The following is a 50,941-nucleotide window of genomic DNA, read 5'->3' as shown; positions in this document are numbered from 1 at the left end:
CATGCCGGTGTTGAGGTTCCAGGCCATGGTCTTCAGCCAGGACACCGAATCGGCCGGGGTCCACGGCCCGGCACGCGGCACCGCAGGTCGCCGACGCCGATCTGGACGATCTCGCACGCCGCCTGCTCGATCCGGTCTCCCGCCTGCTGCGCACCGAGTTGCGGCGCGGCCGGGAACGCGCGGGCCGGCCCTTCGACGGCCGTCGCTGAGAACACGTACGCACGAGAAACGGACGACGGACCGATGACGGACAACATCTTCGCGACCAGCGTGTTCTTCCGGCTGGCGATCGGCGGCAACGACCTGGGCGCCTTCCACACCTGCTCCGGCATGGGCGCCGAAGTCGAGATGGAGAGCTACGCCGAGGGCGGCAACAACGGCTTCACGTGGCAGCTGCCGGGCCGTGTGACCTGGTCGAACATCACCCTCACCCGGCCCGTCACCGCCGACACGGCGAAGATCGGCCGCTGGCTGGACGAGACGCTGCGTCGGGTCGAGCCCAAGGACGGGGAGATCGTGGCGCTGCGGCCCGATCTGAGCCGGATCATCAGCTGGCAGGTGTTCGGGATCGTCCCGGTCCGATGGCAGGGGCCGTCCTTCGACCCCGCCAACTCCGCGGCGGCCGTGGAGACGTTGGAGATCGCCCACCAGGGGCTGCTGCCCTCCTGACCGCCCGGCACCCCACCCGTATCCGTCCTCTTCGTACGTCCCCGTTCCGAAAGGGAGTCCACGCCATGGCCTCATCGGCACGCGCCAGCCGCGCCAGGGCCCAGCTCACCCTCAAGGAGCCTCCGGCCTCGGTCGGCGCCAAGCCGGGCGGGATGATCGCGAAGCTCGATCTCCAGTTCAACCCGTCGACCCTGCAGCTGGGCAAGACCACCGAGTGGCGGCGTTCCCCGTCCCGGATGGCGGGGCAGTCGGCGCTGCCCGAGTTCGTGGGCAGCGGTCCGCGCACCCTGAGCCTGGACGTGTTCCTGGACGCCACCGCCACCCACGACAACTCGGTGGAGCAGGCGGTGGAGAAGCTGATGAAGGCGTGCGTGCCGACCCCGGCCAGCCTCGGCCGCAAGAAGCCGGCCAGCCCCTGGGTGCGTTTCGAGTGGGGCAGCGCGCGGACGACCTCGTTCGACGGGGTCCTGTCGAACCTGTCGGTGTCGTACACGCTCTTCGACGTGGACGGCAAACCGCTGCGGGCCACCTGCTCACTGTCCATCGAGGAGGCGAGCGTCGACCCGCCGGGCCAGAACCCGACCTCCGGCGCACGCACCGCCCGCAGCACGCACATCGTGGTGGCGGGCGACAGTCTGGCGATGCTCGCCTGGCGCGAGTACGGCGACGCGACGGCCTGGCGGGCCATCGCGGAAGCCAACCGGATCGACGACCCGATGGCGCTCGTCCCCGGCACCGAGCTCGTGGTGCCGGCCCTGCAGGACCCCGAGCACGGCGGCGAGGAGGAGCAGCGGTGAGCCCGTCGGAATCCGGGGGCCGGTCGTTCGCGGCCGACCCGATCGTGGAGACGCCCGGCGAACTGCCGCAGATCTGGGCGGCGCAACTGGTCAGCTGCGTGGTGGACGAGAACGTGGGTCTTCCGGACACCGCCGTGCTCACCTATCGCGACCCCGACCACGAGTTCCTGCGCGCCACCGGCATCACCATCGGCACCCCGCTGCGGGTGTCGGTGATGACCGTGAAGGGGCAGGCGCGGGAGCGGCTTTTCAACGGCGAGGTCACGGCCCTGGAGATCGACCGGGACCGCACCGGCTCGTTCACCGTGGTCCGCGCCTACTCCAAGGCGCACCGCCTCCAGCGCGGCCGCAGGGTCGTGGCGTACCGGAACATGACGGCCGCCGCCATCGTCCGCAAGGTGGCCGCCGGAGCCGGCCTGGCCGTCGGGAAGGTGGAGGCGGCGCCGGTGACGTACAAGCAGCTGTCCCAGGCGAACGTCTCCGACTGGGACTTCCTGCAGTACCTCGCGGGCGAGAGCGGCGCGCAGGTGCGCGTCGACGACCAGGGGCTGCTCCAGTTCACCCGGCCCGTGAAGGCCTCCGGGGCGCCCGCCCCGTCGACATCGGCCGTGCGCGATCCGATGGTCCTGGAGTACGGGAGGAACCTCCTCGCCCTGCGGGCCGCGCTGTCGGCCGCCGACGGCTCCTCGACCGTGCAGGTGCGCGGCTGGGACGTGACCACCAAGCGGTCGCTGGTCGCCGAGCAGCCGTCGGTGGTCAGCGACACGGTGGTGCCGGGCCTCAGCCCCCAGTTCGCCGCACGCTTCGGCACGTCGGCCGTCGCCGTCACCGACACTCCGTACCGTACGCAGGCCGAGACCACGGCGGTCGCGAAGGCGGCGGCCGACCGGATCAGCTCCGGGTTCGGCGAGCTGGAGGCGGTGGCCGAGGGGAACCCGCTGCTGCGGGCCGGCAAAGCGGTGGCACTCGGCAACGTGGGGCAGGCGTTCTCCGGCCGGTACACGGCGACGGCCGTGCAGCACGTCCTGGAGCCGCACGGCGGCTACCGCACCACCGTGTGGGTCAGCTCCAGCCCGGACCGCTCCCTGGCCGGCCTGGTGACCGGCGCCAACGCGCCGGGACGCGGCCCGCGCATCCCGGGTCTCGCGATCGGCGTGGTGACGGACGTGCGCGAGCCGGAGGGCTCGCAACGCGGCGCGGTACGCCTGAAGTTCCCGTGGCTGGACGACACGTACGTCACCGACTGGGTGCGCACCGTCCAGTGGGGCGGCAAGGGTGGCGGCGGCGTGGTGAGCCCCGAGGTCAACGACGAGGTGCTCGTCGGGTTCGAGCAGGGACTGCTCGACAGTCCGTACGTCATCGGCGGGCTCTACAACGGCGTGGACCAGCCCTCGCCGCACGACGTACCGCTGATCGACAAGACCAGCGGAAAGGTCAACCGCCGTTCTGTGGTGTCGCGTTCGGGCCATCGCGTGGAGCTGCTCGACGCGGCGGCGCCGGGCCCCTCCGGGCTGCGGCTGGTGACCGGGGACGAACGGCTCGAAGTGCGCATGGACGACCGCCGGGACCGGATCGAGCTCACCGTGTACGCGGGGCGGGGCCGCCCGCTGACCTCGGTCCTGCTGGACAAGAACGGAATCACGCTCGATGCCCGGCAGGGCACCGTGAAGGTGTCCGGCCGTCAGGTGGACATCGACGCCGCCGTCGGGGTCAGCATCGGCGGCCGGTCGGTGCGGGTGAACGGAACCGCCGATGTCACCGTCAACGGCGGCCTGCTCGCCACCCTCAAGGCCCGGCTCATCCGGATCAACTGACCCCCTGTCCACCGCCACTCGCACCACGACCGCTATCCCCGAGGAGGACCCGATGCCAGCCGCAGCCCGTACCGGCGACCCCACCAACCACGGTGGCCGGATCGCCACGCCACCGCCCGGCGCCGCCGCGTCGGTGGCCACGGTGCTGATCGGCGGCCGGCCCGCCGCCGTCGTCGGCAGCCTGCACGTCTGCGTGGTCCCGCCGCACGCCGCACTGGGCCCGGGCAACGTGGTCATGCCGAACCCGGCCGCGCTCGCCGCGGGCCCGGTGCTCATCGGCGGCCTGCCCGCCGCCCGGGCGCGCGACCAGACCTCGTGCGGCGCGATGATCCTCACCGGTGACCCCACCGTCCTGATCGGCGGTGTGTGATGAGCGAACGGTTCATCGGGCGCGGCTGGGCCTTCCCCCTGCGGGTCGGGCCGACCGGCGGGATCGCCATGGTCGAGCGGGAACGGGAGCTGGAGGAGGCCATCCGCCTGGTCCTGGGCACCGCGCCGGGGGAGCGGCCGATGCGGCCCGAATTCGGCTGCGGTATCCACGAGTACGTCTTCGCCCCCGGCGACGGCGACACCGCCGGGCGGGTCGCGCAGCAGGTGCGCGAGGCCCTGGAGCGCTGGGAGCCCAGGATCGCGGTGGACGAGGTCGTCGTGGCCTTCGATGCCGTGGACGCGGGCACCCTCTACATCGATGTGCACTACACGGTGCGCACCACCAACGACCGGCGCAACCTGGTCTTTCCCTTCTACACGATCCCCTCCGAGGAGGGGGCCGAGGAAATGGTCGCGGACTGATGGCCCTGCCCTCCCCCAACCTGGACGACCGGCGGTTCCAGCAACTCGTCGACGAGGCGAAGCGGTACGTGCAGCAGCGCGCCCCGGAGTGGACCGACCACAACGTCTCCGACCCGGGCGTCACCCTGATCGAGACGTTCGCCTACCTCGTGGACCAGCTGCTGTACCGGCTGAACCGGGTCCCGGACAAGAACTACCTGGCGTTCCTGGACCTGTTGGACATCCAGCTCTACCCGCCCGCGGCCGCCGTCGCCGACGTCGACTTCTGGCTGTCGGCTCCACAGCCCGAGACGCTGACGCTGCCCGCGGGCACCGAGGTGACGACCGCCGCCGGGGAGACCGAGGAGGCCGTGGTCTTCGCGACCACCGGTGATCTGCGCATCGTGCCGAGCGAGTTGACGCGTCTGGTCACCGCGCCCCGTACCGGTGACCTGACCGACCGGACCGGTACGCTCGCCGAGGGCCACGACATACCGTGCTTCCAGGCGACGCCCGAGCCCGGCGACGCGCTGTTGTTCGGCCTGCCGACGGCGGTACCGCGCTGTGTGGTCGCGGTCCGCCTCGACAGCCGCGTCGAGGGCGTCGGTGTCGACCCGCGCCAGCCCCCGCTGGTGTGGGAGGCATGGGACGGCGGCCGGTGGCAGCGCTGCGAGACCGACTCCGACAGCACGGGCGGTCTCAACCGGCCCGGTGAGGTCATCGTGTACGTCCCGGCCGGGCATACCGCGTCGCTGATCAGCGGCACCCGCGCGGGCTGGCTGCGCTGCCGGGTCACCGAGCCGGAGCCCGGCCAGCCGTTCTACTCGGAGTCCCCGACCGTGCGCGAGGCCGCCGTCTTCACCGTCGGTGGCACGATGTCCGTGGAGCACGCCGAGCGGGTGACCGACGTACCGCTCGGCGCTTCGGAGGGAGTGGCGGGCCAGACCTTCCGGCTCGGCCGCCCGCCCGTGCTGCTCGACGGGGAGCCGCCGGTGGTGGAGGTGTCCTCCCCGGAAGGATGGCAGCGCTGGGACCTGGTGGACAATTTCGGCCGCTCGGGACCCGACGACCGGCACGTCCGCGTGAACGCCACCACCGGCGAGTTCACGTTCCCGCCGGTGCTGCGCGAGGCCGACGGCACCTTGCGGTCCTGCGGTGCCGTCCCGCCCAAGGGCTCCCAGGTCCGCGTGGCCCGCTACCGCACCGGGGGCGGGCCGGCGGGCAACGTCTCCCGCGGCGCCGTCTCCGTCCTGCGCAGCTCCGTCCCGTACGTCGCCCGGGTCACCAACCGGGAGGCGGCGCGCGGCGGTGTCGCCGGCGAGACGATCGACAACGCCAAGCTGCGGGCGCCCCAGGCGCTGCGCATGCAGGAGCGCGCGGTGACCGCCGAGGACTACGAGATCATCGCCCGCCAGGCGGCGCCCTCGGTGCGCCGGGTCCGCTGTCTGCCGGCCGCTGACGGCCGGGGTGGCGCGGGCGCGGTACGGGTCCTGGTGGTGCCGGACGCGGTGGCCGACGAGGGCGACCGGCTCCGCTTCGAGCAGCTGATCCCCTCCGACCAGGTACTCACCGCGATCACCACCACCCTCGACGAACGGCGCCTGATCGGCACGCGCCTCGTCGTGGAACCACCCGTCTACCAGGGCGTCACCGTGGTCGCCCGGCTGTCCGCTCCCGCGGCGGACGCCGACCAGGTGCGCGAGGCGGCGCTCGCCGCACTGTTCCGCCACCTCAACCCCTTGCACGGCGGCCCCGACGGCGCCGGCTGGCCGTTCGGGCGGCCCGTGCAGTACGGCGAGGTGTTCGGTGTGCTGCAACGCGCCATCGGGGACGTGCTGGTGGAGGAGATCCGGATGTTCGCCGCCGACCCGATCACGGGGCGGCGCGGCGCCCCGGCCGACCGGATCGACATCGCAGCGGGCGCGCTGGTCTTCTCCTACCAGCACCAGGTGGTCGTGACGGAGCCGGAGACGGGGGTGCGCGGATGAGCCGGGCCGCGGTCACCGGCCTGCCCAGCCGGTACCCGATCGGCGAACAGCTGCCCGCGCTGTACGCCGACGACGACTTCGCCCAGCGGTTCACGGCGGGGCTGGACACGGTCCTGGCCCCGGTCTTCACGACCCTCGACAACCTGCCCTCCTACCTCGATCCCCGGCTGGCCCCGGCCGACTTCCTGTCCTGGCTGGCCTCTTGGGTCGGCGGCGTCGACGACCCCCGGTGGCCGACCGGGCTGCGGCGTGAGGCGGTGGCACGCGCGGTGGAACTGCACCGCTGGCGCGGCACCCGGCGCGGCCTGACCGAGGCCCTGCGCCTGGTACTGGGCGTGTCCGCCGAGGTCAGCGGGGACGGCGGGGCCGCCTGGTCCCGAACGGCCGGCGGCGAACTTCCCGCTGCTCCGGCCGACGAGGTTCTGGTCCGGGTGTGGCCGTCCCGCGACGACGTGGTGGACGCGGACCGCGTCCGCTCGCTCGTGCGCATGCTGTGCCCTGTTCACACGTCCTGTCGGGTGGAGGTCCTCTCGGGGCCTCCCGCAGCTGAAGGGAGGTGACGGCGGTGCGTGCGTGTCCCGTGTGCGGGGCGTCCAATGGCGCGGGGGACGACTTCTGCGGCAACTGCGGCGCCTACCTGGGCTGGTCGGACGGCGCCGCCTCCCGGGCCCCGGCCCCGGCCCCGGAGCCGGTGGACTCCCGGCCGCCCGCCGACGAGGAGTCCGACCCGCCTGGGCCGTCGGGAGCGGAGCCTTCCCCGCCGGAGCCCGCTGCGACGCGGACACCTCCGCCGGAGGCCCGCCCGGCCGGTGGGGAGGACCCGACCGCCCGCGGGACGCGCGAGGCGGAGCGCACCCCGCCGCCACCGCGCGCCGCCGCGCCGCCTGCCACCCCCGAGGCACCGCCCGCCGCGCCGCCTGCCACCCCGCGGGCAGCCGCTCCGCGGGCCGCCGCTCCGCAGGCCGCCACCGCGCCGGTCGACTTCCCGCAGGCCGTCCGGCCCGCGAAGGCTGTCGCGCCGCGCCCGGTCGTGCGTCCCGCTGCGGGGAGCGACGACATGACCGGGGTGCCGTGCCCCGCCTGCGGCACGCCCAACCCGCCGGACCGCCGCTTCTGCCGCCGCTGCGCGGCGCGGCTGACGCCCACCACCGCGCCGGCTCCCCTGCCGTGGTGGCGGACGATCTGGCCGTTTCGCCGCCGCACGCGGGCGGGCTCGGGACGGATGGTCCGCCTCATGGTGATCCTGGCCGTGGTGCTGGCCCTGTGCGCGGCCGGCTTCCTGATGCTGCCGGCCGGACGCCACCTGATCGAGGACACCCGCGACAAGCTCGGCAAGGCCAGGGCGGTGACCCCGACCCGCGTCGAGGCGAGCGCCGAACTGCCCGGGCACCCGGTGAGCGCCACCACGGACGGGCTCAGCAACCGCTACTGGGGCGCGCCCGGCCCCGGCGCCCGGGTGACGTACACCTTCGCCAAGCCGTTCCGCCTGGTCGACGTGATCATCACCAACGGCGCCTCCTCCTCACCCGAGGAGTACGCGAAACAGGGGCGGGCGCTCCAGATCGACATGGAAGTGACGGCACGGGACGGCCAGAAGGTCCGCAAGCGGCTCACCCTGAGCGACAAGCCCGGTCCGCAGGAGTTTTCCACCGGCATCAGCGACGCCATGACGATCCGCCTGACCCTCGACGCACCCGCCGGGTCGGCCCCGGACCACCACGTCGCCCTGGCGGAGGTGGAGTTCTTCCAGCGGAGCTGACCGTCCGGCGGGTCACGCACGAGGCGGCCGCCCGGCCTCGCCCCCGTCACGGGACAGGGGCGAGGGGAGGGCGGTCAGGCGTGGTTGACCGGGAGGACGTCCGGGGAGAGGACGCCCGCGTGGGCCGCCGCCGAGGTCATGCGGCGGCGGTGGTGGCGGCGGCAGAGGACCTCGTAACCGATCTCCTCCGCCGGGCGGTTCACATCGCCGACCACGACCTGCTCGCCCTCGACGACCATCTCGCCGCCCACCGTGCGGGCGTTGTGCGTCGCGCGGGCGCCGCACCAGCACAGGGCCTCGACCTGGAGCTGTTCGATCCGGTCCGCCAGCTCGATCAGCCGCTGCGAGCCCGGGAACAGCTTGGTGCGGAAGTCGGTGGTGATGCCGAACGCGAAGACGTCCAGGCCGAGTTCGTCCACGATCCGGGCGAGCTGGTCGATCTGGTCCGGGGTCAGGAACTGCGCCTCGTCCACGATCACGTAGTCCGCCCGGCCGCCCTGGGAGAGCTGCGCGACCAGGTAGGCGTACAGGTCCATGTCCTGCGGCGCCTCGACCGCCTCGGTCACCAGACCCAGGCGCGAGGACAGCTTGCCCTCGCCCGCCCGGTCGTCACGGGTGAAGATCACGCCCTGCAGCCCCCGCGCGTCGCGGTTGTGGGCGATCTGGAGCGCCAGCGTGCTCTTCCCGCAGTCCATGGTTCCGGAGAAAAAGGCCAGCTCGGGCATGGGAAGTACGGGACCTTTCGAGATCGGGAAGGGGCGGCGGGGGCGGGAGGAGACGGCGGGAGGAGGGGCCGACGGGCCGCTAGGACGAGCGGATCTCGAGCAGCGGGACGAGCTGCTCGGCCGCGGTCATCGAACCGTGCATTCCGGCGAGCCCGGACTCGTTCGGCTCGGTCCGGGAGGCGGTGATCGCCATGTCCGCGTGGGCGGCGGCGATGACGTCCCCGATCCGCCCGAGCACCCGCTCGTCGCAGACACCGGGAGCGCCGAACCAGCCCAGCTCCAGCGCTTCCTCGCGGCTCGCGATCCAGAACCGGTCGCCGAGCACCTCGCGCCACACGGTCAGTACGTCGGCCTGCGCGCCCGGGACGGCGTACACGTGACGGGCCCGGCCCTCGCCGCCGAGCAGGGCCACGCCCGCCCCCAGCTCCCAGTCCTCGTCGTAGTCGATCCGCGCGTCCTCGTCGAAGGGGATGTCGACCATCCCGTGGTCGGCGGTGACGTAGAGCGCGGAGCGCGGCGGCAGCTGCTCGGCCAGGCGCTGGACGAGCCGGTCGACGTACATCAGCTGGCCGCGCCACGCGTCGGAGTCGACGCCGAAACGGTGACCGGCGCCGTCCAGCTCGCTGTAGTACGTGTAGACGAGCGAGCGGTCACCGGCGGCGAGGCGCAGGGCCGCGAGGTCCATCCGGTCCTCGCCGGTGATCCGGCCGTGGAAGCTGCCGCCGCTCAGCGCGATCTTGGTGAGCGGGGTGTGCTGGAAGTCCGGGGAGGACACCTGCGAGGTGGCGATCCCGGCGGCGTCGGCGAGCTGGAAGACGGTCGGGTACGGCTGCCAGGTCTTGGGCTGGGTCCAGGGCTTCCAGCGCAGCTGGTTCATCAGCTCGCCGGTCGCCGGATTGCGGACCGCGTAACCGGGCAGGCCGTGCGCGGAGGGCGGCAGGCCGGTGCCGACGGAGGCGAGCGAGGTGGCGGTGGTCGCCGGGAAGCCCGCGGTGATCGGGCGGCCGGTGCCGCCGCGCGAGCTGCCGAGCAGGGAGGTCAGGAAGGGGGCCTCGGCCGGGTGGGCCTTGAGCTGCTCCCAGCCGAGTCCGTCGATCAGGAACACGCAGTTGCGGTCCGCCGGGGTCAGCTCGGCGATGCCCGCGGTGAGGCCGGGGACGCCCTGGCCCGCCGCGAGGGTGGGCAGCAGATCGGCGAGCGAGCCGGTGCCGTACTGCGGAACGGGCGCGCCGGACAGGTCCAGCAGCTCCGGCTCCTGCCAGTCCTGCTGCGCGGAGTGTGCCATCAGCGGGCGGCCTGGGTGGTCGTGGCCGCGGTGGCCTCGCTCAGCGCCTGGGCGAAGACGAGGGTCTGGCGCACGGCCTCGGGGCCGTCGCCCGCCTCGCTGACCCGCAGGCTGAGGTCGTCGGCGGTGGAATTGCCGGTGTAGCCGTGGTCGGAGTCGCAGTTCGGGTCGCCGCAGGCGGCGGGCTCCAGGTCGATCCGGGAGACCGCGCCCCAGCCGATGGTCAGGACGACCTCGCGGGGCAGGGTGCCGGGGGTGTAGGACTCCGGGTTGGCGACGACGCGGCTGAGCACCACCGAGGAGATGCCGGCGACCTTGACCGACTCGGTCGAGGTGGTCGCGTACGGGGACGGCGACCCGGCGTCGGCGGCCTGCTCGTCGGTGTGGCTCACGATGAAGCGGTTGCCGGTCAGGACGAGGACCGTGACGTGGCGGCGGACCTCGTTGGAGTCGAAGGTGGTCTCCTGGTGGACCAGGTACGACGAGATCGGCTCACCGCCCACGGCGGCCTCCACCGCCTCGGCCACGAGGGCCGGGTAGTAGCCGCTGCGCTCGATAGCCGCGCGCAGCCCCTGGGTCGTCGTACCGGATTTCGCCATGAGGTCCATCCTAAGGCCCGTACGGGGCGCCTCGGCCTGCCCGGGCGGGTCCGCCGGAAGAGACGGTCTAGTAACTGGGAAGGGTGCGCGGCCCGAGGTCCGTGCGGGCGGGGGGACGGGCGATGCGGAGGGTGGCGCTGAGCACCGAGAGGCCCTCGGTGGCGACCACGACCGGTTCGAGGGTGACCCCGACCACCTCGGGGTGGTCGTCGACCAGCCGGGACAGCCGCAGCAGCAGCTCCTCCAGGGCCGGGGTGTCCACGGGGTCGCTGCCGCGCCAGCCGAAGAGGAGGGGGGCGGTGCGGATGGACCGGATCAGCTCGGCGGCGTCGCGGTCGGTCGCGGGGACCAGGCGGTGGGCGGTGTCGCCGAGGAGTTCGGAGGCGACCCCGGCGAGCCCGAAGGAGAGGACGGAGCCGGCGCCGGGGTCGACCACGGCGCGCACGACCGTGTCCACGCCGCGGGGTGCCATGGCCTGGACGACCGGCAGGAGCTCGGCGGAGGTGCCGAGGGCCTCGGTCAGCTCGTCGTAGGACCGGCGCAGGTCGGCCTCGGTGGTCAGGTCCAGCCGTACGCCGCCGAGGTCGGCGCGGTGGCGCAGGTGCGGGGCGGTGGTCTTGAGCGCGACCGGGTAGCCGAGCGTGCGGGCTGCCTCGGCGGCGGCGTCGGGGGTGGGGGCGGGGAGGGTGGGGCGGACGTGGATCCCGTAGCGGGCGAGCAGCTCCCGGGTCTCGTCGTCGGGGAGGGTCAGGGCTGCGGCGTCGCTCTTGTCGAGCAGGGCGGCCAGCTGGGCCGCCGTGCCGCTCTCGTCGATGTCGTCGAACTCGGGCACGCGGCCGGGGGTGGCGGCGGCGCGCCGCCAGTGGGCGTACCGGACGGCCTCCGCGAGCGCCCGCACGGCCCGCTCGGCCGCGGGATAGGCCGGCACCCTCCCGCCCCCGCCGTCCCGCTCCGACGCGGAGGTCGCCGCGTGCGCCGCGGTGGAGCGCGGGTGCGGGCCCGCGCCGCCCGATCCTGCCTCCGGCGGGCCCTCAAACGCCGGGCGGGCTGAATGTGCCCCCGCCCCCGCGCCGGAGAACGCCCTTCCGGAGGCAAACCCAGCCCCGCCGGCGTGTGAGGCGACGCTCGCGGCCCCGCCGGCGTGTGAGGCGGCCGGGGCGGGGCCGCCCGCGGCCGGGGCGGGGCGGAGGGTCGTGGCCGCTGAGAGGGCTTCGGCCAGGGCGCCCAGCTCCACGTGGACGACGGCCACCGGCTTGCCCGGAACCTCGGCCAGCGCCTGCCGGATGGCCACCGCGAGCCCACCGGTCAGATCCTGCCGCCCCACGGCGGGAATCGCCGTGACGATCACCGCATCGTTCGCATCGGCGGCCAGCGCCGCGACCAGCGCCACCCGGAAGTCCTCCGGAGTCGCCTCCGTCGTCAGGTCCAGCTGCGGCCACGGCCGCAGCCCCTCCGTCAGGCAGGCGTCGTACGTCAGCACGCCCAACGACTCGGAGTTCCCGAGGATCGCCACCCGCGGCCCCCTCGGCAGCGGCTGGGACCCGAGCAGCAGGCCCACGTCCACCAGCTCCGTCACCGTGTCCACCCGGATCACCCCGGCCTGGCGCAGCAGCGCCGAGACGGTGGCGTCGGGCAGCCGGGTGCCGGGGACCGCGTGCCCCGCCGGGGTGACCCCGCTGTGGCGTCCCCCCTTGGCCACCACCACCGGCTTCACCAGTGCCGTGCGCCGGGCGATGCGGGTGAACTTGCGCGGGTTGCCGAGCGTTTCGAGGTACAGCAGGCCGACGTCCGTGGCCGGGTCGTCGTACCAGTACTGGAGGATGTCGTTGCCCGAGACGTCCGCCCGGTTGCCCGCCGACACGAAGGAGGACAGGCTCTCGCCGCGCCGCAGCAGCCCGGCGAGCAGGGCGATCCCGATGGCCCCGGACTGGGTGAAGAGCCCGATCCGCCCCGGCTCGGGGGTCGGCGCGGGCGCCAGCGAGGCGTTGAGCCGGACCCCGGGAGCGGTGTTGATCACGCCGAAGGCGTTGGGGCCGACGACGCGCATGCCGTACGTCCGCGCCTGGCGCACCAGCTCCCGCTGGCGCTCGAGCCCGAGGGGCCCGCTCTCGCCGTACCCCGCCGAGAGCACCACCAGGCCCTGCACCCCGTGCTCCCCGCAGTCCGCGACCACCTCGGGGACCCGCTCGGCCGGAACCGCCACCACCGCGAGGTCGACCGGCTCCCCGATGCCGCCGAGCGTGCGGTGCGCCCGTACGCCGAGCAGCAGGTCGGAGGTCACGGCGTCGTTGACCGCGTACAGCGCGCCGTCGAATCCGCTGTCGCGCAGATTGCGCAGGGCGGCGGCGCCCACGCCGGTTCCCGTGCGGCTGGCGCCGATCACGGCGACGGAGCCCGGGGCGAGCAGGCGCTGGACGGAGCGGGCCTCGGCCCGCTGCTCGCGGGCGCGCTGGACGGCGAGCGACTCGGCGGTGGGTTCGAGGTCGAGGGTGAGGTGGACCGCGCCGTCCTCGAAGCTGCGCTTCTGCTCGTAGCCGGCCTCCTTGAACACCTTGATCATCTTGGTGTTGGCGGGCAGCACCTCGGCGGCGAACCGGCGGATCCCGCGCTCGCGCGCCACCGCGCCGATGTGTTCGAGGAGGGCGGAGGCGACCCCGCGGCCCTGGTGGGCGTCCTGGACGAGGAAGGCGACCTCGGCCTCGTCGGCGGCCCCGGAGGCGGGGCGGCCGTCGGCGCCGATCCGGTCGTAGCGCACGGTCGCGATGAACTCGCCGCCGACCGTGGCCGCGAGGCCCACCCGGTCCACGTAGTCGTGGTGGGTGAAGCGGTGCACGTCCTTGGCGGACAGCCGGGGGTACGGGGCGAAGAAGCGGTAGTACTTCGACTCGTCCGAGACCTGTTCGTAGAAGCTGACCAGGCGGTCCGCGTCCTCGGTCGTGATGGGGCGGATCCGGGCGGTGCCGCCGTCGCGCAGCACGACGTCCGCTTCCCAGTGGGCCGGGTACGAGGGGTCCGACGCGGTGGTCATGAGGCCACCCTAGAGCCTGCCTTGGGGCGAGGGCGGAAGAGCGGTCGCCGGGGCCGCATCGGCCCGGGGGCGTGCGCGCGGCGCGCTAGGCGAGCCGGGACGAACCAGTGCAAGCTGAGGAGGGCCGAACGGCAGGCGGATGGGGGTCGGAAGTCGGCCGGAGCATTCAGAGCGCCGTGAGAGACTGGTCTAGACAACCATTGGAACCTGAAGGGCATCACCATGGCAGAGCGCCGCGTCAACGTCGGCTGGGCCGAGGGCCTGCACGCTCGTCCCGCCTCGATCTTCGTCCGGGCGACGACCGCTTCCGGCGTCCCGGTGACGATCTCCAAGGCCGACGGCAACCCGGTCAACGCCGCGTCCATGCTCGCGGTCCTGGGCCTGGGCGCCCAGGGCGGCGAGGAGATCATCCTCGCGTCCGACGCCGAGGGTGCGGACGCCGCGCTCGACCGTCTGGCCAAGCTGGTCGCCGAGGGCCTCGAAGAGCTCCCCGAGACCGTCTGACCCCGGGGCCCGGCCCCCGCACCACGCACGGCGGAGCCGTGGCTCCCGGAACCCCGGGGGCCACGGCTCCGCGGCTTTTCCAGACCATCCGGCCGGGGCGCGAATATCCACTCGCGACATCCACCGCCGACTTCCGACTTCCGGCCGCCGATATCCGTGGCGTCATAAAGGGAAGCGGAAATAGCCGCCCCACCCGTCCTTTGTATACGCGCCGTGTTAAAGGCCGCCGCTCGCCGTGTTTACGGCAGGTTGCGAAGTCCTCACGCGCAGCCGGTGCGCCCCCGCCGCGCGGTCCGCGTGGGCCGCGGTCAGCGCCCGCGCCCGCTCCGCGTCGCCGCGCGCCACCGCGTCCACGATCGCGCCGTGCTCCGCCCAGGACTCCACCGGCCGCACGGGGGCGTCCACGACGTACATCCAGGCCACCTTGTGCCGCATCTGGGTGAGCAGCGCGATCAGGCCGGGGCTGCCTGAGGCCTGCGCGAGCGTCTCGTGGAACCAGCCCCCCAGGGCCCGCAGATCGTCCCCCTGCCCCCTCCTGGCCCGCTCCTGCCCCAGCCTGACCAGCCCCCGCAGCACCTTGAGGTGCGCCTCGCCGCGCCTGTGGGCGGCGCGGGCCACGGCGAGGGGCTCCAGCAGCATCCGGACCTCCAGCAGGTCGGCCGCCTCCTGCTCGGTGGGCTCGGCGACACAGGCGCCCGCGTGCCGGCGGGTGGTGACGAAGCCCTCGGACTCCAGGGTGCGCAGGGCCTCGCGGACGGGGACGCGGGAGACTCCGTAACGCCGGGCGAGCACCTCCTCGGTGAGCCGGACGCCCGGTCCGAAGACCCCGGAAACGATGTCGTCGCGGATCGCCGTACAAACCGCGTGCGCGGGAATTCGCAAGACCGGACCTCCGCTGAATACCGCTGCCGCCGATTCCATTGCGTCGACTCTATTGCAACACGCGATATTTTCCGAGGACGGGCGGAAATGAGCGACCACGACGGGCCACCGGCGCCGCGCGCACGACGCGAAGGCCCCGGCTCGATGAGCCGGGGCCTTCGGGACGCTGCCGTGCGGGCGGGATCAGATGTTGACGCCGCGGGCCCGCAGGTAGGTCAGCGGGTTGATGTCCGAGCCGTACGACGGGCCGGTGCGGGCCTCGAAGTGCAGGTGCGCGCCGCTGACGTTGCCGGTGTCGCCCGACAGGCCGATCTGCTGCCCGGCGGTGACCTGCTCGCCGGCCGAGACGCTCAGCCGGGAGAGGTGCGCGTACTGGGTGTACGTACCGTCGTTGTGCTTGATGACGATGTTGTTGCCGTACGCGCCGCCGTTGCCGGCCTCGACGATGACGCCCGCGCCGACGGCGCGCACGACGGTGCCCACACCGGCGTGGAAGTCGATGCCCGTGTGGCTGCCGGAGGACCACATGCTGCCGCCGACGCCGTACTGGGTGCTGACGTAGGAGCCCTCGATCGGCGTCACGAAGGCGTTGAGGCGCTTGCGCTCCTCTTCGCGGTCCGCACGCTCCTTGGCCTCGCGCTCGGCCTTGACCTTGGCCTCGGCCATCCGCTTGGCCTCGGCCGCCTTCGTCCGCGCCTCGTTCTCGGCCTGCACCCTGAGGGCGGTCGCGTCGGCGGCGTTGCGCTGGGCGTCGGCCTGGGCCTCGAGGTCACCGGCGAGGTCGGGGGCGACGACGGCCTTCATGTTCGAGTCGGCCGGAGGGGTGCTGCTGTGGTTGTCCGCGGCGAAGGCCGGGGCGGCGAGGGTGGCCGCGACGCCGGTGGCGGCGAGGGCGGCTATGCCGGCGACGCTTGCGGTCTTCCGGCTCAGACGGCTGGAACCGCGGTGCTTGCCGCCGGAGGAGGAGGCACGAGAGCTGCCGAACGCCATGAAGGGGCTGATCCTTTCCTTCCTTCTCGCCTACCGGGTTAGCTGACGGGTTCGGAGCAGGAAGGTCTCCTACGGGCCCTCTCTCGCGAGACGGTCCGATTCACCCCAGGGACTGTGGGTCCCCGGCTCCCCAGGCTCGCGCCTGACGGGGACTCGGCGATCGCTGCCCGGTGCCGCGAGTGCGGCGCGTACAACTGACGGACAGCACGGCCGACGCTAGGCGGATCATCCGGTAATCACCAAACACACACGCCCCATTGTTACCTACGTCACGTGACATAGAAGCAACCTCTCCACCAAACGGACAAAAGGGGTTCTGGTGGTCAAGCCACCAGAACCCCTCCTCGCACGCTCAGTTGGCGACGACGCTCACGTCACCGATTCCGAGGGCCCGCACGGGCGCCTCGATCTGCGCGGCGTCGCCGACCAGGACCGTGACGAGACGGTCCACCGGGAAGGCGTTGACGACGGCCGACGTGGCCTCCACCGTGCCCGTCTCTGCCAGCCGCGCGTACAACTGCGCCTGGTAGTCGTCCGGCAGGCCCTGCTCGACCTGGTCGGCCAGGGTCCCCGCGACGGACGCGGCCGTCTCGAACTTGAGCGGGGCGACGCCCACCAGGTTCTGCACCGCCACGTCCCGCTCGGCGTCGGTCAGGCCGCCCTCCGCGAGGGTGCGCAGCACCTTCCAGAGGTCGTCCAGCGCCGGGCCGGTGTTCGGGGTGTCCACCGACCCGCTGATGGCGAGCATCGACGCGCCGGTGCCGTCGGCCGTGGACCGCAGCACCTGCCCGAAGGCGCGCACGCCGTACGTGTACCCCTTCTCCTCGCGCAGGACCTTGTCCAGACGGGAGGTCAGGGTGCCGCCCAGGCAGTACGTGCCCAGCACCTGGGGCGCCCAGACCCGGTCGTGCCGGTCCGCGCCGATCCGCCCGATCAGCAACTGCGTCTGGACCGCGCCCGGCCGGTCCACGATGACCACGCGGCCCGTGTCGTCCGCGGTGATCGGCGGCACGGGGAGCGGCGCGGCGGCGTTGCCCGTCCAGGTGCCGAGGGTGTCCGCCAGGACGGCGTCCAGGTCGATGCCGGTCAGGTCGCCGACCACGACCGCGGTGGCCGTGGCGGGGCGCACGTGGGCCTCGTAGAAGGCGCGTACGGCCGCGGAGTCGATCCGGGCGACCGTCTCCTCGGTGCCCTGGCGCGGGCGGGACATCCGCAGCGTGGCCGGGAACAGCTCCTGGGAGAGCTGCTTGGCGGCCCGGCGCTGCGGGTTGGCCAGCTCGTGCGGGATCTCGTCGAGCCGGTTGCGCACCAGGCGGTCGACCTCGGAGTCGGCGAAGGCGGGGGCGCGCAGCGCCTCGGCGAGCAGGCCCAGGGCCTTGGCCAGGCGGGAGGCCGGGACCTCCAGCGAGACCCGGATGCCCGGGTGGTCGGCGTGCGCGTCGAGGGTGGCGCCGCAGCGCTCCAGCTCGGCCGCGAACTCCTCGGCGGAGTGCTTGTCGGTGCCCTCGGACAGCGCGCGGGCCATGATGGTGGCCACGCCGTCCAGCCCGGCCGGCTCGGCGTCCAGCGGGGCTTCGAGGTTGATCTCGACGGCCACCACCTGCTGGCCGGGCCGGTGGCAGCGCAGCACGGTCAGGCCGGTCGCCAGCGCGCCGCGCTCGGGGGCGGGGAACGCCCACGGCTTGGCCTCGCCGGGCTGCGGCTGGGGGTGGAAGGTCATCGTGACGGCTGCGGTGTCGCTCACTGCTCCACCCCTTCGTTCTCGTCGTTCTCGGCGGCTTCCTCGGCGTCCTCGGCCGCGATCGGCTCGTAGACGAGCACCGCGCGGTTGTCCGGACGCAGGCGGGCGGCGGCCACGGCCTGGACCTCCTCGGCGGTGATGTCGAGGACGCGGCCGACGGCGGTGAGCGCCAGTTGCGGGTCGCCGAAGAGGACCGCGAAGCGGCACAGTTCGTCGGCGCGGCCGGCCACCGTGCTCAGCCGGTCCAGCCATTCGCGCTCCAGCTGGGCCTGCGCGCGCTCCATCTCCTCGGCCGTCGGGCCCTCGGCGGCGAACCGCGCGAGTTCCTCGTCGACGGCGGCCTCGATGTCGGGTACCTCGACCCCGCCGGAGGTCTTGACGTCCAGCCAGCCGAGCGAGGGCGCGCCGGCCAGGCGCAGCATGCCGAAACCGGCGGCCACGGCGCTCTGGTCGCGGCGCACCAGGCGGTTGTGGAGCCGGGAGGAGTCACCGCCGCCCAGGATGGTCAGCGCCACGTCGGCGGCGTCGCAGTCGCGGGTGCCGTCGTGCGGGAGCCGGTAGGCGGCCATCAGGGCGCGGGCCGGGACCTCCTCGACGATCTCCTCGCGCAGCTGGCCGCCCATGGTGTCGGGCAGCGCGCCGTCGCGCGGCGGCTGCTTGCCGTCGTGCGAGGGGATGGTGCCGAAGTACTTCTCGACCCAGGCGAGCGTCTGCTCGGGGTCGATGTCCCCGACGACCGACAGCACGGCGTTGTTGGGCGCGTAGTACGTGCGGAAGAAGGTCCGCGCGTCCTCCAGGGAGGCCGCGTCCAGGTCGGCCATCGAGCCGATCGGCGTGTGGTGGTACGGGTGGCCCTCCGGGTAGGCGAGGGCGGTCAGCCGCTCGAACGCCGTGCCGTAGGGGACGTTGTCGTAGCGCTGGCGGCGCTCGTTCTTGACGACGTCGCGCTGGTTCTCCATGGACTCCTCGTCCAATGCGGCCAGCAGCGAGCCCATCCGGTCCGCCTCCAGCCACAGCGCGAGTTCCAGCTGGTGCGTCGGCATCGTCTCGAAATAGTTGGTCCGCTCGAAGCTGGTGGTGCCGTTGAGCGAACCGCCGGCGCCCTGGACCAGCTCGAAGTGGCCGTTCCCGGGGACGCTCTTCGAGCCCTGGAACATCAGGTGCTCGAAGAGGTGAGCCAGACCGGTCCGGCCCTTGACCTCGTGACGCGAACCGACGTCGTACCACAGGCAGACCGCGGCGACCGGGGTCAGGTGGTCCTCGGAGAGCACCACGCGCAGGCCGTTGGCCAGGCGGTGCTCGGTCGCTGTCAGGCCGCCGGAGCCGGCCTGAGCTGTGGCCGTGTGACCCATGGGCATGTGGTCCCTTCGATCGCGATGTAGAGAATTCCGTCAGACCTGTCACTGTATGCAAGCGCGTCGGCCCCTGGAGAAGTTCCCGGGTCACTCCTGGGTCGGAGTCGGCGTTGTCGGTGCCTCGGGCCACAATGGTCCGCGTCAGACCCAGCCCCCATCACCATGGTTAAGGAGCCGCGCAGCGATGGCCCGCCGCAGCACGAAGACCCCGCCGCCGGAGGATTTCGAGGAGAAGATCCTCGACATCGACGTCGTCGACGAAATGCAGGGCTCCTTCCTCGAGTACGCGTACTCGGTGATCTACTCCCGCGCCCTGCCCGACGCCCGGGACGGCATGAAGCCGGTACACCGCCGCATCGTGTACCAGATGAACGAGATGGGCCTGCGCCCCGACCGCGGTTACGTGAAGTGCGCCCGCGTCGTCGGCGAGGTCATGGGCAAGCTCCATCCGCACGGTGACGCGTCGATCTACGACGCCCTCGTGCGCATGGCCCAGCCCTTCTCGATGCGCCTGCCGCTGGTCGACGGCCACGGCAACTTCGGTTCCCTCGGCAACGACGACCCGCCCGCCGCCATGCGGTACACCGAGTCCAGGATGGCCGACGCCGCCTCGCTCATGACGGAGTCCATCGACGAGGACACCGTCGACTTCACCCCGAACTACGACGGCCAGGAGCTCGAACCCGGGGTCCTGCCCGCGGCGTACCCGAACCTGCTGGTCAACGGCGCGTCGGGGATCGCGGTCGGCATGGCCACCAACATGCCCCCGCACAACGTGGGCGAGGTCATCGCCGCCGCCCGGCACCTGATCCGCTACCCGGAGGCCGACCTGGAGGCGCTGATGCGCTTCATCCCGGGTCCGGACCTGCCGACCGGCGGCCGGATCGTGGGCCTGTCCGGCATCAAGGACGCCTACGAGAACGGGCGCGGCACCTTCCGGATCCGCGCGACGGTCTCCGTGGACAACGTGACGGCCCGCCGCAAGGGTCTGGTCGTCACCGAACTGCCCTTCGCGGTCGGCCCCGAGAAGGTCATCGCGAAGATCAAGGACCTGGTCGGTTCGAAGAAGCTCCAGGGCATCGCCGATGTGAAGGACCTCACGGACCGCTCGCACGGTCTGCGCCTGGTCATCGAGATCAAGAACGGCTTCCACCCCGAGGCCGTGCTGGAGCAGCTGTACAAGCTGACGCCGATGGAGGAATCCTTCGGCATCAACAACGTCGCCCTGGTGGACGGCCAGCCGCTGACGCTGGGCCTCAAGGAGCTGCTGGAGGTCTACCTCGACCACCGCTTCGAGGTCGTGCGCCGCCGCAGCGAGTTCCGCCGCACCAAGCGGCGCGACCGGCTGCACCTCGTCGAGGGCCTGCTGGTGGCCCTCGTCGACATCGACGAGGTCATCCGGCTGATCCGCGACAGCGAGAACTCCGCGCAGGCCAAGGCCCGGCTGATCGAGCGGTTCTCGCTGAGCGAGATCCAGACCCAGTACATCCTGGACACCCCGCTGCGCCGGCTCACCAAGTTCGACCGGCTGGAGCTGGAGAACGAGCAGGACCGCCTCAACGGCGAGATCGACGAGCTGACCGGGATCCTCGAGTCGGACACCGAGCTGCGCAAGATGGTCTCCAACGAACTGGCGGCGGTCGCGAAGAAGTTCGGCACCGAGCGGCGCACGGTGCTGCTGGAGTCGGCGGGCTCGACGGTCGCGGCGGTTCCGCTGGAGGTCGCGGACGACCCGTGCCGGGTGCTGCTCTCCTCCACCGGTCTGCTGGCCCGTACGGCCAACGGCGAGCCGCTCGCGGTCGCCGAGGAGGGCGCCGCCCGGGCCAAGCACGACCTGATCGTCTCGCAGGTCGCGGCGACCGCGCGGGCCGATGTGGGCGTGGTGACCTCGGCCGGGCGGCTGCTGCGGCTCGCGGTGATCGACCTGCCGCAGCTGCCGGACACGCACGCGGCGCCGAACCTGGCGGGCGGGGCCCCCGTCGCGGAGTTCCTCTCCGGGCTGGAGGCGGACGAGACGGTGGTCTGCCTGACCTCGCTGGACGAGTCCTCCCAGGGTCTGGCCATCGGCACCGAGCAGGGCGTGGTCAAGCGCGTGGTGCCGGACTATCCGGCCAACAAGGACGAGCTGGAGGTCATCGGCCTCAAGGACGGTGACCGGATCGTCGGCGCGGTCGAGCTGCGCACGGGTGAGGAGGACCTGGTCTTCATCACCGACGACGCCCAGCTGCTGCGGTACCCGGCGGGGCAGGTCCGCCCGCAGGGCCGTCCGGCGGGCGGCATGGCGGGCATCAAGCTCTCCGAGGGCGCCAAGGTGATCCACTTCTCGGCGGTGGATCCGGCGGGCGGGGCCGTGGTGTTCACCGTCGCCGGTTCGCACGGCACCCTGGACGATTCGATGCGGTCGGGCAAGCTCACCCCGTTCGACCAGTACCCGCGCAAGGGCCGGGCCACCGGCGGCGTGCGCTGCCAGCGGTTCCTCAAGGGCGAGGACGTGCTGGTGCTGGCCTGGGCGGGCGGCACCCCGGCGCGTGCGGCGGGGGCCAACGGCGCCCCGGCCGAGCTGCCGGAGACGGACCCGCGCCGCGACGGCTCGGGCACCCCGCTCCCGGCGGTGGTGACCGCGCTGGCCGGAGCGGTGCTCTAGAGGTGCTCTAGGGCTCCAGGGGATCCGGCTCGCCGGCCGGGTCCCCCGCCTCCTGGCGGACGTACCTCAGGACGCCCCACATGCTCTCGGCGGGGGCGTCCTGAGGGGCGCTCTCGCGGCAGGCCTCCAGCCCGCTCAGCAGGGCGGCGCCGTCGGTGCCGGAGCCGATGAGGACGAGTTGGCTGCGCCGGGGTTCGGCGCGGGCCCAGGGCAGCGGGGCGAAGCGCAGGAACCGGCCGACGGCGTGGACCTCGTACTTCTCCTCGTGGCCCGGTACGCCGAAGTGGACGAAGCCCTTGATCCGGTAGAGCCCGGCGGGGCGGGCGTCGAGGAAGTCGATGAACCGGCGGGGCGAGAGCGCGCCGTCGGCGGTGAATTCGACGCTCTCGTAGAGGGTGTGCGCGTGCCCGACGTGGTCCTCGTCCTCGTCCGCGGCCCGGGTGAGCAGGTCCTCGAAGGACAGCTGCCCGCGCGTCCGCGTCCACGGGCGGCGGTCGAAGAGCAGCTCGGGGTCGATCCGGCCGTGGTCGGCGGCGACGACCGGGATGCCGGGGCAGAGCTCGCCGAGTACGGACTCGATCCGGGCGCGCTCGGCGGCGTCGACCCGGTCGGTCTTGTTGAGCACGACGAGGTCGGCGGCGGCGAGGTGGCGGTCGGTCTCGGGGTGCTTGTGCCGGGTCGCGTCGAATTCGGCGGCGTCGACGACCTCGACCATGCCGCCGTAGCGGACGTCCGGGTTCTCCCCGGCGACCAGCATCCGGATCATCTCCTGCGGCTCGGCCAGACCGCTCGCCTCGATCACGATCACGTCGATGCGGTGCGCGGGGTCGGCGAGTTTGGCCAGGTACGCGTCCAGCTCGCTGCCGTCCACCGCGCAGCACAGGCAGCCCCCGCCGAGGGAGACCATCGAGTCGCCGACCTGCCCGGCGACCGACATCGCGTCGATCTCGATGGAGCCGAAGTCGTTGACGACCACCCCGATCCGGGTCCCCCCGCGGTGGGCGAGGAGGTGGTTGAGCAGGGTGGTCTTGCCGGAACCGAGGAATCCGGCGAGGACGACGACGGGAATGGGCTGCCCGGTCCGCCGGGTCCGCTGGGGCTGGCTGGTGCTCATCCGGTCGATGGTAGGGCGTGCGGGGAGGGGCGTGCGGGCAGGGGCGCGGGCCTCAGCCGAGCGGGGGTACGGGCTGGGGCGGGGTCGGGCCGACGTACCGGGCGGCGGGCCGGATGATCTTCGAATCGGCCGCCTGCTCCAGGACGTTCGCGCTCCAGCCGACCACGCGCGCGGCGCAGAAGGTGGGGGTGAACATCTCGCGGGGCAGCCCGCACAGCTCCATGACCACACCGGCGTAGAACTCGACATTGGTGTGGAGCTCGCGGCCCGGCTTCAGCTCCGCGAGGATCGCCTCGACGCGCCGCTCGACCTCGACGGCGAAGTCGACGAGCGGCCCGCCGAACTGCTCCGCGATCTCGCGCAGCATGCGCGAACGCGGGTCCTCGGTGCGGTAGACGGGGTGGCCGAACCCCATGATCCGCTCCCCCGCCGACACCCGTTCGCGGATCCACGGGTCGATCCGGTCGGCCGTGCCGATGGCGTCGAGCGTGTCCAGGGCGCGGCTGGGGGCGCCGCCGTGCAGCGGGCCGGACAGGGCGCCGATCGCGCCGGTCAGGCACGCCACGATATCGGCGCCGGTGGAGGCGATGACCCGGGCGGTGAAGGTCGAGGCGTTGAAGCCGTGGTCGACGGTGGAGATGAGGTAGCGCTCGACCGCCCGGGCCCGGACCGGGTCGGGCTCCTCGCCCGTCAGCATGTACAGGTAGTTGGCCGCGTGGGGCAGGTCGTCGCGCGGCTCCACCGGCTCCAGCCCCTGGCCGAGCCGGTGCAGTGCCGTGAGCAGGGTGGGTACGGCGGCGCAGGCGGCCAGCGCGTCGGCGGCCCGCCGCTCGGGCGTGAGGTCGTAGACGGGGCGCAACCCTGCGGAGGCGCCGAGCAGCGAGAGCGCGGTGCGCAGGCCGGCGAGGGGGCCGGAGAGCGCGGTGGCCCGGGCGAGGGCGGGCAGCGCGCTCCGGACGTCGGCGGGCAGCCTGCGCAGCGGGGCGAGTTCGGCGGCGAAGGCGGCGCGTTCGGCGGGGTCCGGGAGGGCGCCGCGGAACATCAGGTGCCAGACGTCCTCGAAGCTCCGGTCGGCGGCGAGGTCGACGGCCGAGTACTGGCGGTAGTGGTAGAAGCCCTCCCTGCCCCGGACGTCGCCGAGGGCGGTCTCGGTGACGACGACGCCCGCGAGTCCGCGGGGTACGTCGGTGACGGGGGCCGCGGCCGCGGTGGCGGCGTCTGCGGTGGTGCTGACGTTGGTGTCCATGGATCGACCATCCATGATGGATCGAATCACTGTCAATGTTGATTGAATCAATATATGTAGGCTGGGATGCATGGACCACCAGGCCCCCGACGACCCGCAGCCCGGCCACCCGCAGACCGACGACCGACGGCTCAGCACCCGGCAGGCCGCCGAGCTGCTCGGGGTGAAACCCGCGACCGTGTACGCCTACGTCAGCCGCGGCCAGCTCACCAGCCGCCGCGACCCCGTGGGCCGCGGCAGCAGCTTCGCCGCCCGGGAGGTCGAGGAGCTGGCGCGCCGCAGCCGCCGGGAGGCCTCGCTTCCCCAGGCCGCCGCCGGAAGCGAACTCGCCGTCCGCACCGGCATCACCCTGATCGAGGACGACCGCTACTGGTACCGGGGCGTCGACGCGACCGAGCTGGCCGCCCGCCACTCCTACGAGGAGGTCGCCGACTGGCTCTGGACCGGCGTCCTGCGCCGCGGGATCCGCTTCGAGGCCCCGGCGCAGATGCTGGCCGCCGCCCGGCGGCCGGTGGCGGCCCTGCCGGAGCACAGTGGGCCGCTGGACCGGCTGCGGGTGGCGGCGGCCGCGGCCGCCGTGGCCGACCCGCTGCGCTTCGACCTGTCCGAGGAGGCCGTCCTCGGCTCGGCGCGCGCCCTGATCCCCACGCTGGTCGGCGCCCTTCCGCTGGCCGGGCGGGCGCACCGCGGGACCGGCCCGCTGGCCTGGCAGCTGTGGAGCAGGCTGACCGCGCGGGAGGCCGATCCGGTGGCGCTGGAGGTGCTCGACCTGGCGCTGGCCCTGCTGATCGACCACGACCTGGCCGCGTCGACCCTGGCGGTACGGGTGGCCGCCTCGGCGCGGGCCCATCCGTACGCGGTGGTGTCGGCCGGACTCGGGGCGCTCGAAGGCCCGTTGCACGGAGCGGCCGGGCGGCTCGCGCACCGGATGCTGGCGGAGGTGGTCGAGGGGGGCGGGGCCGCGCCCGTGGTGGCCGACCACCTGCGGGCCGGGCGGCGCGTGCCGGGGCTCGGCCACCGGCTGTACCGGGGCGAGGACCCGCGGGCGACGGCGCTGTTCGCGCGCCTGGAGGCGCTGCCCCAGGCCGGGCCCGCCCTGGCGGCCGCCCGGGACGTGGTCGCCACGACGGCGGCCCGGCGGCCCGGGCTGCACGCGAACGTGGATCTGGCCCTGGCCGTCCTGACGGTGTCCTGCGGGATGCCCGCGGAGGCCGGGGAGACCGTGTTCGCGGTGGCCCGTACGGCGGGCTGGATCGCGCACGCCCTGGAGGAGTACCAGGAACGGCCGCTGCGGATGCGGCCGAGCGGGCTGTACCACGGGCCCCGCCCGCCGCGGCCGATGCCGTGACGGGCGGGGTGCAGCGGCGGCCGAGAGGGGTCAGCCCGCGTAGGCCTCGAACTCACTGATCTGGCCCGCGGGCCAGCCGGTGTTGCCGGTGACGGTCACCCGCAGGTGGCGGACGTCGCTGCCGGCCGGGAGGGCGATGGTCACCTGGTTGCCGGTGGCCGGGTCGAAGCGGTGGTCCCGCGCGCCCACCAGGGTGGTGAAGGCCGTTCCGTCGGCGCTCCCGAGGACCGCGACGGTCTGGGTACGGGCTCCCCAGGCGGCCGGCGGCGGCAGCTTGAGCACGACGCGCCCGAGGTGCGCGGAGGCCCCGAGGTCGGCCGTGAGCGACTGCGGGAAGGCGTTGTTGGCGCTCTCCCAGTAGCTGCCGGGGTCACCGTCGACAGCCTTGGCGGCATCGTAGACCTGGGTGTGGGAGGTCTCCGCCACGGGCCGCCCCCGCAGCAGGTTGCGCGTGGGGTCCGGGGTGGGCGTCGGCGTGGGCGTGGGCGTCGGGGACGAGGAAGTAGGGGTGGGGGTGGGGGTGGGGGTCGGCGTCGGGTCCGGTCCCGGCTGGTCGGTGGCGGGCGGGAACGGCCCGCAGTAGGTGGCGGGCAGCTTGGTGTTCCAGCCGGAGTTCCCGGTTCCCTGGGTGAGCTTCAGCTGCGCGCCGAGGCAGCTGTACACCGGCTCCCCGAAGCCGATCCGGGTGGCCCTGACATTGGTCATGGACAGCTCGGCCGGGTCGTTGAACTGGAGGGCGAAGGTCCCCGTCCTGTCGATCGTGACGTTGTCGAAGTGGACGCCCTTGGTGGTTCCCGACACGAAGTGGACGGCCGCGTAGGAGCTGTCCAGGATGTCGCTGTCGGTCACGTTGATCGTGGCCTTGTCGATCGCGCTGTTGCGGCTGTCGAACCAGACCGCGCCGATCGGGAAGTTCCAGCCGTAGTCCGTGTTCCCGGTCCTGATCAGCGTGTTGCGGGCGAGGGTGAAGGTGCCCTGGACGTCCGTGCCCTGCCCCGCGGTCACTCCGGGGTAGCGGTTGCCGACGTGCAGGCCGCCGCCGTTGGTCAGGGTCTCGGCCGCCACGTTGTCCGTGACGCTGATGTCCTTGCCGCCGTACACCGCGATGTTGTTGGCCAGGATCGGGGCCACCACGGTGTTGTGGCTGAAGGAATTCCCGACGTTCGCCTTCGTGTCCGCCCACATGGCCAGGCCGTCGTCGCCCGTGTTGCGCAGGAAGGTGTTCTCGACGGAGGAGCGGGTGACGCCCCAGTGGAAGTTCACCCCGTCCGCGCTCTGGTCGAGGATCCGGCTGTTCCTGATGTGGAAGTTGTCCATCGGGCCGTCCATCCAGGCCCCGACCTTGGTCCGCTGCATCCAGACGTTGTCGACGACGGAGTCCGTCATCGCCCCGCCGATGGCGTTGACCTGGTCGTCGTCGACGCGGTCACCGATCTCGCCGATGATCGCGAAGTCCTTGAGCGTTACGGCGCGACTGGGGCCGTTGTCCTCGTACGGGCGTATCTGGCCGCCGTAGCCGCCGCCGCGCGCGTACTTGCCGTAGATCCCGGCGGCGCGGTTGCGGTCGGTGGCGTGCCGGCCGGTGAGGACGGAGTACCAGGGACCGGCACCGCGCAGGGTCACCTTGTCCACGACCACGTGGTCGGTGAGCTTGAAGGTGCCCTGCGGGATCCACACCTCCTTCGACTGCGCCGCTCCGGCGTCCACGGCCTGCTGGAAGGCGGCCGTGGAGTCGGCGGACCCGCCCGGGTCGGCCCCGAAATCGGTCACCGAGAGCGAGCCCGCGGGCCGGTCGGCCGGGGCGGCGACCTGCTCGAAGTCGGCCAGGTCGACCACCGCCCAGGGGGTGGCCCCGGTCTGCGCCAGGGTGAGCCGGACCCTGGCGCCGGCGGGGAGGGTCTTCCCGAAGAGGGTCCGGGTCTCCTCGTAGAAGTGGTGCGGTTTCTCGCCCGGTTGGTTGGTGAAGGGGTAGCTGCCGTAGTACCAGCTGTACTTCGAGGTGAAGTCGAGGTCCTTGAGCCTGGTCCCGTCCAGCTTGAGCTCCACGGGCGCCGTGATGCCCGTACCGGCCGCGTTGTCCGGGACGGAGTAGCGGACGTTCATGGCGTTGGCGGGTCGGGTGAGGGTGAATTCGACGTACTCCCCCGCGGCGTCCAGCCGGACCGCGCTGCGGCCGGAGGCCTCGGAGGGCAGGGCCGTGTAGGTGCGGTCCGGGCCGATCACGGAGCCGTTGGTGGCCGCCCGCTCCGCCTCCTGCTCGGTGAAGGGGACGGTGGCTCCGCGCCCCTGGACGTCCAGGGGCGAGAGGGCCGCCGGGGCGGCCGCCGCGGCCGGGGAGGCTGCGGTGAGGACCGGGAGGGCTGCGGCGGTTCCGAGGAGCGCGGTGGCCAGGGCGGCGAACAGGGCGGCGCTCGCCGGCCTGCCCCGCGCCGGGCTCGTTCGTTCGGTTCGGCTCATGAGACTCACGAGGGGGGACCTCTCCATGCGGGGGGGGATGTGCACGGGTCGCTACGGCGGGTGGTGCCGGCGGTCCGGCTGCGGCGTCAGGTCCGCAGCCAGACCGCCGTGTCCTGCGGGAGCAGCCCCGCGTCGTCCAGGGGGGCGCTGCTCAGCAGGAGACTGGTGTGGCCGGGCAGCGGCACCGGCCCTTCGGACAGGTTGACCACGCACACCAGGCCGTCGGGGCGCGCGAAGGCGAGCACCCCGTCCGGTGCGGGCAGCCACTCCATCGAGCCGGTCCCGAATCCGCGCGCGGCCCGGCGCAGGCCGAGGGCGCGACGGTAGAGGGTGAGCGTCGATTCCGGATCGGTGGCCTGCCGGTCCGCGGCGTACGTCGCCCAGTGGGCCGGCTGCGGCAGCCACGGGTTCCGCCAGGGCTCGGCGGACCAGGGCAGCGGCACCCGGCAGCCGTCCCGGCCGGGGTCGCGGCCGCCGGAGCGGAAGTGCATGGGGTCCTGGATCCGGTCGAGCGGTACGTCGGCCTCCGGAAGCCCCAGTTCCTCGCCCTGGTACACGTAGACCGCGCCCGGCAGGGCGAGGGTCAGCAGGGCCGCGGCGCGCGCCCGGCGGGTGCCCAGGGCCAGGTCGGTGGGGGTGCCGAAGACCTTGGCGGCGAAGTCGAACCCGGTGTCCTGGCGCCCGTAGCGGGTCACGGTGCGCGTCACGTCGTGGTTGCAGAGCACCCAGGTGGCGGGGGCGCCGACCGGGGCGTGCTCGGCCAGGGTCTCCTCGATGGAGGTCCGCAGCCGGGCGGCGTCCCAGGGGCAGCTGAGGAAGGAGAAGTTGAAGGCCGTGTGCAGTTCGTCGGGGCGCAGGTAGCGGGCGAAGCGCTCGGAGTCCGGCAGCCACACCTCGCCGACGAAGATGGCGCCGAACTCGTCGGCGATGGCCCGCCAGGAGCGGTAGATGTCGTGCAGTTCGTCCCGGTCGATGTACGGATGGACCTCGCCGGGCCACGGCTCGCCGGGCCGGCCCGCCAGGTCGGGCAGCGCCGGGTCCTTGGCGAGCAGGGCCGCGGAGTCGATCCGTACGCCCGCCACACCGCGTTCGAACCAGAAGCGCAGCACCTCCTCGTGCTCGCGGCGGACGGCGGGGTGGGCCCAGTTGAGGTCGGGCTGCTCGGGGGTGAACAGGTGCAGGTACCACTCCCCGTCCGGTACCTGCGTCCAGGTCGCCCCGGCGAACTGCGAGGGCCAGTCACCCGGGGGAAGTTCGCCGTGCTCGCCGCGGCCGGGCCGGAAGTGGAAGAGCGCGCGCTCCGGGCTGCCGGGCCCGGCGGCGAGCGCGGCCCGGAACCACACGTGCTGGTCGGACACGTGGTTCGGGACGATGTCGACGATGGTGCGGATGCCCAGGCCGGTCGCCTCGGCGATGAGTTTCTCCGCCTCGTCCAGGGTGCCGAAGGCGGGGTCGATGGTGCGGTAGTCGGCCACGTCGTAGCCGCCGTCGGCGAGCGGTGACAGGTACCAGGGGGTGAACCAGAGGGCGTCGACGCCGAGTTCCGCGAGGTAGGGCAGCTTGGCGCGGACGCCCGCGAGGTCACCCGTGCCGTCGCCGTCACCGTCGGCGAAGCTGCGCGGGTACACCTGGTAGATCGCCGCGCTGCGCCACCAGTCGGCTGCGGACGCGGCTGCGGGCAGGGGAAAGTCGGCCACGAGGAGTGGTCCTTTCACAAGGGGCGGATGAGGGTGGTCAGCCCTTGAGGGAGCCCGCCGTGAGGCCGCTCATGATGTTGCGCTGGAAGATCAGGAACACGATGAGCGTGGGCGCGCAGGCCATGGCGAGCGCCGCGATCAGATGGTTCTCCGGCACTCCGGCCGCCAGGGAGTAGATGCCGACGTTGAGCGTCTGCAGGGCCGGGTCCGGCAGCGTGAGCATCGGCCAGAGGAAGTCCTTCCAGACGCCGACGACCGCGAAGATGGACACGACGCCGAGGATGGGGCGCGACATCGGCAGGACGACGGAGCGCAGGGTGCGCAGGGCGCTCGCGCCGTCGATGGAGGCCGCGTCGAGGATCTCCTGGGGGATCGAGTCGAAGAACCGTTTCAGTAGGAAGATGTTGAAGGCGTTCGTGACGGACGGCAGCCAGATCACCCAGGGCGTGTTGAGCAGGTTCCGCTGGATGAGGGGCATGTCCAGGACGGTCAGGTACTGCGGTACGACGAGCACGGTGGCCGGGATCATCAGTGTCGCCAGCATCATCCCGAGGATGGCCCGGCCGAAGACGGGGCGCAGCCGGGAGAGCGAGTAGGCGGCCGCGACGTCGAGGACCAGCTGGAAGGCCAGCGCGCCGAAGGCGTAGTAGAGGGTGTTGAACAGCAGCCTGGCCAGGTCCATGACCTTCCACGCGCTGGTGTAGTTGCCGGTGTGCAGGGAGCCGGGCACCAGGGTGGGCGGGACCTGGGCGAATTCCTGGGTGCTCTTCAGCCCGTTGGCCACCATCCAGTAGAGGGGGCCGAGGAAGACGAGGGTGAAGCCGACGACGACCAGGACGAGGACCGTCCAGTAGAAGATCTTCCCCCGGGTCCGGCCGAGTTGGGCCGGGGAGATCAGCGTGCGCTCTGCCATGATGCGGGGCACCGGTCCGTTCTCGTGTCAGTTCTCGGTCTCGTGTCAGTTCTCGTTGTCGCGGCTGAGGCGTACGTACGCGGCGGAGAAGCCCGCGAGCAGGACGAGCAGGCACAGGCCGAGGGCCGCGGCGCCGCCGTACTGGTTGAAGTTGAAGGCGTACTGGTAGATGAGGACCACCACGGTCGTCGTGGAACCCTCGGGTCCGGCGCCGCCGGTGAGCAGGAACGGCTCCACGAACACCTGCATCGTCGCGATGATCTGCATGAGCAGCAGCAGCGAGAGGATCAGCCTGGTCTGCGGGATGGTGATGTGCCAGATCTTGCGGAGCAGCCCCGCGCCGTCGAGTTCCGCGGCCTCGTACAGCTCGCCCGGGATGCCCTGGAGGGCGGCCAGGTAGATCAGGGTCGCGCCGCCCATGTTCATCCAGGTGGCGGCGATGACCACCGAGATCATGGCGGTGTCGGTGGACTGGAGCCAGTCCTGGGCCGGCAGGTGGAGGAAGACCAGGATCCGGTTGAAGAGGCCGTAGCCCGGGTCGTAGAAGTATTTGAACAGCAGCACCGAGGCGACCGGCGGCATCATCACCGGAAGGTAGACGAGCAGCCGCAAAAACCCCTGTGCGTGCCGGAATTCGTTGAGTACGACCGCCACGACGAAGGGGACGACGAAGCCGAGGATCAGCGCGAGGCCCGTGAACAGCAGGGTGTTGCGACAGGCCTGCCAGAAACTCGGGTCGCCGAAGACGTAGCGGAAATTGTCGAAGCCGGCCCAGCTGGTGGCGCCGTTCTCGGTCTTCTGGAAGGCCAGTACGAACTCCCGGACCATCGGGTACCAGGAGAAGAAGGCGAAGCAGATGACCGCGCCGATGAGGAATGCGTGTGCGGAAACGTTCCGTTTGAATGCCCGGACGAAGGCTTCCCGGGATCCGGGCAGGGTGGGGGCCGACATCGCCGCTCCTAGGTCGGTCGCAGGACTGAACACGTGGGGCGGGGCGGGCGGGACCGGGCCGGGGAGGAGCTCCGGGCCCGCCCGGGGCCCTACTGGTTGCCCAGCACCTGGTTGACCGCCTTCTCGGCGTCGCCGAGGAGCCGCGCGGGGTCGGCGTCCTTGTTGGTGAGGACGCCCGACATCACCTTGTCGAGCACCTTGTAGACCTCCTGGGCCTTGGCGGGCTCGGTCTTGGGCGGCACCGGGTTGTCCATGAAGGACTTGAAGTTGGCGACCGGCATCGTGGCGCTCGCCGTCTTGAGCGCGTCGCTCTGCTCCCTGGAGGCACCGGTGAAGAAGGCGGGCTGCGGCAGACCGACCGGGAGGCCGTCCGCCTTGCTGCGCGCGAAGTCGAACTGGCCCTTGCCGACCGTGAGGGTCTTGAAGTTCAGCCAGGCGATGGCCGCCTTGATCTTGTCGGGCGAGCTGCCCTTCTTGATCATGTAGCTGTTGCCGCCGACGAGGGTGGACGCGCCGCCGGGCATCGGACCCATGCCGAAGTTCTCGTACTTCGCGCCGAGCTGCTGGACCATGTACGTGATGTCGTCCGGGGCGGCGAGGAACATGCCGAGCTTGTCCGAGGCCATCTGCTTCTGCAGGTCACCCCACTTGAGCAGCTGGGTCTTGCCCATGCTGTCGTCCTCCCAGCGCATCGCCTTGAGGTTCTCGACGATCTGCCGGCCGGTCGGGTTGTTGAAGGCGGCCTTGCCGTCGGATCCGACGATGTCGCCGCCCATGCCGTACATGGTGGCGGTGTAGTGCCAGCCGCCCGTGTTCTCCACGCTGTACTCGCCGAAGCCCGCGGTGCCGTTGCCGAGGGCCGCGATCTTCTTGGCGGCCGCGCGGACCTCGTCCCAGGTGCGCGGAGGGGTGTCGGGGTTGAGCCCGGCCTGGGTGAACAGCTTGCGGTTGACCAGCAGGCCCATCGTGTAGTTGCTGGTCGGCAGAGCGTAGAGCTTGCCGTCCTGCTTCAGGATGTTCAGGACGTTCTTGTCGATGGTGTCGATCGCCGGGACCGACTTCGGCGTGACGTAGGCGGAGATGTCCTCGGCGCCGTCGTTGTCGCGCACCTGCGCCAGGTCCGTGAAGTACGCGTAGAACACGTCCGGCTGGGACTTGGCCTTCAGCATCGCGGTGAACCGCGGCGGCTCCAGGCACTGGCCGGGAGTGGAGCGGCCGTCGATCGTGACGTTCGGGTAGATCTTCCCGAACGCCTCGACGTCCTCCTTCCACTCCTTGAGCTCGGCCGCCTTGGCCGCGGGCGGCATGCAGTCGATGGTGATCGTGACCTTGGTCTTCGGGTCGAGCGGGGCGGCGGCGTCGGCCGGCGCGCCGGTCGCCGCCTCGGCCGCCTTGCCGTCGCCACTGCTGCTCGTACCGCAGGCCGCGAGGGCGGTGACGGCGAGCGCGGAGACGAGGGCAGCCGCGACGGTGCGGCGGGTATTGCTTCTCATCGGTGGACCCCTTCGAGCATCGAGCAGGAGTGCGTGGGGGCGAGCGCGGCACACTCAACCACCAGCCACAGATGAACGCAATATCACGTGCAGATTTCGTAATACATTGACAGTACAGACGCCTCGGGTGCGTCACCGAACGCAAAAACAGGGTCCTCGTACGTCACTTGGACGTACGAGGACCCTGTCGGCCCTGGTTGCCGGGCGGCCGACCCAGCCGCGGCCTAGCCGCGCGGCGCCTGCGCGGTCGAGCCGCGGACCACCAGCTCCGGTTCGAACAGCAGCTCTCCGGGCTGCACGGCGGCGCCCTGGATCTGCGCCGTCAGCAGCTCCACGGCGGCCCGGCCCATGGCCTCGATGGGCTGGCGGACGGTGGTCAGCGGGGGCTCGGTGCAGTTCATGAACGCCGAGTCGTCGTAGCCGACCACGGAGACCTGGCGGGGCACGTCCAGACCCCGGCGGCGGGCCGCCCGTACCGCTCCCAGGGCCAGCGGATCGCTCGCGCAGATGATGCCGGTGACCCCGCGGTCCAGCAGCCGGGAGGCGGCCGCGTGACCACCCTCCAGGGAGAACAGCGCCCGCTCGACGTGGGCGGCGGGCAGCTCGGTACCGGCCGCGGCGGCGACGGCCTGGGCCGCGACGAGCTTGCGCAGCGAGGGCATGTGGTCGGGCGGACCCAGCACCAGGCCGATCCGCTCGTGCCCGAGGGAGGCCAAGTGCCGCCAGGCCTGTTCGACCGCGACGGCGTCGTCGCAGGCCACGCAGGGGAAGCCGAGGTCCTCGATGGAGGCGTTGATGAGCACCACCGGGACCTTGCGGTCGGCCAGCAGCCGGTAGTGCTCGTGCGGGGCGTCGGCCTGGGCGAAGAGACCGCCGGCGAAGACCACGCCCGAGACCTGCTGCTGGAGCAGCAGCTCGACGTAGTCCGCCTCGGAGACACCGCCCGTGGTCTGGGTGCAGAGGACCGGGGTCAGCCCCTGCTGGGCCAGCGCTCCGCCGATCACCTCGGCGAAGGCCGGGAAGATGGGGTTCTGGAGTTCGGGCAGGACCAGGCCCACCAGCCGGGCGCGCTCGCCGCGCAACTGGGTGGGCCGCTCGTAGCCGAGAACGTCGAGAGCGGTGAGCACGGACTGGCGGGTCGCGTCCGAGACGCCCGGCTTGCCGTTGAGCACCCGGCTGACCGTGGCTTCGCTGACTCCCACCTTCTTCGCTACTTGAGCAAGTCGTCGCGTCATGAGCGCAAGACTAGCGCAAGCGACGCAAGTCGCTTGCGCTAGTCTTCGGCCCTCTTGGCGGGGCCGTTACGGCAGTTGGTTGATCTTCAGCGTCGACGTCGTGTTCCGCACGTCCACGGCGTTGCCGCTCGTCTTCAGGTTGTGGATCTCGACCTCACCGACCGCGGGACCCTGTCCCGCTTCGGGCATCTCATTGGCCCAGAGGCCGAAGCCCGATTTCGCATCGTAGGCGTCTCCGCTCTTCTTGGCACCCGTGATGGTGATGTCCCTCAGGATGGTGTCCTTGATGGGATTGACCGGCTGTCCTCCGATGTACTGGGTCTGGAACATGATGCCGCTGTAGGTCGGATCGACGATGTCGACGTTGTTGATCCGGATCCCCTGGAACACCTTCGAGGCGGAGAAGATCCAGATGCCGGGGAAGGTCTGCGCTCCCCAGAAATGGCCGCCCGCGCGGACGATGGAGATGTTCTCGAACGTCGTGGGATCGGTGCCGAAACCATTCATCGGATACCCGAAGTCCAGCGAGCTGATCGTGATGCCCGAATAGACGAGGGTGTCGGCGATGAGGATGTTGCGGAAGGTGTTGTTGAACCCCCCGTAGACCGCGACACCGGCCGCACGCCAGGTCAGCAGCGTGGTGAGGTTCTCGTACACGTTGTTCTTCATGTCCGCGCCGCCCGCGTCGATCGCGGAGAACAGCGCGAAGCTGTCGTCGCCCGTGGAGCGCGCCTCGTTGTTGGAGACGAGGTTGTCCGTGCTGCCGTTGGTCATGTTGACGCCATCGGCGTAGGTGTCGCGGATCCGGGAGTTCTTGATGGTGATCCGGTCGGTGTTGGCGCCCCAGTAGAGGCACACCGTGTGCTCGTCCCAGATGTTGTCGATGGTGATGTCGGTGACGTTGGCGAAGTCGAAGACCTTGCCCGGGCCGTCGATCCGTGAGGTGTAGTTGCCGAAGTAGGCGAAGCCGGAGAAGGACGAGCCCTTGGCCGTGCCCTCCGCCCGCCAGCCGATGTCGGTGTTGTCCTGCGTGGCGGGGGCGTGGAAGCGGGTGAACCACGGACCCGCGCCGACCACCTGCACGGCCTTGCCGTACACCTGGAACTTGCTCGCCGTGTCGTAGTCACCCGGCGGCAGGTAGACGCCGACGAGCTTGCCGGTGGTGTCCATGCGGACCTTGTCCAGGGCGTTCTGCACGTCCTGGTGGCCGAATCCGGCCGGCACGGTGTAGCTCGCCGGGTCGGGGTTGGCGACCACCGCGGCCTGCTCCAGGCTCACGAAGTCGATCGCGTAGGTGGAGGTGTTCCCCGCGTCCTTCTGGAGGCGGATCTTGCTGCCCGGCGGGACGGTCTCGCCCAGCAGGATGTTGGCCTCGTCGTAGATGTGGCGCGGGGCGCCGGCGCCCGGCGAGTTGCCCGGGGAAGCCTCGGCGCCGTACAGCCAGGCGTACTTGGAGGTCAGCGGGAGGGCCTTCTTCAGGGTCCCGTTGACGTAGACGTCGAGGGTGGAGTCGATGCCGCCGCCGCCCGGCGCGTCCGGGAGGGAGAAGCGCGTGACCAGCGTGTTGGTGGCCGCCCGAGTGGTGAATTCGACGTACTCGCCGGTCGCGTCGAGGCTGACGGCCTTGCGGCCGGAGGCCTCGCCCGCGATGTCGCCGATGGTGCGGTTCGGGCCGACCACGCTCGCACCGCCGCCGACGACCCCGTCCTCCGCCTCGTACATGTCGAAGGGCATGTTCGCCCCGCGGCCGACGAAGAAGGACGTGGTGCTGCTGTTGTTGGCGCGCTTGACCGGCAGCTCGTTGGCGTCGTCGGCGAGCACCACCTTGACGGTGTACTTGCCGTTGGCGGCGGGCCAGCTGCCGAGGGCGACCGGGGCCGAGGAGGCGCCGGGCGCGAGGGCGCCGCCGAAGGAGCCGGTCAGGGTGCGGACGGTGGCGCCGTTCGCGTCCTGCAGGGTGAGCGTGATGCCGTGCGAACCCGTGGCGGCCGCGACGCTGCCCTGGTTCTTCACCGTGACGGAGAAGGCGACGTCCCGTCCCGCGGCGGGGGCGCTCGGGGTCCAGTTGACGGCGGAGGCCACCAGGTCGGAGCTGTCCACCGGGCGGACCACCAGCGGGGAGCCAGTGAAGGTGTTGTTGGTGTCGTTCTGCTCGATGACCGCGTTCGCCTCGTCGACGATCGCGCTGAGCGGGTAATTGCCCGCGTCGCGCGGCCCGATGGCGGCGCTGACGTTCGCCTGCGCGCCCGCCGCGAGGGCCGGGACGTTGGCGGTGGCGACCTTGCCGCCGCCCAGTTGGAAGGTCACCGCGGTGGCGGGGGCCGCGGCCGGGCCGCTGTTCCTGACCGTCGCGGACAGCGTGACGGTGTCCGACTCGACCGGGGCGGCCGGGGCGGCGCTCAGCGCGGTGATCTGCAGATCGGGGTTGGGCGCGGGGACGCCGATGATCTGGAACTCGGCGATCTGGCCGTTCCCGGCGCCGGAGTTGGCGGTGAAGCGCAGCTGCACGTCCGCGACGCGGGCGGTCAGCGGGATGGTGACGGTGTTGCCGGAGGCCGGGTCGAAGACGTAGTCCTTGGCGGCGAGCAGGCTGGTGACGCCCGAGGCGCCCTGTTCGCGGCCGAGCACCTCGATGCGCTGAGTGCGGGTCCCCCAGCTGCTGTCGGGGTTGAGTTTGAGGACCAGGCGGTCCAGGTCGGCGTTGGCGCCGAGCTTGACCGTCAGGGTGCTCGGGTAGGCGCCGCCCGCACCCTCCCAGTAGGTGGCGGTGTCGTTGTCGTCGGCGTTCTCCGCGACGAAGGCGTTGACCACGGAGGAGCCGGTGATCGGCTTGCCGACGGCCAGGTTGGAGCCTGCGCCGCCGGTGCCGTTGCGGGTCACGGGATTGCTGTCGCCGGACCGGTTGCCCGCCGCGTCCTTGGCGCGGACGACGTAGGTCACGCTCGCGCTCGCGGGCTGGGTGTCGGTGTAGGTGGTGACGTTGCCCGCGGTGGTGGTGCGCAGCGCGTTGTTCGCGTACACCTCGTAGCCGGTGACGCCGACGTTGTCGGCGGAGGCCTGCCAGGTGAGCTTGATCTGGCCGGTGGCGGGCTCGGTGAGGGACAGGGCGCCCGGCGCGGTCGGTGCCTGGGTGTCCCCGGTGTCACCGGCGCGCGTCACGCTGTTGCTGTTCGGCGACTGGTTTCCGGCGGCGTCCCTGGCGCGGACGAAGTAGGTCACGCCCGCGCTGGTGGGCTGGGTGTCGGTGTAGGTGGTGACGTCGCCCGCGACGCTGGTGCGCAGCTGGTTGTTGGCGTAGACGTCGTAGCCGGTGACGCCGACGTTGTCGGTGGCCGCCTGCCAGGTGAGCTTGATCCGGCCGGTGGCGGGCTCGGTGTAGGTCAGCGCGGTGGGCGCGGTCGGCGCCTGGGTGTCCCCGGTCCGGGGACCGTAGATCTCCAGCTCGGACAGCTGACCGCCGGGTTGCACGCTGTTCAGCGATATCAGGACCCGCAGGTAGCGGGTGGTGGTGGCGTCGAAGGTGAGGGGGACCGTGTTGCCGTTGGCCGCGTTGAAGTCGTAGGCCTTGGAGGCGGTCAGGTCGGTGAAGTCGGTGCCGTTGACGCTGCCCTGGATCGTGAGGGTCTGGGTGCGGGCCCCCCAGTTCTCGGGCAGTCTCAGGACCACCCGGTCCACGCGCACGGACGCGCCGAGGTCGGCCTGGAGCCACTGCGGCATCGCGTTGTTGACGCTCTCCCAGTAGCTGGCGCGGTTGCCGTCGTTGGCGTTGGACGGGGTGTAGACCTGTGTGCTGCTGCTGGCGGTCAGGGTCTTGCCCAGGGCCAGGTTGTCCGAGGACTCGCCGGGCGCCCGGACCTCCAGCTCGGCGAGCTGGGCGGCCGGCCAGCCCGTGTTGGCGGTGAGGGCGATCCGGACGTAGCGGGTCTGGGCGGCCGGGAAGCCGATGGTCACCGTGTTCCCGTTGCCCTGGCCGAAGGTGTACGTCGCCGAGCCGACCAGGGTGCTGAAGCCGACGCCGTCGGCGCTGCCCTGGACGGACAGGGTCTGGTCGCGGCTCTCCCAGGCGGCGGGGAGCTTCAGCACCACCTCGTCGACCCGGGTGGTGGCGCCGAGGTCGGTCTGCACCCACTGCGGGAAGGTGGCGCCCGCGCTCTCCCAGTACGTCGACTGATTGCCGTCGGTGATGTTGGCGGCCGTGAAGGAGCCGTTGGTGCTGCTCGCGGATGCGGGCCTGCCCGCGGCGATGCTCGGCCCGCCCGCGGCCGTGGCCGTCACCGCGGGCCATCCGAGCACCAGCAGGGCCGTGCTGATCAGGGCGGCCAGGGCCCGCCATCTCCAGCTGTGCCTTCTCATACGTCCTCGTCCCTCGGCATGAGTTTTCTGAACCTGATGACATAGGAATTTGCGCACTGCGGTGCGAGAATTGCAGAACCTTGCTCCATCGTCTACCGCCATGACCGCACTTTCGCTGCGGAATCACTTGCGCAAGCACCGCGCAAGCCACGCAAGCAATTTGCGTGCCCTAGGGAAATTCCCAAAAAGCGGAGGCCGCCCTACCGTTCGTTCTCATGCGGTTCCCCTTCACGAGCACGCGGCGCGGCGGTCGGCCCCGGCGGGCCGTCTCGCAGATCCTGCTGACCCAGCTGGCGATAGCCGCCGGAGTCGCCGTGCTGGCCACGGGCCTCTTCCTGGCCCCGCTCGGCGCCCAGCTCGACGACCAGGCCATGCGGCGCGCCCTGGCCATCGCCCAGAGCGTCGCCGCGGATCCCGAGCTGCCCACCGCCCTGCTGGCGGGACCGCCCCGCCCCGACAGCCCCGTCCAGGCCATCGCCGAGCGGATCCGCCGCGCCACCGGAGCCGAGTACGTCGTCGTGGTCGACCTCCACGGCATCCGCCGCTCCCACCCCAGCCCCGAACGGATCGGGCTGCCCGTCTCGACCGACCCCGGCGACGCGCTGGCCGGCCGCGAGGTCATGGAGATCGACGAGGGCACCCTCGGCCGCTCCGCCCGCGGCAAGGTCCCCCTGGTCGCCGCCGACGGTGAGATCGTCGGCGCCGTTTCGGTCGGCATCGCCTACGACAACGTCCGCGCCCGGCTGCTCGGCGCCATTCCCGGGCTGCTCGCCTACGCGGGCGGCGCGCTGGCGGTGGGCGCCCTCGCCGCCTTCGTGCTCTCCCGCCGGATCCAGCGGCAGACCCGTGACCTCGCCTTCTCGGACATCGCGGGGCTGCTCGCCGAGCGGGAGGCGATGCTGCACTCGATCCGCGAGGGCGTGGTCGCCCTCGACCACGCCGGCCGCGTCCGCCTCGTCAACGACGAGGCGGCCCGGCTGCTCGGCCTCGCCCCCGGCGCACCGGACGCGGCCGGACGCCCCCTGGAGGAGCTGCTGGGCCCCGGGCGGACCACCGACGTCCTGGCGGGCCGTGTCACCGGGCGCGACCTGCTCACCGTCCAGGGCTCGCGCGTCCTGCTCGCCAACCGCATGCCGACCGAGGACGGCGGCGCCGTCGCCACCCTGCGCGACCGCACCGAGGTGGAGCACCTGGGCCGGGAACTCGACTCCACCCGTGGCCTGATCGACGCCCTGCGCGCCCAGGACCACGAGCACGCCAACCGGCTGCACACCCTGTTGGGCCTGCTGGAACTGGGGCTGCACGAGGAGGCCGCGGAGTTCCTCACCGAGGTCGTCGGCGTCCACCGGACCACGGCCGAGCAGGTCACCGAGAAGGTCCGGGACCCCCTGCTCGCCGCGCTGCTCGTGGGCAAGGCCGCCGTCGCCGCCGAGCGGGGCGTCCCGCTCCGCCTGGCCCCCGCCACCCTGCTGCCCGACCGGCTGGTCGACCCGGGCGGCCTCGTCACCATCGTGGGGAACCTCGTGGACAACGCCCTGGACGCGGCGGTGGGCTCGGCCGAGCCCCTGGTGGAGGTGGAGCTGCGCGCCGAGGGCCGCACCGCCGTGGTGCGGGTGCGCGACAGCGGGCCCGGGGTGCCCGCTGCCCGGCGCGAGGAGATCTTCACGGAGGGCTGGTCCACGAAGCGGCCCCGAGGGCACCGCGAGCGCGGGCTGGGGCTGGCGCTCGTACGCCGTCTCGCACAGCGCCAGGGCGGCAGCGCCCGGGCCGGTGAGGCGGCGGACGGCGGGGCGGAATTCTCCGTCGAACTGCCGGAGGCCCTGCGATGAGCGGCTCCCCGCTCCGGGTCCTGGTCGTGGACGACGACCCCCTGGTGGCCCGGATCAACGCGGCCTACGTGGCGAAGGTGCCCGGCTTCGCGGTCGCGGGCCGGGCGCACACGGCGGCCGAAGCACTGGAGTTCGTCACGGAGCGCGCGGCGGACCGGCCGGTGGACCTGCTCCTGCTGGACCACTACATGCCCGGGGGCAGCGGGCTCGAGCTGGTCGGGTCGCTGCGGCGGCTCGGCCACCAGACCGACGTGATCATGGTGACGGCCGCCCGCGACCTGGCCACGGTCCAGGCCGCGATGCGGCTCGGCGCGCTCCAGTACCTGGTGAAACCGTTCACCTTCGCCGGGCTGCGGGCCAAGCTGGAGGCGTACGCGGCCCTGCGACGGGCGCTGGGCGGGGGCGGCGAGGCCGAACAGGCCGAGGTGGACCGGATCTTCGGCGCCCTCGCCGGGGCCGCCACCCCCAACGAACTGCCCAAGGGCCACTCCCCCACCACCGCCGACCTGGTGCGCCAGGTCCTGCGGTCCGCCGACGGACCGCTGTCGACCCAGCAGATCGCGGACCGGTCGGGCATCAGCCGCCAGACCGCCCAGCGCTACCTGAAGCTTCTCGAACGCAGCGACCGCGTCCGGCTCTCCCTGCGCTACGGGGAGACCGGCCGCCCGGAACACCGCTACACCTGGCTCCCGACCGCGCGCCCCTGAGCCCCGGGCCGCGTCACCTCACACCGCTCCGGCGCCGGTCAGGGACCGGACCTCCGTCTCGGCGTGCTTGGCCGCGTCGGGTTCCTCGGCCGAGGTGAGCGTGCCCAGCCAGCCCGCCAGGAAGCCGAGCGGGATCGAGACGATCCCCGGGTTCTGCAGCGGGAAGTACTGGAAGTTCACGTGCGGGAAGAGCGCGTCGGGGCTGCCGGAGACCACCGGCGAGAGCACCACCAGCAGCACGGCCGGTACCAGGCCCCCGTACACCGACCAGACGGCGCCCCGCGTGGTGAAGTCCCGCCAGAACAGCGAGTAGAGCAGCACCGGCAGGTTCGCGGACGCGGCGACCGCGAACGCCAGCCCCACCAGGAAGGCCACGTTCAGGTCCTGAGCGAGCAGCCCGAGGGCGATCGCGACCGCCCCGATGCCCACGGCCGCCGCCCTGGCCACGGTCACCTCGCTGCGCTGACGCGCGTGGCGCCGCTTGAGCGAGGCGTACAGGTCGTGCGCGACGGAAGCGGACGAGGCCAGCGTGATCCCGGCGACCACGGCGAGGATCGTCGCGAACGCGATGGCGGCGACGATGGCGAAGAGCACCGCGCCCCCCGTGGAATCGGCCCCTCCGCCCAGGTGGGCGGCGAGCAGCGGAACGGCCGTGTTCCCCGAGGCGTTGGAGGCCCGCACCTGATCCGGGCCCAGCAGCGCGGCCGCCCCGAAGCCGAGCACGATGGTCATCAGGTAGAAGCCCCCGATGAGCGCGATCGCCCACACCACCGAGCGGCGCGCCGCCCGCGCGGTCGGCACGGTGTAGAAGCGCGACAGGATGTGCGGCAGTCCGGCGGTGCCGAGGACCAGCGCGAGCCCGAGGCTGATGAAGTCGAAGCGCGCGGTCCAGTCCCCGCCGTACTTGAGACCGGGGTTCAGGAACGCCTTGCCGTGGCCGCTGCGGTCGGCGGCGCTGATCAGCAGCTGGTTGAAGTCGCCGTGGAAGCGGAGCAGGACGAGCACCGTGAGCGCGATGGCCCCGCCCATCAGCAGGACCGCCTTGACGATCTGGATCCAGGTGGTGGCGCGCATGCCGCCGAAGGACACGTAGATCACCATCAGCGCGCCGACCCCGATCACGGTCAGCGTCCGGGCGCCGGTGCTCGAATTGCCGAGCAGCAGACCGATCAGGCTGCCCGCGCCGACCATCTGCGCGACCAGGTACAGCACCGAGACGGTGACGGACGAGACGCCCGCCGCGATCCGTACGGGCCGCTCGCTCATCCGGGCCGCGACCACGTCCGCGAGCGTGAACCGGCCGCAGTTGCGCACCAGTTCGGCGACGAGGAACAGCACCACCAGCCAGGCCACGAGGAAGCCGACGGAGTAGAGCAGGCCGTCGTAGCCGAAGAGGGCGATCAGGCCGGAGATGCCGAGGAAGGAGGCGGCGGACATGTAGTCGCCCGCGATGGCGAAACCGTTCTCCAGGGGGGAGAACAGCCGCCCCCCGGCGTAGAACTCCTCCGCCGAGCCGTGCCGGTTGCGGCTCACCCAGGTGGTGATGCCCAGGGTGACCGCGATGAAGAGGCTGCACAGGATGAGCGCCAGCGTCTGGTGTTCGGTGTTCACCGGCCGGCCCCCCGGGTGCGCTCCTGGTCCCGCTCCTGCTCGAAGACGGTCCAGCGCAGATCGAGGGCCGCGCGGTCCCGGCGCAGCCGCGCGTGGCGGGTGTACGCCCAGGTCAGCACGAAGGTGCTGAGGAACTGGCCGAGTCCGGCGAGCAGGGCGACGTTGACGGCGCCCACGACGGGGCGGGCCATCAGGTCCGGGGCGGCGGTCGCCGCGACGATGTAGGCGATGTACCAGAGGAAGAAGCCGAGGGTGGCCGGGACGACGAACCCGCGGTAGCGGCCGCGGACCTCCTGGAAGGCGGCGCTGCGCTGGACCTCGAGGTAGATGTCGGCCGCCTCGGGGCCGCGCCGCCCGTCCTCGGCCGCGGTGGCCGAGCGCGGGCCGGGGGCGCGCGGTCCGGCTTCCCCGCCCTCCCCCTCGCCCTCGCCCCAGCCCGCGGCGAGGGCCTCGTACCAGGGATCGTCGTACCGGATTATCGTTCCGGCATCGCGCCCTTCTTGCTTGTCCACCGGGCTCTCCTTGTCCGCCGCCGCAGTGGCCGCGTAATGCCAAGGATGTGCGGAGGGAAGGGCCCGGGACCGGCGTCCGGGTTCTCTTCACTCCATCAGGTGATGGCCTGGTGCGGGAGCGAAGAGGACCGGGACGGACCGGGCGCCGGCGCGCCCGTGGATCAGGCGTCGATGCGCGAGCGGTCCAGGGTCGCCGCCGAGCTGGTGATGAACTCCTTGCGGGGCGCCACCTCATTGCCCATGAGCAGGTCGAATACCTGCTCGGCCCCGTCCAGGTCGCCGATGTTGATCCGGCGCAGGGTGCGGAAGCGGGGGTCCATGGTGGTCTCCGCCAGCTGGTCGGCGTCCATCTCGCCGAGACCCTTGTAGCGCTGGATGGCGTCCTTGTAGCGGATGTTCTTGCGCTGGTACTCCAGCAGCGTCTGGCGCAGCTCGTTGTCGGAGTAGGTGTAGACGTACTTGTCCTGGCCCTTCTTGGGCTGGACGAGCTCGATCCGGTGCAGCGGCGGTACGGCCGCGAAGACCCGGCCCGCCTCGACCATCGGGCGCATGTAGCGCTGGAAGAGGGTCAGCAGCAGGCAGCGGATGTGGGCGCCGTCCACATCGGCGTCGACGAGGAGGACGATCTTCCCGTACCGGGCGGCGTCGATGTCGAAGGTGCGGCCCGACCCGGCTCCTATGACCTGGATGATCGCGCCGCACTCGGCGTTCTTGAGCATGTCCGAGACCGAGGACTTCTGGACGTTGAGGATCTTGCCGCGGATCGGCAGCAGCGCCTGGAACTCGGAATTCCGCGCGAGCTTGGCGGTGCCGAGGGCGGAGTCCCCCTCGACGATGAACAGCTCGCTGCGCTCCACGTCGTCGCTGCGGCAGTCGGCCAGCTTCGCGGGCAGCGAGGAGGACTCCAGCGCCGTCTTGCGGCGCTGCGCCTCCTTGTGCTGGCGGGCCGCGATCCGGGTCCGGGCGGCCGCGACGATCTTCTCCATCACGGAGCGCGCCTGCTGCTTGTCGTCACGCTTCGTGGAGGTCAGGAACGCCTTGAGCTCCTTGGCGACCACGGCGGCGACGATCCGGGTGGCGGCCGAGGTCCCGAGGACCTCCTTGGTCTGGCCTTCGAACTGGGGTTCGGCGAGCCGGACGGTCACGACGGCCGTCATGCCCTCCATCGCGTCGTCCTTGACCACGTCGTCCTCGGCCACGCGCAGCAGCTTCGCCGAGCGGAGCACCTCGTTCACCGTCTTGGCGACCGACCGCTCGAAGCCCGAGATGTGGGTGCCGCCCTTGGGCGTGGCGATGATGTTGACGAAGGACTTGACGTTGCTCTCGTACCCCGTGCCCCAGCGCAGGGCGATGTCCACGCCCAGCTCGCGGGTGACCTCGGTCGGGGTCATGTGGCCCCGCTCGTCCAGGACCGGGACGGTCTCCTTGAAGGTTCCCGAGCCGGTCAGCCGCAGCACGTCGCAGACGGCCTTGTCCTGGGCGAGGTACTCGCAGAACTCGCTGATGCCCCCGTCGAAGCGGAAGGTCTCCTCCGTCTTGCCCGCGCCCTCCAGGGCCCGCTCGTCGCGGACCACGATGGTCAGGCCGGGCACGAGGAAGGCCGTCTGGCGGGCACGCTGGTAGAGCGTGTCCAGGGTGAGGCGGGCGTCCTTGAGGAAGATCTGGCGGTCGGCCCAGTAGCGCACCCGGGTTCCGGTGCGGCCCTTGGTGACGCGCTTGACCTTGCGCAGGCCGTTGGCCGGGTCGAAGGGGCTGTCGGGACCCTGCTCCGTGAACATGCCCGGGACGCCGCGGCGGAAGCTGATCGCATGCGTGGAGCCGTTGCGGTCGACCTCGACGTCCAGCCGGGCGGAGAGCGCGTTGACCACGGAGGCGCCGACGCCGTGCAGGCCGCCGGAGGCCGCGTACGAGCCGCCGCCGAACTTTCCGCCGGCGTGCAGCTTGGTCATCACGACCTCGACGCCGGACAGCCCCGTCTTCGGCTCGACGTCGACCGGGATGCCCCGGCCGTTGTCGCGCACCTCGACGGAGGAGTCCTCGTGGAGGATCACCTCGATGTGGTCGCAGTAGCCTCCGAGGGCCTCATCGACGGAATTGTCGATGATCTCCCAGAGGCAGTGCATGAGGCCACGGCTGTCCGTGGACCCGATATACATGCCGGGGCGCTTGCGGACGGCCTCGAGGCCCTCGAGGACGAGCAGGTGCCGCGCGGTGTAGTTGGAACCGTCCCGGTCTGCTCCGGACAGCAGCGCGCTGGAAGGCACGGACGTGTCGGCGGTCACGCAGTTCGCTCCTCGCTGAATTTCTTTTCTGGCCCGGTCGGGCGCAGAGGTGGCTCGGGTGCCGGTCAGAGGGTATCGAGGCCTGGTAGAGCCGATGTAACGCCACCCTCGTGATCCTTCAGCCTAGTGCAGGCCCGCACGGATGTTCGATCGCTCGTTGGAGTGAAGCAAACATCACGTTCCCTTCCAGGCATGAACCATTTAGGGTTCGGGCACGTCCTCATGAACAACCGGCACTCGCCGGAGAGGGCCGAACCTGCAAGAAGCAACGACAGACAACGCGAAACCGTAAAGCAATGCAATACGGCTCCTTCGCCGCCAACCGGCAACAGCCGGCCAGCTTCGGAAGGAAGTTTCGAGGAAAAGCCGCGAGCGGGAACGTTTTCGGCCTGGTTGGATGTTGACCCTGGTACGACAGCTCGTCGAGCTAGAGAAGAGGCGACGTGACTACTGTTCTGACACCCGCGACCCCGCTGACGGCCGCTGATCGATGCGACCGTTGCGGCGCCCAGGCATACCTGCGCGTCGTCCTGCTGAGCGGCGGTGAACTGCTCTTCTGCGCCCACCACGGGCGTAAGTTCGAGCCGGAACTCAAGAAGATCGCCGCGGAAATACAGGATGAGACCGAGCGGCTCACGACCGCTCCGGCGGCTGTGGCCGACCCCGAGGACCGCTGACACAGGCCTATACCTCGCATCCCGACGAGCCAGGACCGGCGCAGGCCGGTCGACGGGCGGTACCCCTGAGACCCAGGGGGACCGCCCGTCCTCATGTCCCGGCACTCCCGGACGGCCCGGCGCCCCAGGCGTGCCCGGAGCGTCCGGAGCGCCCGCGACCGCCGTCAGCCCCGCCGGCCCGTCTCCCCGACGAAGCCGATCAGCGGGGCGATCCGCGTGTACACACCGGGGCTGTCGGCGCGCCCGCAGCCCCGCCCCCAGGACACCAGCCCGATGAGCCTGCCCTGGGCCACCAGAGGCCCCCCGCTGTCCCCCTGACAGGCATCCTTGCCGCCTTCCCGGACCCCCGCGCAGACCATCGACGCCTCCTGGTACTGGCCGTCCGCGTCCCCGGGGTAGGCCCGGCGGCAGTTCTCGTCCGCCAGCACCGTCACCCCGACGGCGTGCAGCGTGTCCGCGTAGTCACCGAAACCGCTGGTGTCCCCCCAGCCGTATACGGTCGCGTCCGCCCCCGGGGCGTAGCCCGCGTGCCCAGTGGCGGCCATCGGGAGGACGGACCGGGCGGGGACGCTCTCGCGCAGTTCCAGTACGGCGAGGTCCCCGGCATTGGTCACAGGGTCGTAGGCGGGGTTCACCCGGGCGCCGCGCACCGCGATCTCCCTGCCCTGGTCGACGGCCGTCAGCTCGTTCCGGCCGGTGATCACCACCAGGTCGGCCACGGACTCGACGGGCCCGCCCAGCACATTGGCGCCGAGGCAGTGCGCCGCGGTCACCACCTTGGCCGGACCGACGATCACGCCCCCGCAGAACTGTCCGGCCCGCGTACGCCCGAACCGGTCACGGCTGGCCAGCGCCACGACCCAGGGGTTGTCCCCCACGCTCACGGGCTGCCCGCCGATCACCACACCGTCCGCGCGGGCCCGGGGCGCCTGGGCCAGCGGGGCCACGGCCGCTCCCGCCACCAGGGTCAGCACACCTGCCAGAGCTCGGGCAAAGGGACGACGCATAGGGCCTCCTGACTCTGTGTGTACATGGCTGTACCCAGAGTGGAATGACCAGTGGCCGCGCGCACCCGCGCACGGCCACCGACGCGGACCCGTAGCCGCTAGTCCAGGTAGTCCCGCAGCACCTGCGAGCGCGAGGGGTGCCGGAGCTTGGACATCGTCTTGGACTCGATCTGGCGGATGCGCTCGCGCGTGACGCCGTACACCTTGCCGATCTCGTCGAGGGTCTTCGGCTGGCCGTCGGTGAGGCCGAACCGCATGGAGACCACGCCCGCCTCGCGCTCGCTCAGCGTGTCGAGCACCGAGTGCAGCTGTTCCTGCAGGAGCGTGAAGGAGACCGCGTCGGCCGGGACGACCGCCTCGGAGTCCTCGATGAGGTCACCGAACTCGCTGTCACCGTCCTCGCCGAGCGGCGTGTGCAGGGAGATCGGCTCGCGGCCGTACTTCTGGACCTCGATGACCTTCTCGGGGGTCATGTCGAGTTCCTTGGCCAGCTCCTCCGGGGTGGGCTCGCGGCCCAGGTCCTGGAGCATCTGGCGCTGCACGCGGGCCAGCTTGTTGATCACTTCGACCATGTGCACCGGGATGCGGATGGTGCGGGCCTGGTCGGCCATGGCGCGGGTGATCGCCTGGCGGATCCACCACGTGGCGTAGGTGGAGAACTTGTAGCCCTTGGTGTAGTCGAACTTCTCGACCGCGCGGATCAGGCCCAGGTTGCCCTCCTGGATCAGGTCCAGGAAGAGCATGCCGCGGCCGGTGTAGCGCTTGGCCAGCGAGACCACGAGGCGGAGGTTGGCCTCCAGCAGGTGGTTCTTGGCGCGGCGGCCGTCCTCGGCGATGATCTCCAGCTCGCGCTTGAGCTTGGGGGCGAGCTTGTCGGAGTTCGCCAGCTTGTCCTCGCCGAAGAGGCCCGCCTCGATCCGCTTGGCCAGCTCCACCTCCTGCTCCGCGTTGAGGAGGGGGACCTTGCCGATCTGCTTGAGGTAGTCCTTGACCGGGTCGGCGGTGGCTCCCGCGACCGCGACCTGCTGGGCGGGGGCGTCGTCCTCGTCGTCGGAGAGCACGAAACCCTTGGCCTCGCCGCCCTCCTCCTCTTCGCCTTCCTCGGCCTTGGCGGCGCTCGGAGCGCCCTCGGCGGACTCGTCCTCGCCCGCGTCGTCGTCCTTCTTGGCCGCCGTCTTCTTCGCCGCGGTCTTCTTGGCGGTGGTCTTCTTCGCCGCCGTCTTCTTGGCCGCGGTCTTCTTCGCCGCCGCTTTCTTGGCGGGGGCGGGAGCGTCGGCCGCGGTGTCGGTCGCGGCCGCGTTGTCGGGTTCGGGTACGGTCCCCTCCACGAGCGCGTCCCCCTGCTCCGGGTCCGCCGCACCGGCCGCCGGGACCGCGGGGCCGACGGGAGCGGCCGCCGTCTTCGCCGTGACCGTCTTCGTGGCCGTCCGCTTGGCGGGGCTCTTCGCCGCGACGCTCTTACGAGGGCGCTTGGGCGACTCCGCGGCACTGACCATCAGCGTCACACCCTCTTCCTCGAGGATCTGGTTGAGGCTGCGCAGAACATTCTTCCACTGGGTTGGCGGAATCTGGTCAGCCTCGAAGGCCCGACGCACGTCATCGCCGGCGATCTGCCCCTCGGCCTTGCCCCGCTCGATGAGCGCCATCACGGAATCCGACTCGGCGATCTCCGGCGGGAGCGTACGGGATGTGCTGGCCGACACGAACAACCTCTCGGAACGATGGAAACGGCTTCCGACACCGGCCTGGTCCTGAACCGGAGCCGACGACCACCGACCGGGGATGGGCCGGCGGCGCGGGAAACGGCCGGGGAGCTGCACAGCACCGGGAACGGCTGCTGTGTTCCTTCCGTCGGCCACCACCTCTTAAGGTCATCGCGTGACCTCGCAGAGCGTTACGCCCAATCTTCGTGGCCGAAGTCACATCCCGCGTGCTCCCATGCCGGTCATTCGGTGACGCGTAACCGAGTTCGTGGCCGGCCCGGACACCGGTGTCGCCGGACCCGACCGGGCCCGGCGACATTCGTCCACCCCACGCTCGCGCCTGTCCGCCCGCCCGTCGGGTCAGTGTTCGCGCGGTGCGGGGACCACGCGCTCGACCTCCGGATGGACCGTCAGGAGCTGGCGCATGGCCGCCTCCGCGCCCGTGGCGTCGCCCGCGGCGAGCGCCTCGACCATCCGCGCGTGGTGCGCGACGCAGGTCTCGCTCGGCCGGTCGCAGGCGGTGATCGGGCTGCCGGACACCTGGAGGGCGGAGGAGACGATGCCCGAGAGGTGTTCCAGCATCCGGTTCCCCGCGACCTGGATCAGCAGCGCGTGGAACTCGTTGTCGGCGCGGGCGAAGGTGATCGCGTCGCCCTGGCCGAGGGCGTGGCCCATGATCTCGACCATGTCGGCGAGGCGCTGCTGGATCTCGGGGCGGCCGTGCCCGGCCGCGAGACGGGCGGCGAGGGGCTCGATGGTCCAGCGCATCTCGTTCAGCTCGCGCCGCTGGTCGTCGCGCTGGGGGCCGTACGCCCGCCACTCGATGATGTCGGGGTCGAGCAGGTTCCAGTCGGCGACGGGGCGGACCCGGGTGCCGACGTTGGGGCGGGCGCTGACGAGGCCCTTGGCCTCCAGGACCCGCAGCGATTCGCGGACGACCGTGCGGGAGACCTCAAAGCGCTGGCCGATCTCCTCGGGGACCAGGGGGCGGTCCGCTCCGAGGTCGCCGGAGACGATCATCTGGCCGAGCTGCTGGACGAGTTGGCCGTGCAGCCCGCGGCCGCGGCTGCCCGCCGTGCGGCGGCCGACCCGGCTCAACTCGACGTCGGCTCCGTCCCAGTGGGGTACACCGACGCGGTCGGTGCCGGGGGCCTCCGCGTAGGGGTAGCGGTCGAGTTCGCCCGGCCCGGCGAGGCCGGTGTCGGCGTGGCGGGCGGCGGTCATCATGGTGTGCGCAAGGGTACTCACGAATCCTTTGTCGGCCGTGCTCCGGCGACCCTTGAGGTCTTTGGTGAAAAGCACACGAAAGGGTGATCGGTGCCACCTACGCAATTGACGACTTATCGTAAAGAACCGGGCCTTTTACGCGGAGTTGCGATCCGGTTCGCGTGAAGCGGACCCAGGCGGACTTCCCCGGTCTCCGTTCCGCCTCGCTTCGGTCACCAACGGACCCTGCCGCGCAGCCCGGTGAACCCGTAGGCGCACAACAGGACCAGCAGGGACAACACCAGCGCGGTGCCGACGGGTTGGGCCAGCACCCGCAGAGCGCCCAGCACCAGCCGGTCCGCCTCCGGGGGCCACTGCGCCCACGACAGCCCGCGCAGCCGGCCCGCCAGTCCGGAGGCCGGATAGGCGGAGGGACCGTCGAGGGCCTTGCGAACGAGCGGCACGACGAGCACTGGTACGGAGATCACGGCGCCCAGGCCGGCCAGCCCGGAGCGGAACACCCCGGAAGCGAGCACCCCGGACCAGGCGCAGCCGACGAGGAGCCCGGCCCAGGCGGCGGCCGGAGCGACCCAGTGCGCCGGGAGCCGCAGCGGTCCCCGGTCGAAGACCAGCCCGAGGGCGGCCGCGTCGGCGGTGACGGCGAGGACGCCCAGCGCCAGGGCGAGCGCCCCGCAGACCCCGAGCTTGGCGAGGAGCAGCCCCAGCCGCCGGGGCACGGTGCCGCGGTCGGCGGCGAGCGCGGGGTAGCGGTACTCCTCACCGAAGGCCAGGGCGCCGAGCAGTCCCGCGCCGAGGGCGGCGGGGGGCAGCGGCACGGGCTCGGGCCAGGCGGCGAGCAGCCTGTTCTGCGGGGCGTGGCCGAGCCGGGCGAGCAGCAGGGCGGTGACCACGGAGACGGCCACCACGAGCGCCGCCGTCAGCAGCGGGGTGGCGGTGCCGAAGACGCGGCGCAGCTCGTAGCGCAGCGGGCGCAGGGGCCCGCCCACGCGCCGCACGGGCGACGGGGGCCGCGCGGTGGACCCCGCGCG

The 50,941-nt window shown here is 72.0% G+C and carries 37 protein-coding genes, 1 pseudogene and 1 riboswitch; of the genes and pseudogenes, 14 read left to right on the top strand and 24 right to left on the bottom strand.

The window, feature by feature from the left end; genetic code table 11:
- The first annotated feature begins 243 nt into the window (after nt 1-243).
- From ABT084_RS28610 to ABT084_RS28575, 8 genes are all read left to right on the top strand, one after another.
- Nucleotides 244-669, top strand: coding sequence for a phage tail protein (locus ABT084_RS28610; protein ID WP_030710062.1), 426 nt, complete (start codon nt 244-246; stop codon nt 667-669).
- Between the two features lie 65 nt (nt 670-734).
- Nucleotides 735-1,466 (top strand): CIS tube protein, encoded by a 732-nt coding sequence (locus tag ABT084_RS28605; RefSeq protein ID WP_351049771.1) that lies wholly within the window; start codon nt 735-737, stop codon nt 1,464-1,466.
- Complete coding sequence (locus tag ABT084_RS28600) at nt 1,463-3,280, top strand: VgrG-related protein (protein ID WP_351049768.1); 1,818 nt, start codon at nt 1,463-1,465, stop codon at nt 3,278-3,280. The genes ABT084_RS28605 and ABT084_RS28600 overlap by 4 nt, the downstream gene beginning before the upstream one ends.
- A gap of 52 nt (nt 3,281-3,332) precedes the next feature.
- The gene (locus ABT084_RS28595) at nt 3,333-3,650 is read left to right on the top strand and encodes a PAAR domain-containing protein (RefSeq protein WP_351049766.1); all 318 of its coding nucleotides are present in this window, start codon (nt 3,333-3,335) and stop codon (nt 3,648-3,650) included.
- Nucleotides 3,650-4,072, top strand: a complete 423-nt coding sequence (locus ABT084_RS28590; RefSeq protein WP_030388067.1) for a GPW/gp25 family protein — start codon at nt 3,650-3,652, stop codon at nt 4,070-4,072. Before ABT084_RS28595 ends, ABT084_RS28590 begins: the two co-directional genes overlap by 1 nt.
- Entirely contained in the window at nt 4,072-6,039 is a 1,968-nt protein-coding gene (locus ABT084_RS28585) for a putative baseplate assembly protein (RefSeq protein WP_351049763.1), read from the top strand. Before ABT084_RS28590 ends, ABT084_RS28585 begins: the two co-directional genes overlap by 1 nt.
- On the top strand, nt 6,036-6,599 hold the full coding sequence (locus ABT084_RS28580; protein ID WP_351049760.1) for a phage tail protein: 564 nt from the start codon (nt 6,036-6,038) through the stop codon (nt 6,597-6,599). The genes ABT084_RS28585 and ABT084_RS28580 overlap by 4 nt, the downstream gene beginning before the upstream one ends.
- A gap of 5 nt (nt 6,600-6,604) precedes the next feature.
- Nucleotides 6,605-7,798 (top strand): zinc ribbon domain-containing protein, encoded by a 1,194-nt coding sequence (locus ABT084_RS28575; protein WP_351049759.1) that lies wholly within the window; start codon nt 6,605-6,607, stop codon nt 7,796-7,798.
- 74 nt (nt 7,799-7,872) lie between these two features.
- Here ABT084_RS28575 and ABT084_RS28570 read toward each other — a convergent pair whose 3' ends face one another.
- The 4 genes from ABT084_RS28570 to ABT084_RS28555 all read right to left on the bottom strand — a co-directional run bounded on the left by ABT084_RS28570 (nt 7,873) and on the right by ABT084_RS28555 (nt 13,435).
- A complete protein-coding gene (locus ABT084_RS28570; RefSeq protein ID WP_351049756.1) occupies nt 7,873-8,523 on the bottom strand; it encodes a thymidine kinase in 651 nt (216 codons plus the stop codon).
- 79 nt (nt 8,524-8,602) lie between these two features.
- Nucleotides 8,603-9,808 (bottom strand): alkaline phosphatase family protein, encoded by a 1,206-nt coding sequence (locus ABT084_RS28565; protein WP_351049753.1) that lies wholly within the window; start codon nt 9,806-9,808, stop codon nt 8,603-8,605.
- Nucleotides 9,808-10,407: a DUF5998 family protein gene (locus ABT084_RS28560; protein ID WP_330333088.1), complete on the bottom strand. Its 600-nt coding sequence runs from the start codon at nt 10,405-10,407 to the stop codon at nt 9,808-9,810. The genes ABT084_RS28565 and ABT084_RS28560 overlap by 1 nt, the downstream gene beginning before the upstream one ends.
- A gap of 67 nt (nt 10,408-10,474) precedes the next feature.
- Nucleotides 10,475-13,435, bottom strand: a complete 2,961-nt coding sequence (locus tag ABT084_RS28555) for a bifunctional acetate--CoA ligase family protein/GNAT family N-acetyltransferase (RefSeq protein ID WP_351049750.1) — start codon at nt 13,433-13,435, stop codon at nt 10,475-10,477.
- A gap of 222 nt (nt 13,436-13,657) precedes the next feature.
- Between ABT084_RS28555 and ABT084_RS28550 the strand changes: the two genes are divergently transcribed.
- On the top strand, nt 13,658-13,939 hold the full coding sequence (locus tag ABT084_RS28550; RefSeq protein WP_351049747.1) for an HPr family phosphocarrier protein: 282 nt from the start codon (nt 13,658-13,660) through the stop codon (nt 13,937-13,939).
- A 216-nt stretch (nt 13,940-14,155) separates the two neighbouring features.
- Here the strand turns inward: ABT084_RS28550 and ABT084_RS28545 are convergent, their stop codons facing one another.
- The 4 genes from ABT084_RS28545 to ABT084_RS28530 all read right to left on the bottom strand — a co-directional run bounded on the left by ABT084_RS28545 (nt 14,156) and on the right by ABT084_RS28530 (nt 18,904).
- The gene (locus ABT084_RS28545) at nt 14,156-14,821 is read right to left on the bottom strand and encodes a GntR family transcriptional regulator (RefSeq protein ID WP_351049744.1); all 666 of its coding nucleotides are present in this window, start codon (nt 14,819-14,821) and stop codon (nt 14,156-14,158) included.
- 183 nt (nt 14,822-15,004) lie between these two features.
- On the bottom strand, nt 15,005-15,811 hold the full coding sequence (locus ABT084_RS28540) for a M23 family metallopeptidase (RefSeq protein ID WP_351049742.1): 807 nt from the start codon (nt 15,809-15,811) through the stop codon (nt 15,005-15,007).
- 13 nt (nt 15,812-15,824) lie between these two features.
- Nucleotides 15,825-15,980: riboswitch (cyclic di-AMP (ydaO/yuaA leader) on the bottom strand.
- Nucleotides 15,981-16,163: 183 nt separating this feature from the next.
- Nucleotides 16,164-17,531, bottom strand: coding sequence for a M16 family metallopeptidase (locus ABT084_RS28535; protein WP_351049774.1), 1,368 nt, complete (start codon nt 17,529-17,531; stop codon nt 16,164-16,166).
- Nucleotides 17,532-17,551: 20 nt separating this feature from the next.
- Nucleotides 17,552-18,904 (bottom strand): M16 family metallopeptidase, encoded by a 1,353-nt coding sequence (locus ABT084_RS28530; RefSeq protein ID WP_351049739.1) that lies wholly within the window; start codon nt 18,902-18,904, stop codon nt 17,552-17,554.
- 187 nt (nt 18,905-19,091) lie between these two features.
- Here ABT084_RS28530 and ABT084_RS28525 point away from each other — a divergent pair, with 187 nt between their 5' ends.
- Nucleotides 19,092-21,551, top strand: a complete 2,460-nt coding sequence (locus tag ABT084_RS28525) for a DNA gyrase/topoisomerase IV subunit A (protein WP_351049736.1) — start codon at nt 19,092-19,094, stop codon at nt 21,549-21,551.
- Nucleotides 21,552-21,558: 7 nt separating this feature from the next.
- Here ABT084_RS28525 and ABT084_RS28520 read toward each other — a convergent pair whose 3' ends face one another.
- Nucleotides 21,559-22,665, bottom strand: a complete 1,107-nt coding sequence (locus ABT084_RS28520; protein ID WP_351049734.1) for a CobW family GTP-binding protein — start codon at nt 22,663-22,665, stop codon at nt 21,559-21,561.
- Between the two features lie 52 nt (nt 22,666-22,717).
- Entirely contained in the window at nt 22,718-23,911 is a 1,194-nt protein-coding gene (locus ABT084_RS28515; RefSeq protein WP_351049732.1) for a citrate synthase/methylcitrate synthase, read from the bottom strand.
- Between the two features lie 70 nt (nt 23,912-23,981).
- Here ABT084_RS28515 and ABT084_RS28510 point away from each other — a divergent pair, with 70 nt between their 5' ends.
- Nucleotides 23,982-25,259, top strand: a complete 1,278-nt coding sequence (locus ABT084_RS28510) for a citrate synthase (protein WP_351049729.1) — start codon at nt 23,982-23,984, stop codon at nt 25,257-25,259.
- A gap of 30 nt (nt 25,260-25,289) precedes the next feature.
- On the opposite strand, the gene ABT084_RS28505 is transcribed toward ABT084_RS28510, so the two are convergent.
- The 7 genes from ABT084_RS28505 to ABT084_RS28475 form a co-directional block, all read right to left on the bottom strand.
- On the bottom strand, nt 25,290-27,716 hold the full coding sequence (locus ABT084_RS28505) for a discoidin domain-containing protein (RefSeq protein WP_351049726.1): 2,427 nt from the start codon (nt 27,714-27,716) through the stop codon (nt 25,290-25,292).
- A gap of 86 nt (nt 27,717-27,802) precedes the next feature.
- Nucleotides 27,803-29,413, bottom strand: a complete 1,611-nt coding sequence (locus tag ABT084_RS28500; RefSeq protein WP_351049723.1) for a glycoside hydrolase family 13 protein — start codon at nt 29,411-29,413, stop codon at nt 27,803-27,805.
- A 37-nt stretch (nt 29,414-29,450) separates the two neighbouring features.
- The gene (locus ABT084_RS28495) at nt 29,451-30,326 is read right to left on the bottom strand and encodes a carbohydrate ABC transporter permease (RefSeq protein WP_351049720.1); all 876 of its coding nucleotides are present in this window, start codon (nt 30,324-30,326) and stop codon (nt 29,451-29,453) included.
- Between the two features lie 45 nt (nt 30,327-30,371).
- On the bottom strand, nt 30,372-31,277 hold the full coding sequence (locus ABT084_RS28490) for a carbohydrate ABC transporter permease (RefSeq protein ID WP_351049717.1): 906 nt from the start codon (nt 31,275-31,277) through the stop codon (nt 30,372-30,374).
- An 89-nt stretch (nt 31,278-31,366) separates the two neighbouring features.
- Nucleotides 31,367-32,770, bottom strand: a complete 1,404-nt coding sequence (locus tag ABT084_RS28485; protein WP_351049714.1) for an ABC transporter substrate-binding protein — start codon at nt 32,768-32,770, stop codon at nt 31,367-31,369.
- A gap of 224 nt (nt 32,771-32,994) precedes the next feature.
- The gene (locus tag ABT084_RS28480; RefSeq protein WP_351049712.1) at nt 32,995-34,005 is read right to left on the bottom strand and encodes a LacI family DNA-binding transcriptional regulator; all 1,011 of its coding nucleotides are present in this window, start codon (nt 34,003-34,005) and stop codon (nt 32,995-32,997) included.
- A gap of 66 nt (nt 34,006-34,071) precedes the next feature.
- Nucleotides 34,072-38,358, bottom strand: a complete 4,287-nt coding sequence (locus ABT084_RS28475; RefSeq protein WP_351049709.1) for a discoidin domain-containing protein — start codon at nt 38,356-38,358, stop codon at nt 34,072-34,074.
- A 215-nt stretch (nt 38,359-38,573) separates the two neighbouring features.
- On the opposite strand from ABT084_RS28475, the gene ABT084_RS28470 reads away from it, so the two are divergent.
- Both ABT084_RS28470 and ABT084_RS28465 read left to right on the top strand, forming a co-directional pair.
- Nucleotides 38,574-40,187, top strand: a complete 1,614-nt coding sequence (locus tag ABT084_RS28470) for an ATP-binding protein (RefSeq protein ID WP_351049707.1) — start codon at nt 38,574-38,576, stop codon at nt 40,185-40,187.
- Nucleotides 40,184-40,894, top strand: coding sequence for a response regulator (locus ABT084_RS28465; protein ID WP_351049704.1), 711 nt, complete (start codon nt 40,184-40,186; stop codon nt 40,892-40,894). Before ABT084_RS28470 ends, ABT084_RS28465 begins: the two co-directional genes overlap by 4 nt.
- Before the next feature lie 18 nt (nt 40,895-40,912).
- Here ABT084_RS28465 and ABT084_RS28460 read toward each other — a convergent pair whose 3' ends face one another.
- From ABT084_RS28460 to ABT084_RS28450, 3 genes are all read right to left on the bottom strand, one after another.
- The gene (locus ABT084_RS28460; RefSeq protein WP_351049702.1) at nt 40,913-42,505 is read right to left on the bottom strand and encodes a monocarboxylic acid transporter; all 1,593 of its coding nucleotides are present in this window, start codon (nt 42,503-42,505) and stop codon (nt 40,913-40,915) included.
- Complete coding sequence (locus tag ABT084_RS28455; protein ID WP_351049699.1) at nt 42,502-43,017, bottom strand: DUF485 domain-containing protein; 516 nt, start codon at nt 43,015-43,017, stop codon at nt 42,502-42,504. Before ABT084_RS28455 ends, ABT084_RS28460 begins: the two co-directional genes overlap by 4 nt.
- 161 nt (nt 43,018-43,178) lie before the next feature.
- Nucleotides 43,179-45,299 carry a DNA gyrase/topoisomerase IV subunit B gene (locus tag ABT084_RS28450; protein WP_351049696.1) on the bottom strand — a complete coding sequence of 707 codons (2,121 nt, stop codon included), beginning with the start codon at nt 45,297-45,299 and terminating at the stop codon, nt 43,179-43,181.
- Nucleotides 45,300-45,742: 443 nt separating this feature from the next.
- Between ABT084_RS28450 and ABT084_RS28445 the strand changes: the two genes are divergently transcribed.
- Nucleotides 45,743-45,976: a DUF7455 domain-containing protein gene (locus ABT084_RS28445; protein WP_330333066.1), complete on the top strand. Its 234-nt coding sequence runs from the start codon at nt 45,743-45,745 to the stop codon at nt 45,974-45,976.
- A 164-nt stretch (nt 45,977-46,140) separates the two neighbouring features.
- Here ABT084_RS28445 and ABT084_RS28440 read toward each other — a convergent pair whose 3' ends face one another.
- The 4 genes and pseudogenes from ABT084_RS28440 to ABT084_RS28425 all read right to left on the bottom strand — a co-directional run.
- Nucleotides 46,141-46,983: a S1 family peptidase gene (locus ABT084_RS28440; RefSeq protein WP_351049692.1), complete on the bottom strand. Its 843-nt coding sequence runs from the start codon at nt 46,981-46,983 to the stop codon at nt 46,141-46,143.
- A 98-nt stretch (nt 46,984-47,081) separates the two neighbouring features.
- Complete coding sequence (locus ABT084_RS28435) at nt 47,082-48,686, bottom strand: RNA polymerase sigma factor (RefSeq protein ID WP_351049689.1); 1,605 nt, start codon at nt 48,684-48,686, stop codon at nt 47,082-47,084.
- 360 nt (nt 48,687-49,046) lie between these two features.
- Nucleotides 49,047-49,988 carry a FadR/GntR family transcriptional regulator gene (locus ABT084_RS28430; RefSeq protein ID WP_351049686.1) on the bottom strand — a complete coding sequence of 314 codons (942 nt, stop codon included), beginning with the start codon at nt 49,986-49,988 and terminating at the stop codon, nt 49,047-49,049.
- 137 nt (nt 49,989-50,125) lie between these two features.
- A pseudogene (locus ABT084_RS28425) lies at nt 50,126-50,941 on the bottom strand (ABC transporter ATP-binding protein); the annotation flags it as partial.

Origin of the sequence: Streptomyces sp. NPDC002138, assembly GCF_040296485.1 — a bacterium.
GTDB lineage: Bacteria > Actinomycetota > Actinomycetes > Streptomycetales > Streptomycetaceae > Streptomyces.
Note: the sequence above shows the minus strand (reverse complement) of the source record. Positions and strands in the feature narration are given on the sequence as shown.

Excerpts from the sequence above, each read along its gene's own strand:
- ABT084_RS28595 (WP_351049766.1), top strand. The coding sequence starts at position 3,333 with ATGCCAGCCGCAGCCCGTACCGGCGACCCCACCAACCACGGTGGCCGG.
- ABT084_RS28515 (WP_351049732.1), bottom strand. The coding sequence starts at position 23,911 with ATGGACACCAACGTCAGCACCACCGCAGACGCCGCCACCGCGGCCGCG.
- ABT084_RS28470 (WP_351049707.1), top strand. The coding sequence starts at position 38,574 with ATGCGGTTCCCCTTCACGAGCACGCGGCGCGGCGGTCGGCCCCGGCGG.
- ABT084_RS28605 (WP_351049771.1), top strand. The coding sequence starts at position 735 with ATGGCCTCATCGGCACGCGCCAGCCGCGCCAGGGCCCAGCTCACCCTC.
- ABT084_RS28590 (WP_030388067.1), top strand. The coding sequence starts at position 3,650 with ATGAGCGAACGGTTCATCGGGCGCGGCTGGGCCTTCCCCCTGCGGGTC.
- ABT084_RS28555 (WP_351049750.1), bottom strand. The coding sequence starts at position 13,435 with ATGACCACCGCGTCGGACCCCTCGTACCCGGCCCACTGGGAAGCGGAC.
- ABT084_RS28480 (WP_351049712.1), bottom strand. The coding sequence starts at position 34,005 with ATGACGCGACGACTTGCTCAAGTAGCGAAGAAGGTGGGAGTCAGCGAA.
- ABT084_RS28510 (WP_351049729.1), top strand. The coding sequence starts at position 23,982 with ATGGACCACCAGGCCCCCGACGACCCGCAGCCCGGCCACCCGCAGACC.
- ABT084_RS28495 (WP_351049720.1), bottom strand. The coding sequence starts at position 30,326 with ATGGCAGAGCGCACGCTGATCTCCCCGGCCCAACTCGGCCGGACCCGG.
- ABT084_RS28520 (WP_351049734.1), bottom strand. The coding sequence starts at position 22,665 with ATGAGCACCAGCCAGCCCCAGCGGACCCGGCGGACCGGGCAGCCCATT.
- ABT084_RS28530 (WP_351049739.1), bottom strand. The coding sequence starts at position 18,904 with ATGGGTCACACGGCCACAGCTCAGGCCGGCTCCGGCGGCCTGACAGCG.
- ABT084_RS28560 (WP_330333088.1), bottom strand. The coding sequence starts at position 10,407 with ATGGCGAAATCCGGTACGACGACCCAGGGGCTGCGCGCGGCTATCGAG.
- ABT084_RS28505 (WP_351049726.1), bottom strand. The coding sequence starts at position 27,716 with ATGAGCCGAACCGAACGAACGAGCCCGGCGCGGGGCAGGCCGGCGAGC.
- ABT084_RS28570 (WP_351049756.1), bottom strand. The coding sequence starts at position 8,523 with ATGCCCGAGCTGGCCTTTTTCTCCGGAACCATGGACTGCGGGAAGAGC.
- ABT084_RS28540 (WP_351049742.1), bottom strand. The coding sequence starts at position 15,811 with ATGGCGTTCGGCAGCTCTCGTGCCTCCTCCTCCGGCGGCAAGCACCGC.
- ABT084_RS28550 (WP_351049747.1), top strand. The coding sequence starts at position 13,658 with ATGGCAGAGCGCCGCGTCAACGTCGGCTGGGCCGAGGGCCTGCACGCT.
- ABT084_RS28485 (WP_351049714.1), bottom strand. The coding sequence starts at position 32,770 with ATGAGAAGCAATACCCGCCGCACCGTCGCGGCTGCCCTCGTCTCCGCG.
- ABT084_RS28525 (WP_351049736.1), top strand. The coding sequence starts at position 19,092 with ATGGCCCGCCGCAGCACGAAGACCCCGCCGCCGGAGGATTTCGAGGAG.
- ABT084_RS28565 (WP_351049753.1), bottom strand. The coding sequence starts at position 9,808 with ATGGCACACTCCGCGCAGCAGGACTGGCAGGAGCCGGAGCTGCTGGAC.
- ABT084_RS28610 (WP_030710062.1), top strand. The coding sequence starts at position 244 with ATGACGGACAACATCTTCGCGACCAGCGTGTTCTTCCGGCTGGCGATC.
- ABT084_RS28475 (WP_351049709.1), bottom strand. The coding sequence starts at position 38,358 with ATGAGAAGGCACAGCTGGAGATGGCGGGCCCTGGCCGCCCTGATCAGC.
- ABT084_RS28585 (WP_351049763.1), top strand. The coding sequence starts at position 4,072 with ATGGCCCTGCCCTCCCCCAACCTGGACGACCGGCGGTTCCAGCAACTC.
- ABT084_RS28465 (WP_351049704.1), top strand. The coding sequence starts at position 40,184 with ATGAGCGGCTCCCCGCTCCGGGTCCTGGTCGTGGACGACGACCCCCTG.
- ABT084_RS28490 (WP_351049717.1), bottom strand. The coding sequence starts at position 31,277 with ATGTCGGCCCCCACCCTGCCCGGATCCCGGGAAGCCTTCGTCCGGGCA.
- ABT084_RS28580 (WP_351049760.1), top strand. The coding sequence starts at position 6,036 with ATGAGCCGGGCCGCGGTCACCGGCCTGCCCAGCCGGTACCCGATCGGC.
- ABT084_RS28535 (WP_351049774.1), bottom strand. The coding sequence starts at position 17,531 with ATGACCTTCCACCCCCAGCCGCAGCCCGGCGAGGCCAAGCCGTGGGCG.
- ABT084_RS28440 (WP_351049692.1), bottom strand. The coding sequence starts at position 46,983 with ATGCGTCGTCCCTTTGCCCGAGCTCTGGCAGGTGTGCTGACCCTGGTG.